The organism is Dokdonella fugitiva (assembly GCF_014138265.1).
Classification (GTDB): Bacteria; Pseudomonadota; Gammaproteobacteria; order Xanthomonadales; family Rhodanobacteraceae; genus Dokdonella_A; species Dokdonella_A fugitiva_A.
Genome location: NZ_JACGXL010000004.1, coordinates 57,672 through 115,342, shown reverse-complemented (window position 1 = coordinate 115,342; position 57,671 = coordinate 57,672). Strand labels below are relative to the sequence as shown.

Genomic DNA, 57,671 nt, shown 5'->3' with positions numbered 1-57,671 from the left:
GACCGGGTCGTCAAGCAGTTCATCCGCGGCGAAGTCGCGCGTCCCGTGCGGCGCGGACTGCCGCTGCCCGACGTCGCGCCGCCCGCGCTCGTCGCGGTCGGCAAGGCGCAATTCGCCGGCGACTCGGAACTCGTGATGAACCCGCGTGCGCGCAGCGCGGTGCTGCGCGTCGCGCAGAAGCGCGCGAGCGGAGCGGGGGCGACGTGAGCCTGCGCATCGCCGCCCTCTCCCTGCTCCTGCTGGCGACGATCGCGAGCGCGATCGGCGTCGTCTACGCGCGCCAGCAAAGCCGCCTCGCGTTCATCGAACTGAGCCGGCTCGGCAACGAGCGCGACAACCTCGAATTCGAGTTCGGCCGCCTGCAGCTCGAGCAGGCGACCTGGGCGGAAAACAACCGCATCGACCAGATCGCGCGCGGCCGCCTCGGCATGCTGCCGCCCGCCGCGGCGCAGACACTGGTGATCAAGCGATGAACGCGCGCACGAAGCCGGCCAACACGCGCACGCGGCTCTACGCCGTGTTCGCGGTGCTCGGCCTCGCCTCGAGCGCGCTGGTCGTGCGCGCGGTCGACCTGCAGGTCGTGCGCAAGGACTTCTACCAGGAGCAGGGCGACGCGCGTTACCTGCGCGACATCGACATCCCGGTTTCGCGCGGCACGATCTTCGACCGCAACGGCGAGCCGCTCGCGGTGTCGACGCCGGTCGAATCGATCTGGGCGAACCCGATGGAGCTGCTCGAGCACGCCGACCGCATCGGCGAACTCGCGCGGGCGGCCGGGCTCGACGAGGAGTCGCTCAAGGAGCGCCTCGTCGAGCGCTCCGACAAGGAGTTCTACTACATCAAGCGCCACCTCAACCCGGACGACGCGCAGGCGATCCTCGGCCTCGGCATCCCCGGCGTGTCGAGCCAGCGCGAGTTCCGCCGCTACTACCCGAGCGGCGAGGTCATCGCCCACGTGCTCGGCTTCACCAACATCGACGACGCGGGCCAGGAAGGCCTCGAGCTCGCGTTCGACTCGTGGCTCGCGGGCGAGAAGGGCATCAAGCGCGTGATCCGCGATCGCCTCGGCCACGAGGTCGAGAACGTCGAACTCGTGCGCGAGGCGCGCCCGGGCAAGGACCTGACGATCTCGATCGACCGGCGCATCCAGTACCTCGCCTACCGCGAGCTCAAGGCGGCGCTCGCCGAGCACCACGCGAGTTCGGGCTCGATGGTCATCCTCGACGTGCCGACCGGCGAGATCCTCGCGATGGTCAACCAGCCGTCGTTCAACCCGAACGCGCGCGGCAACGTCGACCCGGCCTACCGGCGCAACCGCGCGGCGACCGACGTGGTCGAGCCGGGCTCGACGATGAAGGCGTTCACGATCTCGGCGGCGCTCGAGAGCGGCAAATGGAAACCGCACACGCCGATCGACACCTCGCCGGGCACGTACACGCTGTACGGGCACACGATCAGCGACGTGCACAACAAGGGCATGATCGACGTCACCGGCGTGATCACGTATTCGAGCAACGTCGGCGCGGCGAAGATCGCCGCGACGCTCGGCCGCGACGAGATGTACGACGTGTTCCACCGCTTCGGCTTCGGCGAAGTCACCGGCTGCGGCTTCCCCGGCGAATCGCCCGGCAACCTGCCGATCGCGAAGAACTGGGGGCCGGTCGAGCAGGCGACGATCGCGTACGGCTACGGCCTCAGCGTGACGCCGCTGCAGCTCGCGCAGGGTTACGCGGCGCTCGCCAACGACGGCCGCCTGCGCCCGCCGACATTCGTCAAGGGCGGCCAGGCGAAGGATCGCGCGGTCATCGATCCGCAGATCGCGACGACCCTGCGCGGCATGCTCGAGACCGTCGTGCACCCGCCCGGCGGCGGCATCAAGGCGGCGATCACCAACTACCGCGTCGCCGGCAAGACCGGCACCTCGCGCACCGCGATCGGCGGCGGCTACCAGAAGAAGTACATCTCGCTGTTCGCCGGCATGGTGCCGGCGACCGCGCCGCGCCTCGTCGGCGTCGTCGTGATCCACGATCCGCAGGGCGCGTACTACGGCGCGCTCGTCTCGGCGCCGGTGTTCAGCAAGGTCATGGACGGCGCGCTGCGCCTGCTCGACGTTCCGCCCGACGACGTGCAGAACTGGTACACCGCGTCGCCCGATTCCGGGCACACCGTACGCATGGCACGACAGGCGCCCGACGGCGCGCAGGTCGAGCCCGACTATGCGGAGGGTGTACCCGAATGAACAGGCAGTACCGGATGAGCGTGGGCGAACTGCTGCAAGGACACGGCGAGGCCGGTGCGGCCGGCGACATCGTCGTGCGCGGCCTCGCACTCGACTCGCGGCGCGTGAACAAGGACGACGCGTTCGTCGCACTCGCCGGCGCCCGAGCGCACGGCATCACGTTTGCCCCGGCGGCGTCGGCGCGTGGCGCAGCGGTGATCCTGGCCGATCCGGCAGGCATCGAAGCGCCCGCGTCCGGCGTGCGCCCCCATGAGCCGACGGCGCCCGTGGTGCGCGTCGACGGCCTGCGCGATCGCGTCGGCGCGATCGCCTCGCGCTTCTTCGGCGAGCCGTCGCGTGCGCTGCACGTGATCGGCGTGACCGGTACGAACGGCAAGACGTCGACCGTGCAACTGCTCGCGCAGGCATTGCAGCACGCGGGGCGCGGCGTCGCCACGATCGGCACGCTCGGCGCAGGCATGCACGGCGCGATCCGCGAAGGCGAGCGCACGACGCCGGACGCGATCGCCGTGCACGGCCTGCTCGCGGAATTCCGCGACGCCGGCGCGAGCCACGTCGCGATGGAAGTCTCCTCGCACGCGCTCGACCAGGGGCGTGTCAACGCGGTCGCGTTCGAACTCGCGGTGTTCACCAACCTCACGCGCGACCACCTCGACTACCACGGCACGATGCAGGCGTACGGTGCGGCCAAGCAGCGCCTGTTCTCGTGGCCGGGGCTCGCCGCGGCGATCGTCAACGCCGACGACGCGTTCGGGCGCGTGCTCGCCAGGGTCGTCGGCGACGGCGTCGCGCTGGTGCGTTACGGCATCGAGCGCGACGACGCCGACGTGGTCGCGCACGCGGTCGAATCCGGCGCCGCCGGCATGCATTTTCGCCTCGTCACGCCGTGGGGCGAAGGCGCGGTCTCCTCGCGCCTGCTCGGTCGCTTCAACGTCTCCAACCTGCTCGCGGTCGCGGCTTGCCTCGGCCGGCTCGGTTTCACGTTCGCGCAGATCCGCGAGGCACTCGCGGCGCTCGAGCCGGTGGCCGGGCGCATGAACCGCCTCGGCGGCGACGCGACGCGTCCGCTCGTCGTGATCGACTACGCGCATACGCCCGACGCGCTCGAGCAGGCGCTGACGAGCCTGCGCGCGCATTGCAGCGGTCGCCTCGTCTGCGTCTTCGGCTGCGGCGGCGAACGCGACGCCGGCAAGCGTCCGCAGATGGGGGCGATCGCCGAGACGCTCGCCGATCGCATCATCGTCACGGACGACAATCCGCGCGGCGAGGACGGCGACGCGATCGTCGCGCAGATCGTCGCGGGCCTGACCCGTCCGGCGCTCGCCTCGATCGAGCGCGACCGCGCCGCGGCGATCGCGCTCGCGATCGGCATGTCGCACGCGGGCGACGTCGTGCTCGTCGCGGGCAAGGGCCACGAACCGTACCAGGAAGTCGCCGGCGCGAAGCTGCCGTTCGACGATCTCGCGGTCGCGCGCGACGCACTGGAGGCGCGCCCATGCTGAACCTGCGACTCGCCGACGTCGCGCGCTGGACCGGCGGCCGCCTGCACGGCGCCGACGCCGCCATCGACGCGGTGTCGACCGACACGCGCGCGCTCGGCGCGGGCATGCTGTTCGTCGCGCTCAAGGGCGAGCGCCACGACGCGCACGAATTCGCCGACGCCGCGCGCGAACGCGGTGCGGCCGCGCTGCTGGTCGAGCGCGAACTCGCCGTCGCGCTGCCGCAGGTCGTCGTCGCCGACACGCTCGTCGCGCTCGGCGAACTCGCTCGCGCAGTGCGCGCGCGCAGCGAGGCGCGCGTGGTCGGCATCACCGGCTCCAACGGCAAGACCACGGTCAAGACGCTCGTCGCGTCGATCCTCGCGCGCCATGGCCGCACGCATGTCAACGCCGGCAATTTCAACAACGAGATCGGTCTGCCGCTGACCCTGCTCGCGATGCCGGCGGACACCGAGTACGCCGTGCTCGAGATGGGCGCGGGCAAGCCCGGCGACATCGCCTACCTCGCGCGCATCGCGCGACCGGACGTCGCGCTCGTCAACAACGTCGCGCCGGCACACCTCGAGCGCATGGGCTCGCTGCAGGGCGTCGCCGAGACGAAGGGCGCGATCTACCGCGCGCTGCCGAACGACGGCATCGCCGTCGTCAACGCCGACGACGCGTTCGCCGAATACTTCGGCGTGCTCGCCGGCACGCGGCGCACGCTGCGCTTCGGCCTTCTGCGCCGCGCCGACGTCGGCGCGAATCTGGAAATCGACGGGGCGGACGGCGGGCGCTTCCGCCTGCTCGCGCCGGCCGGAGCGATCGAGGTCGCATCGCCGCTGCGGGGACGCCACAACGTGATGAACGTGCTCGCCGCCGCGACGATCGCGCTCGCGCTCGGCGTCCCGCTCGCGACGATCAAGGCCGGCATCGAGGCGGCGCCCGCGGTGGCCGGTCGCCTCGTGCGGCGCGTGCACGCGAGCGGCGCCGTCGTCGTCGACGACAGCTACAACGCGAATCCCGGTTCGTTCGCCGCGGCGATCGCGACGCTCGCCGCGGAGCCGGCGGAGCGCGTGCTCGTGATGGGCGACATGGCCGAACTCGGCACCGACGCCGAGCGCCTGCACGCCGAGGTCGGCGCGCTGGCCAAGCGCAGCGGCATCCAGCGCCTGCGCGCGGTCGGCCGCCTGAGCCGCGCGGCGGTCGACGCGTTCGGCGCGGGCGCCGCGCACTACGCCGACCAGGCGCAGCTCGTCGACGCGTTGCGCGCGGACCTGCGCGCGGGCGTCGTGCTGCTGGTCAAGGGGTCGCGCTCGTCGGCGATGGATCGCGTCGTGCTCGCCATCGGTGGCGACGAAGACGGCAACGGAGGCGAACGTCATGCTGCTTGAGCTCGCCGAGCTGCTGAAGGGTTGGATCAGCGCGTTCCACCTGTTCCAGTACCTGACCTTCCGCACGATCATGGGCACGCTCACCGCGCTCGCGGTGTCGCTGCTCGCGGGTCCGTGGATCATCCGCAAGCTCGCCGAGGTCAAGGCAGGGCAGGTGATCCGCAGCGACGGCCCGCAGACGCATTTGTCGAAGGCGGGCACGCCGACGATGGGCGGCGCGCTGATCATCGGCTCGATCGCGGTGTCGACGCTGCTCTGGGCCGACCTGCACAACCGCTACGTCTGGCTCGTGCTCGGCGTGACCGTCGCGTTCGGTGCGATCGGCTTCTACGACGACTACAAGAAGCTCGTGCTGAAGGACAGCCGCGGGCTCGCCGCGCGCTGGAAGTACTTCTGGCAATCGGTGTTCGGCCTCGCGGTCGCGCTGTACCTCTATTTCAGCGCCGACACGCCCGCGGCGACGACGTTCTACCTGCCGCTGATCAAGCATGCGCAGGTGCCGCTCGGCCACATGGCCGACGTCGCCGCACAGGCGCCGTTCGCGTGGTGGACGGTGTTCGGGGCGGTGGTGTTCGTCGGCCTCGCCTACTTCATCGTCGTCGGATTCTCGAACGCGGTGAACCTCACCGACGGCCTCGACGGCCTCGCGATCATGCCGAGCGTGCTCGTATCGACCGCGCTCGGCGTGTTCGCCTACCTCGCCGGCAACAAGGTGTTCTCCGAGTACCTGGGCATCCCGGCGATCCCGGGCGCGGGCGAGCTCGCGATCTTCTGCAGCGCGCTCGCCGGCGCCGGCCTCGGCTTCCTCTGGTTCAACACCTATCCGGCGCAGGTGTTCATGGGCGACGTCGGCGCGCTGGCGATCGGTGCCGCGCTCGGTTGCGTCGCGGTGATCGTGCGCCAGGAAATCGTCCTGCTGATCATGGGCGGCGTGTTCGTGATGGAAACCGCGTCGGTGATGCTGCAGGTGGCGAGCTTCAAGCTCACCGGCAAGCGCATCTTCCGCATGGCGCCGATCCACCATCACTTCGAGCTCAAGGGCTGGCCGGAACCGCGGGTGATCGTGCGCTTCTGGATCATCAGCGTCGTGCTCGTGCTGATCGGCCTCGCGACGTTGAAGGTGCGCTGATGCTGCTCTTCGACTTCAGCAACGACGACCAGCAGGCGACGCGCTTCGGCGACGTCAAGGGGCGCTATGACCTCGGCCTCGTCGTCGCCGCGATGCTGCTCGCGAGCCTCGGCCTCGTGATGGTCGCGTCGAGCTCGATCGCGATCGCCGACGGCCAGCACGTCGGCGCGTTCTACTACCTGTACCGGCACGTCGCATTCCTGGCGATCGGGCTCGTCGCGTCGCTCGTGATGGCGCGCATCGAGCTGTCCTGGCTCGAGCGCAATGCGCTGCCGCTGCTGCTGTGCGGCGCGGTACTGCTGTTGCTCGTGTTCGTGCCGTTCATCGGCGTGCGCGTCAACGGTGCGCGCCGCTGGATCCGCCTCGGCTTCGTCGGTTTCCAGTCGGTCGAAGCGGTGAAGATCCTGCTCGTCGTGTACATGGCGAGCTATCTCGTGCGCCATCGCGACAACCTGCAGGGCAAGCTGCTCGGCGTGATCAAGCCGCTCGGCATCGCGGCGATCTTCGCCGGCCTCCTGCTGGTGCAGCCGGACTTCGGTTCCGCGACCCTGCTGATGGCGGTCACGCTCGGCATGGTCTGGCTCGGCGGCGCGCGCCTGCGCAACCTCGCCCTGCTCGGGGCGCTCGCGTTGCCCGTGCTCGCCGGCGCCGCGTTGAGCCAGGACTATCGCGTCAAGCGCCTCACCTCGTTCCTCGATCCGTGGGCCGATCCGTTCAAGGACGGCTTCCAGCTGACCCAGGCGCTCATCGCGATCGGGCGCGGGGAGTGGACAGGCGTCGGCCTCGGCGCATCGGTGCAGAAGCTGTTCTACCTGCCCGAGGCGCACACCGATTTCATCCTCGCCGTGCTCGCCGAGGAACTCGGCTTCGCCGGCATCGTGCTCGTGCTCGTGCTGTTCGCCTGGCTGGTCGGCCGTGGATTCGCGATCGGCCTGCGCGCGGTGGAGCAGAACCGGCATTTCGCCGGCTACTGCGCGTTCGGCGTCTCGCTCATGCTCGCGCTGCAGGCGCTCGTCTCGATCGGCGTGAACCTCGGCGTGCTGCCGACCAAGGGCCTGACCCTGCCGCTGGTGAGCTCGGGCGGCTCGAGCGTGATGATGACGTGCGCGGCGATCGGGCTGCTCGCGCGCGTGAGCTACGAAGTGTCGCGCGCCGAGAACGCGATGCTGCAGGTGATCAGCGAGCGCCAGGCGCTCGAGGTGCGCCCGTGAGCGCCGTCGCCGACCGCAACGGACCGGTGCTGATCATGGCCGGAGGCACCGGCGGGCACATCTTCCCGGGCCTCGCGGTCGCCGACGAACTCGTCGCGCGCAAGGTCCCCGTGATCTGGCTCGGAGCGGTCGGGGGTCTCGAGACGCAACTCGTGCCGCGCCATCGCCTGCGCCTGGAAACGCTGTCGATCGGCGGCCTGCGCGGCAAGGGCGTGCTGACCAAGCTCGCGATGCCGTTCCGCCTCGCCGCCGCGGTGTCCGGCGCGCGTGCGTTGCTCAAGCGACAGGCGCCGCGCTGCGCGATCTCGCTCGGCGGCTATGCGGCCGCGCCCGGCGGCATCGCCGCCCGGCTGTCGGGCGTGCCGCTCGTCGTGCACGAGCAGAACAGCGTCGCCGGCATCACCAATCGCCTGCTCGCGCGCAAGGCGAAGCGCGTGTTGACCGGTTTCCCCGACGTGTTCGCGCGCGGCGAATGGATCGGCAACCCGGTGCGTTCGTCGATCGCGGCGCTGCCCGCGCCGGCGCAACGCTATGCCGGGCGCGAAGGGCCGCTGCACCTGCTCGTGCTCGGCGGCAGCCAGGGGGCGCAAAGCCTCAACGCCGCGCTGCCCGAAGTGCTGCGGCGGCGTGGTTCGCGCATGGCGGTGTCGGTGCGCCACCAGTGCGGTTCGAAGCACTTCGACAAGGCGCGCGCCGCGTACATGAATGCAGGCATCGATGCCGATGTCGTGCCGTTCGAGGACGACATGGCTGCCGCCTACGCGTGGGCCGACCTCGTGATCTGCCGCGCCGGTGCGCTGACGATCGCCGAGCTCGCCGCGGCCGGCGTGCCGTCGATCCTCGTGCCGTTCCCGCACGCGGTCGACGACCATCAGACGAAGAACGCCGAAGCGATGGTCGCCGCCGGCGGCGCGCGCCTCGTCGCCGAGGGCGACGAGTTCGTCAAGCGCCTCGGCGCGGCGTTCGAGGAGCTCAACGATCGCGTGCGGTTGTTGCGAATGGCGACGGCGGCGCGCGCGCAGGCGAAGCCCGATGCCGCACGGCGCATCGCCGAGATATGCCTGGAGGCGGGCGCATGACTCCGGCGCGCCTCAAGCAGCACGGCGACATCATGCAGGACTTCCGCCGCGTGCATTTCGTCGGCATCGGCGGCGTCGGCATGAGCGGCATCGCCGAGGTGCTGTGCAACCTCGGTTACTCGGTGTCCGGCTCGGACAAGGCCGACAACGCGACCACGCGCCGGCTCGCCGGCCTCGGTGCGCGCATCGACCGCGGCCACGACGCCGCCAACGTCGCCGACGCCGACGTGCTCGTCGTGTCGAGCGCGATCAGGCCCGACAATCCCGAGCTCGTCGCCGCGCGCGAACGGCGCATCCCGGTCGTGCCGCGTGCGGAGATGCTCGGCGAACTCATGCGCTTCCGGCGCGGCATCGCGGTCGCCGGCACGCACGGCAAGACGACCACGACGAGCTTGACCGCGAGCGTGCTCGCCGAAGCCGGACTCGACCCGACCTTCGTCATCGGCGGCCAGCTCATCGCCGCGGGCGCGAACGCGCGCCTCGGCACCGGCGAATACCTCGTCGCCGAAGCGGACGAATCGGACGGTTCGTTCCTGCTGCTGTCGCCGGTGATCGCGGTCGTCACCAACATCGACGCCGACCACCTGGAGAACTACGACGGCGACTTCGAACGCGTGAAGAAGGCGTTCGCCGACTTCCTGCACCGCCTGCCGTTCTACGGCGTCGCCGTTCTGTGCGTCGACGACGCCGAGGTCGCCGCGCTCGCGCGCGCGTCGAGCCGGCGCGTGCTGACCTACGCGATCGACGCGGACGCCGACGTGCGCGCGTCGAACCTGCGCCAGGACGGCCGCGCGACCGAGTTCACGCTGCACCTGCCGGAAGGCGGCCCGAGCGTGCCGATGCGCCTCAACCTGCCGGGGCGCCACAACGTGCTCAACGCGCTCGCCGCGTGCGCGGTCGGCTGGCAGCTCGGCGTGCCACCGGAAGCGATGCAGCACGCGCTCGCGCAGTTCCAGGGCGTCGGTCGGCGCTTCCAACTGCGCGGCGAGATCGAGCTCGACCACGGCCGCGCGCTGCTCGTCGACGACTACGGCCACCATCCGCGCGAACTCGCCGCGGTGTTCGCCGCGGCGCGCGCGGGCTGGCCCGAGCGCCGCCTCGTCGTCGCTTTCCAGCCGCATCGCTACTCGCGCACGCGCGATCTGCTCGACGACTTCGCCAAGGTGCTCGCCGAGGTCGACGTGCTCGTGCTCACCGACGTCTACCCGGCCGGCGAAGCGCCGATCGCGAACGCCGACGGCCGCGCGCTCGCGCGCGCCGTGCGTGCGCGCGGCAAGGTCGACCCGGTGCTGGTCGAACATCCGCGCGACCTCGCCGGCGCGCTGCCGCCACTGCTGCGCGACGGCGACCTGCTGCTGCTGCTCGGCGCCGGCGACATCGGCGCGGCGGCGAACGAACTCGCGACGGGCGGGCGGCTGCGCTCGGAGAAACACCCATGAAGGACATGCTCGTGAAGATCACCGATGCCAGGCAGTTCGGCCGCGTCGCCGTCGTGATGGGCGGCCAGTCGGCCGAGCGCGAGGTCTCGCTCGACTCCGGTCGCAACGTGCTCGACGCGCTGCGCGCGAAGGGCGTCGACGCGCACGCGGTCGACGGCATCCCGGCCCTGCTCGACGCGTTGCGCGCGGGGCACTACGCGCGCGTGTTCAATATCCTGCACGGCCAGCACGGCGGTGGCGAGGACGGCGTGCTGCAGGGTGCGCTCGAGTCGCTGCACGTGCCGTACACGGGCTCGGGCGTGCTCGGCTCGGCGCTGTCGATGGACAAGGTGCGCACGAAGCAGGTGTGGATCGCCGCGGGCCTGCCGACGCCGCGTTTCGTCGCGTTGCGCAAGCGCGGCGGTGCGACGCCGGACGTGCATGCGGCGGCGGCGAAGCTCGGTCTGCCGGTCATCGTCAAGCCGGCCTGCGAAGGTTCCAGCGTCGGCGTGTCGCGCGTGTTCCGCGACGCCGACCTCGATGCGGCGGCCGAACTCGCGGCGCGCTACCCGGGCGACCTGCTCGTCGAGGAGATGATCGTCGGCGACGAGCTCACCGTCGGGGTCCTCGGCGGCGAGGCGCTGCCGTCGATACGCATCGTGCCGAAGGGTGCGTTCTACGACTACCACGCCAAGTACGTCGCCGAGGACACGCAGTACATCTGCCCCGGACTCGACGGCGCCGCGGAGGCGGACATCCGCGCGCTCGCGCTCACCGCGTTCGACGCCGCGGGATGTTCCGGCTGGGGTCGCGTCGACGTGATGCGCGACCGCGAAGGTCGCAACTACCTGCTCGAGGTGAATACCGCACCGGGCATGACGAGCCATTCGCTCGTGCCGAAGGCGGCCGGCACGCTCGGCATCGGCTTCGAGGAGCTGTGCTGGCGCGTGCTCGAAACGTCGTTCGAGGAGAAGCGCGGATGAGCACGGGCTACCCGTTCAAGCTCGCCGCCTGGGGCATCGCGCTCACGCTCGTCGCGCTGCCGATCCTCGGCGTGCTCAACGGCTGGTTCGCGGGCGACCGCTGGCCGGTCACGCGCCTCGACGTGAGCGCGCGCTTCGACCACGTCAGCGCCGAACAGATCCGCGCTGCGGCGCAGCCGCTGCTCGGCAAGGGCTTCTTCGCGCTCGACCTCGACGACGTGCGCGCGGCGGTGGCGAAACTGCCGTGGGTCGAACGTGCCGAAGTGCGCAAGCGCTGGCCCGACACGGTCGAGCTCACCGTCTACGAACAGCAGCCGTTCGCGCGTTGGGGCGAGGACCGCCTGGTCAACCGCCGCGGCCAGCTCTTCAGCGTAGCCGGCGCGGAGGGCCTGCAGGGTCTGCCGCGCCTGAGCGGCCCCGATGATCGCCTCGACGACGTGCTGCGCTTCCACGCCGAATGCCAGCGCGAGTTCACCGGCAGCGGGCTCGCGGTCGACGCGGTCGCGCTGTCGCCGCGCGGCGGCTGGCGCCTCGAACTCGCCTCGGGCACGGTCGTCGAGCTCGGCCGCGACGACGCGCAGCGCCGCCTGAAGCGCTTCCTCGACGTGTGGCCGCGCCTGTCCGGCACGCACGCGAACGCGCCCGCGTACATCGACCTGCGCTACGAGAACGGCTTCGCGATGCGCTGGCCCGAGCCGGCTCCCGCCACGAACCCGGCACTGATCCAGCCCGCCTCGCCGCCGCAGGTGGCGGTCCTCCGCAATCCGGCCCAGCACGCATGAACCGCAAGTCCGAAAAGAACCTCATCGTCGGCCTCGACGTCGGTACCTCGAAGATCGTCTCGATCGTCGGCGAGCACACGCCGGGCGAGTCGGTCGAGATCATCGGCATCGGCTCGCACCCAGCGCACGGCCTCAAGCGCGGCGTCGTGGTCGACATCGAGTCGACGGTGCACTCGATCCAGCGTGCGGTCGAGGAAGCCGAGCTCATGGCCGGCTGCCAGATCCGCTCGGTCTACGCGTCGATCGCCGGCAGCCACATCAAGGACGAGAACTCGCACGGCACCGCGCCGATCCGCGACAAGGAGGTCACCTCAGCCGACCTCGACGTCGTGCTGAACTCCGCCTGCGCGATCGCGATCCCGGCCGACCGCAGCGTGCTCTACCGCGAGCCGCAGGAATACCTCATCGACGGCCAGGAAGGCATCCGCCACCCGGTCGGCATGTCGGGCGTGCGCCTGGAGGCGAACGTGCACCTCGTCACCGGCGCGGCGAGCGCGATCCAGAACATCACCAAGTGCATCAACCGCTGCGGCCTGCAGGTCGACGAGCTGTTGCCGGCCGCGGTCGCGTCCGCGCGCGCGGTGCTGACCGACGACGAGCGCGAACTCGGCGTGTGCATGGTCGACATCGGCGCCGGCACCACCGACATCGCGATCTACACCGGCGGCGCGCTGCGCCACACGACCTCGCTCGCGATCGGCGGCGACCAGGTGACCAGCGACATCGCGCACCTCATGCGCACGCCGACCGCGCACGCGGAGGAGCTCAAGGTGCGCTACGCCTGCGCGCTGGCGCAGCTCGCGCACGCGGAAGAGACGATCCAGGTGCCGAGCGTCGGCGACCGCCCGCCGCGCCGCCTCGCGCGGCAGAACCTCGCCGAGGCCGTGCAGCCGCGCTACGAGGAGATCTTCGAGATGGTGCAGGCCGACCTGCGCCGCAGCGGGCGCGAGGAGCTCGTGCGCGCGGGCATCGTCCTCACCGGCGGCGCCGCGCGCATGGAAGGCGCGCTCGATCTCGCCGAGGAGCTGTTCCACATGCCGGTGCGCCTCGGCACGCCGCAGCACGTCACCGGCCTCGCCGACGTCGTCGCCAACCCGATGCAGGCGACCGGCGTGGGGCTGCTCATCTACGGCAGCCGTGGCGGCGCGACGCGTGGCGCGCCGGTGGCGGGAACCGCGGTCGGCGGTTTGTGGGGCCGGGTGACGACCTGGTTCAAGGGAGAGTTCTAGTGGACGGCGAGGTCGCACGCGACCTCGCCCGGACAGGAGCAACACCGCGGCGCACGGAGCGCGTCGCGAAGCGGCCGAAACGGTCGCGATGCCACGGCACGCCAGCCGCGGCAGGACGGGCCGGACCGGGAAGGTCACGGACCCGGGAACGATAAGAAAACCAGGCAGTAACCACTTGCGGAGGATGGGATATGTTCGAGTTCGTCGAAAAGATGGCACCGAATGCGGTGATCAAGGTCGTCGGCGTCGGTGGTGGCGGCGGCAACGCGGTCAGCCACATGGTGCAGGCGGGTGTCGAAGGCGTCGACTTCGTGTGCGCGAACACCGACGCGCAGGCACTCAAGAGCAGCGGCGCGAAGTTCACGCTGCAGCTCGGTGCGAACGTGACCAAGGGCCTCGGCGCCGGCGCCAATCCGGAAGTCGGCCGCCAAGCCGCGCTCGAGGATCGCGAGCGCATCGTCGAGCTGCTGCAGGGCGCCGACATGGCGTTCATCACGGCCGGCATGGGCGGCGGCACCGGCACCGGCGCGGCGCCGGTGGTCGCGCAGCTCGCCAAGGAGATGGGCATCCTCACGGTGGCGGTCGTGACCAAGCCGTTCCCGTTCGAAGGGCGTCGCCGCATGCAGGTCGCGCTCAAGGGCATCGAGGACCTCGGCCAGTACTGCGATTCGCTGATCACCGTGCCGAACGAGAAGCTGCTGACCGTGCTCGGCCGCGACGTGACCTTGCTCAGCGCGTTCAAGCAGGCCAATGACGTGCTGCTCGGCGCGGTGCAGGGCATCGCCGACCTGATCACGCGTCCGGGCCTGATCAACGTCGACTTCGCCGACGTGCGCACGGTCATGTCCGAGATGGGCATGGCGATGATGGGCACGGGTACGGCGCACGGCGACGACCGCGCGGTCGCGGCGGCCGAAGCGGCGATCAACAACCCGCTGCTCGACGACGTCAACCTCGCCGGCGCATGCGGCATCCTCGTCAACGTGACCGCAGGCACCAACCTCACGATGCGCGAGTTCGACGACATCGGCCAGGTCGTGCACGAGTTCGCGAGCGAGGACGCGACGGTGGTCATCGGCACCGCGCTCGATCCGGAACTCAAGGACGACGTGCGCGTGACCGTGGTCGCCACCGGCCTCAACCGCGCGGTCGCGCGGCAGCCGTTGCGCGAGCACCGCGAGCGCGAACGCGAGGTGGTGAGTTCGCAGCGCCCGTCGATGCGCGTCGTGCGCAACGCGACGACCGGCGAGGTCGACTACCTCGGCATCCCGGGGCAGCCGATGCGCCAGGCCGTCGACCACGCGCAGCCCGAGGCGTCCGGCGACTACCTCGACATCCCGGCCTTCCTGCGCCGCCAGGCCGACTGAGCGCAGGAAACCGGCTCCCATCCGGCACGGGCGCTCGCTGGGAAGCGCGCGCACCGGCCGCAGCGGCGATGCTTCGAACACATCGCCGCCCCGGCCCCGCCATCCTGTGGCGTCAGGATGGCGGTCGCTGCCGTCGGTGAGCGACGGTGATGACGGGAATTGCCGGAGTGTGTTGCGAAAAAGCGACGGAGTGTGGGTTCCATACGTCGCTTAACTTTTCTCGCCCCCGTCGCTGTGCTAACCTCGCCGGCGTTTTGTCGGCTCCTGCCCCAGGGGGCAATACATAAAAATGATCAGACAACGCACGCTCAAAAACGTCATCAGAGCGACGGGCGTGGGTCTTCACACGGGCGACAAGGTCTACATGACGTTGCGTCCTGCGGCCGTGGACACGGGTATCGTGTTCCGCCGCGTCGACCTGCCGAACCCGGTGGACATCCGCTCCTGCTGCGAGAACGTCGGAGACACCCGTCTTTCCACCACGCTCGTGAAGGGCGACGTGCGCATTGCCACGGTCGAGCATCTGCTCTCGGCGATGGCCGGCCTCGGCATCGACAATGCCTACGTCGACCTCTCGGCGCCCGAAGTGCCGATCATGGACGGCAGCGCGGGTCCGTTCGTGTTCCTGCTGCAGTCTGCAGGCATCGAGGAGCAGTCGAAGGCCAAGCGCTTCATTCGCATCAAGAAGTCGGTCACCGTCCGCGACGGTGACAAGTGGGCCCGCTTCGAGCCGTTCGACGGCTTCAAGGTCGGCTTCTCGATCGACTTCAACCATCCGATGTTCACCAAGCGCACCTCGACCAGCGAGATCGATTTCTCGACGACGTCGTTCGTCAAGGAAGTCAGTCGCGCGCGCACCTTCGGTTTCATGCGCGACATCGAGTACCTGCGCGAGCGCAACCTCGCGCTCGGCGGATCGATGGACAACGCGATCGTGCTCGACGACTATCGGGTGCTCAACGAGGACGGCCTCCGGTACGAGGACGAGTTCGTCAAGCACAAGATCCTCGATGCGATCGGTGACCTCTACCTGCTCGGCCACAGCCTCATCGGCGCGTTCTACGGCTACAAGTCGGGCCACGAGTTGAACAACAAGCTGTTGCGCACGCTGCTCGCCGACGCGACGGCGTGGGAAGAGGTCAGCTTCGAGGACGAAAGCGCGGCACCGATCTCCTACGCTCATCCGGCACAGGCGGTCTGAAGCACGTACGTGGGCGGCGCCGGCGATTGGAAAGGCGAACCGCATCGCGAAACGTACGTCCCGCTCCCGGTAGGGTGGCGGGGCGGCCGGTACGAAAAGCCGGTTTGGTCGCGCACCGGGCGTTCCCGCTGCAGCGATCGTGACACCACGGGCCGGGAAAGGTCCGGGTGGAGCAGGACAAGAAGAAGAACAGCTTCCGCCAGGAAGCAGACAAGCGGGGAATGGGAGCCGCCCCGGCTCCTAGGAATCATCACCGGCGATGGACGCCAGTTGGAGATAGAGGGCCCTGAGTTCAGGGTCCTGGAGGGCTGTCGCTGTCGCTCGCAGGTGGCGGGTGGTGGCGGCGGAAAGCGGTTTAGGCTTTGTCGGGTCCGGGGGAACGGTCGGCAAGGGCGCCACTTTCACGGCGAAACGTTCGACGGTACCGCCCAGTGCGGTACGGGCTTCGGCCAGCAGCGCGGCTTGATGTAGGCGCAAGCGGCTCGCCCAGGTCGGACTGGACGCCAGAAAGACAATTCGGCCGTTGCGCACGTCGGCGAGACGCGTCTCGCGAGCGGTCGCGGCGGGCAAGAGGCGGCGCAGTCTTTCATCCAGCGCATCCAGTGCGCGCGCGCGATCCGCGAGCGTGCCGAGGGTGATGCACTCCGCGGCGGGCCTGGGGCCTGCGGTGGCGGACGAGGTGGGATTGCGCTTTGGCGACATGACGAACAAGAACCCGGCCGAGCAGCATGAACATCATTATCGTCCGCAATGCGCACGCCCTGCCATGGCGCATCGACCTGTCCGGCCGGCACGGCCACCTGCTGGCCGCCGCGCTCGCCACCTGTGCGTTCGTGTTGATCGGGCTCGGCGCCCTCGGTACCTGGATCTTCACCAGTCCGCGCGCGCGCGCGCTGAGTGAAGTCGCCGACATGCGCGCGACGCTCTCCGCACAGCGCGCCCAGCTCGTGACGCTGGACCAAGATTCCCATCGCAACATCGACGCACTCGCCGCCCAGCTCGGCCAGCTGCAGGCGCAGGCGACGCGACTGAATGCGCTCGGCGAGCGGCTGACCCAGGTCGGCAAGCTCGACGACGGTGAATTCGACTTCGGCGGCGATCCGGCCGTCGGCGGTCCGGAGGAGCCGGCCACCGGCGTGACGATGCCGCTGCCGCTGCAGAGTGGCATCGACAGCCTACGCGCCGAGTTCGATGGCCAGCAGGCCCAGCTCGACGTGCTCGAGAACCTCCTGCGCGACCGCAAGATCGACAACCAGCTGCTGCCGAGCGGCATGCCGGTGAACCAGGGTTACATCGCGTCCGGCTTCGGCGACCGCTCCGATCCGTTCGATGGGCACCAGGCGATCCACATGGGCGTCGACTTCGCCGCCCCGGAAGGCACGCCGGTCAACGCCGTCGCCGATGGCGTCGTCACCTACACCGGCGTGCGCGCCGGCTATGGCAACGTGGTCGAGATCGACCACGGCAATGGCTACATGACGCGCTACGCGCACAATTCCGCGATCAGCGCGACACCCGGCCAGCGCGTGCACGCGGGCCAGGCGATCGCGAGCGTCGGCTCCACCGGCCGCTCGACCGGGCCGCATTGCCATTTCGAGGTCTGGTACAACGGCCGTGCGGTCAACCCGATGGTCTACGTGAAGTCGACCCGCGCGAACCGCGCCTGACCGACGCCGCGGCACCGGGGCGGCGGTCGAAGAGGGCGGTTGAAAGCGCGTCCCGTCGCCTCAAGCTGGCGTGTATCGAGGGGCCGCCGTATCATCGGCGGTTGTTTTGTTTTTCCGCGATTCCCGTCGCGGAAGGACGGACCGGCCGTTCCCGGCCGGGCGCCATGAACCGCCTCTCATTCCCCCGTTCCGACCAAGACGACCCATGCTCAACAGTTTCCTGACGCGCATCTTCGGCAGCCGCAACGAACGCGTACTGCGCCAGCTCGGCAAGTCGGTGGCGCAGATCAATGCGCTCGAGCAGAAGTTCCAGGGGTTGTCCGACGCCGACCTGCAGGCGAAGACGGACGAGTTCCGTCGTCGCCTCGCCGAAGGCGCCACCCTCGACAGCCTGCTGCCGGAAGCGTTCGCGACCGTGCGCGAAGCCTCGCGCCGCGTGCTCGGCATGCGCCATCACGACGTCCAGCTCATCGGCGGCATGGTCCTGCACAACGGCAAGATCGCCGAAATGCGCACCGGCGAGGGCAAGACCCTCGTTGCGACCCTGCCGGTCTACCTCAACGCGCTCGAAGGCAAGGGCGTGCACGTCGTCACCGTGAACGACTACCTGGCCAAGCGCGACTCGGCCTGGATGGGGCGGATCTACACCTTCCTCGGCATGACGGTCGGCGTGGTGTGGCCCGGCATGGACCACGGCGACAAGCGCGCCGCGTACACCGCGGACATCACCTACGGCACCAACAACGAATTCGGCTTCGACTACCTGCGCGACAACATGGCGTTGTCGGCCGAGCAGCGCTACCAGCGCGGGCTCCACTACGCGATCGTCGACGAGGTCGACTCGATCCTCATCGACGAGGCGCGCACGCCGCTGATCATCTCCGGCCCGTCCGACGAGTCGCCGCAGCTGTACGTCAAGGTCAACCGCATCGTGCCGCGCATGACGCGGCAGCTGAAGGAAAGCAAGCCCGGCGATCCGCCGGAGCCCGGCGATTACTACGTCGACGAGAAGCAGAAGCAGGTGCATCTGTCCGAGGAGGGCATGGAGCACGCCGAGCAGCTGCTGCGCAAGGAAGGCATCCTCGGCGAGGAAGAAGGACTGTACGACTCGCAGCACATCGCGGTCGTGCACCACCTCAACGCGGCGCTGCGCGCGCACGCGCTGTACCAGCGCGACGTCGACTACATCGTGCGCGACGGCGAGGTCATCATCGTCGACGAGTTCACCGGCCGCACGCTGCCGGGCCGCCGCTGGTCGGACGGCCTGCACCAGGCGGTCGAGGCGAAGGAAGGCGTGCCGATCCAGCGCGAGAACCAGACGCTCGCTTCGATCACGTTCCAGAACCTGTTCCGCATGTACAAGAAGCTGTCCGGCATGACCGGTACGGCCGACACGGAAGCGTACGAATTCCAGTCGATCTACGGCCTCGAGGTCGTGGTCATCCCGACGCACCGGCCGATGGTCCGCAAGGACGAAGCCGATGTCGTGTTCCTCAAGCAGCAACCGAAGTTCGACGCCATCGTCGAGGACATCAAGGAGAGCTACGAGCGTGGCCAGCCCGTGCTCGTGGGCACCGCCTCGATCGAGATGTCGGAACTGCTCTCCGGGCTGCTGAAGAAGAAGGGCGTGCCGCACGAGGTGCTCAACGCCAAGCAGCACGAGCGTGAAGCACACATCGTCGCGCAGGCGGGCCGGCCGAAGTCGATCACGATCGCGACGAACATGGCCGGCCGCGGCACCGACATCGTGCTCGGCGGCAGCCTCGAGGCGGAGCTGCACGGGCTCGGCGAGGAAGCCACGGAGGCCGACCGCGCGCGCGTGAAGTCGGAGTGGGAGAAGCGCCACGCTGAAGTGATCGCGCTCGGCGGCCTGCGCATCGTCGGCACCGAACGCCACGAGTCGCGCCGCATCGACAACCAGCTGCGCGGCCGTTCCGGCCGCCAGGGCGACCCGGGTTCGAGCCGCTTCTACCTGTCGCTCGAGGACAACCTCATCCGCATCTTCATGGGCGAGGGCGTCGCGCGCCTGATGCGCATGTTCGGCATGAAGGAAGACGATGCGATCCAGGACCGCATGGTCAGCCGGCAGATCGAGAAGGCGCAGCGCAAGGTCGAGGCGCACAACTTCGACATCCGCAAGCATCTGCTCGAGTTCGACGACACCGCGAACGACCAGCGCAAGGTGATCTACCAGCAGCGTAACGAGCTGCTCGACAGCGCCGACGTCGCCGAGACGATCAAGATCATCCGCCAGGACGTCATCGCCGACGTCGTGCGCCGCCACGTGCCCGCCGATTCCGTCGACGAGCAATGGAAACTCGCCGGCCTCGAGACGGAACTGGCTTCCGAATTCGGCCTGCAGGCCGGCCTCAAGCCGTGGCTCGACCAGCAGGAGGACGCCGACGCGAACGACGTGCTCGAGCACGTGCAGGAGCTCGTCGATCGCCTGTTCCGCGAGAAGGAAGCAATGCTCGGCTCCGAGGTCATGCGTGGCCTCGAGAAGCACGTGATGCTGTCCGTGCTCGACAACGGCTGGAAGGAGCACCTCGCGAGCATGGACTACCTGCGCCAGGGCATCTACCTGCGCGGCTACGCGCAGAAGCAGCCGAAGCAGGAGTTCAAGCGCGAAGCGTTCGAGCTGTTCGAGGGCATGCTCGGCCGCATCAAGTTCGAGATCGTGCAGCTGCTCGCGCGCGTGCGCATCCGCAGCGAGCAGGAAGTCGAGGCGATGGAAGAGCAGCAGCGCCGCCAGGCCGAGATGCAGGCGCGCGCGATGCAGTTCCAGCACGCCGAAGCGGCCGGTTTCGCCGCCGGCGAGCAGCCGGCCGAGGCGGACGCTGCGGCGATGCCGAGCGTCGGCGCGCCGCAGCTGCGCGAGGCGCCGAAGGTCGGGCGCAACGATCCGTGTCCGTGCGGATCGGGCAAGAAGTACAAGCAGTGCCACGGCAAGCTCGTCTGAGCCTGCCGTGCCGGCTTCGGTCCACGTCGTAGCGGGCGTGTTGCGCGATGCGGGCGGCCGCGTGCTGCTCGCGCGCCGGCCGCCGGGCAAGCATCTCGCGGGCCTGTGGGAGTTTCCCGGCGGCAAATGCGACGTGGGTGAGGCGCCGGTCGACGCGCTCGCTCGCGAACTGCGCGAGGAACTCGGCGTCGTCGTCGAGTCGGCGCGGCCGCTCATCGCGGTTCCGCATCGCTATCCCGAACAGGACATCCTGCTCGACGTCTGGCAGGTTTCCGCCTGGACCGGCGTACCGCATCCGCACGAGGGACAGGCGCTCGCCTGGGTCGAGCAGGTCGCGCTCGCGCAGGTCGCAATGCCGGCGGCCGATCGTCCGGTGATCGCCGCGCTGGATCTCCCCGACCGCTACCTGATCACGCCGGCGATGGCGCCGGAAGCGCTCGAGGAACTGCTCGCCGGTATCGAGCGCGCCTGTCGCCGCGGCATGCGCCTCGTCCAGCTGCGCCAGCCGCACTGGCCGCGCGCCCGGCTCGCCGAGGCGGCGCGTGGTGCGCGCGGGATCTGCCGTGCCCATGGCGCGCGCCTGCTGCTCAACGGCGATGTGCAGCTCGCGATGGTGCTCGGCCTCGACGGCGCGCACCTGCCCGCACGCGTGGCCGCCGAGCTCATCCAGCGACCGCTGCCGGCCGATCGCTGGCTCGGCGTGTCCTGCCACGATGCGGCCGAACTGCTGCACGCGGTGCGCATCGGAGCCGATTTCGCGACACTGTCGCCGATCTTCCCCACGCCCGACCACGAGGCACCGACGCTCGGCTGGGAGCGCTTCGCCGACCTCGTCGCGCACGCGCCGATGCCCGTGTACGCGCTCGGCGGCATGGAGGGCGAGGACATCGACGCCGCATGGATGGCGGGCGCGCAGGGCATTGCCGCGATCCGCGGCCTGTGGACTTGACGCGACCGGAGCCGGACGGGGTTCCGTGACACCCTGCCCATCGATTGCTAGATTCGCGGAAGATCAGGTCCGGCCATGGACGACGCCTCCGACCGCACGCCGCCCGAGACCGACAGGATTTGAACCGATGCCCGAACAGCCGATCCGGGAACAGGAACCTCCCGCAGGCGCTGCCGCCGTACGCCGTCGCCCGGCGAAATTGATCGTGCAGGTGCCGTGCTTCAACGAGCGCGAATCGCTGCCGCACTCGATTCCGCAGTTGCCGCGCAGCGTACCCGGCTTCGATCGCGTCGAGTGGCTCGTCGTCGACGATGGCTCGATCGACGGCACCGCCGACATCGCGAAGGCGCTGGGCGTCGATCATGTCGTGCGCCATCCGGTGAATCGCGGCCTCGCCGCCGCTTTCATGACGGGTCTGGAGGCGGCGGTCGCTCTCGGCGCTGATGTCATCGTCAACACCGATGCGGACAACCAGTACGACGCGCGCGACATCGAGACTCTGGTGCGGCCGATCGTCGAGGGCCGTGCCGAAATGGTCGTCGGTGCACGGCCGATCACCGACACCGAGCACTTCTCCTGGGTCAAGAAGCGCTTGCAGCTGCTCGGCAGCTGGGTCGTGCGTGCGGCGAGCCGGACGCAGGTCGCCGACGCGCCGAGCGGCTTCCGCGCGTTCACGCGCGAGGCGGCGCAGCGATTGAACGTATTCAGCTCGTACACCTACACGCTCGAGACGATCATCCAGGCAGGGCAGAGCAATATCCGTGTGCTCTCGGTTCCGGTGAGAACCAATCCGGACCTGCGCCCGTCGCGGCTCGTGAAAAGCATGGGCCGTTACGTGTGGCGCTCGGCCGCGACGATCGTGCGCATCTTCGCCACCTATCGCCCGCTCGCGTTCTTCGGCCTGCTGTCCTCCTTCTTCCTGATGGTCGGCGCGCTCCTCGGCACGTGGTACGTGTTCCACATGCTGATCGGCGAGGGCACGGGTCACGTGCAGTCCGCGGTGCTCGCCGCCGCGTCGGTCACGATCGGCTTCCTGCTGTTCATGCTCGGCTTCATCGCCGATCTCGCGTCGGTGAACCGCCGCCTGCTCGAGGGCATCGACTGGCGTCTGCGTCAGGTCGAGGCGGACGTGCGGCGCTCGCGCGAGCAAGGGCCGCGCGCATGAGCCCGGCTGCGCAGCCCGCCGGCAACTACTACGACAAGTACCGCACCGCGAATCCGATCGCCCGCCGCCTCATGCGCGGTTTCCTCGATGCATTCGACGCGCTGGTCGAACAGGTGCCCGTGTCGAACGCGCTCGAGATCGGCTGCGGCGAAGGCGAGCTGTCGATCCGCCTCGCGCAGCGCGGATTCCGCGTTCGCGGTTGCGACATCTCGGCGGATATCGTCGAAGAGGCGCGCCGTCGCGCGCGCGCCGCGCAGGTCGATGCGGCGTTCTGGCGGCAGTCGATCGAATCGATCGACGTGGGAGCCGAAGCCGCGCCGCTGGTCGTCTGTTGCGAGGTCCTCGAGCATGTCGACGATCCCGTACGCGCGGTCGACGTGCTCGCCGATCTTGCTCGCCCCTACCTGGTCGCCAGCGTGCCGCGCGAGCCGGTCTGGCGCATGCTCAACATGGCGCGCGGGAAGTATCTCGGTGCACTCGGCAACACGCCCGGACACGTCAACCACTGGGGGCGCAACGCATTCCTGCAGTTGATGGCGCGTCGCTTCGACGTTCTGCAGGTGCGGTCGCCGCTACCCTGGACGATGGTGCTGTGCCGGCGCCGGTGAGCCCGTGGTGGCGTGCCGCGAATGTCGCCGGCACGCTGCTCTGCCTGGTTGCGATCGCCTTCCTGGTGCAGCGCGGTTACACGCTCGGCGATTCGCTCGGCGACGGGCTCGCGCGAATCGGCGCGCGTGCGCTGCTACTCGCGTGCGCGTGCTATGCGGCGGCGGCGGCGCTGCTCGGGCTGGCCTGGGTGACCCTCGTGCGCGTCGCCTCGGGCGCGCAGCCGGAGGCGACACCGCTCTTCGCCTCGCACCTGCGATCGCAGCTTGCGAAATACTTGCCCGGCAATGTGTTCCACCTCGCCTATCGGCACGTCACCGCGCGCCGGGCGGGCGTCGGCCACGCACCGCTCGCGCTCGCATTGGGCATGGAGTCGGCGTTGCTGATCGCGAGCGCGGCGGTGTTCTCGATGGGCGTCGTGACCGACGCGCGCGTCGCGGCCGTGGCACCGTGGGCGCACGGGTTCGCCTGGGTAGGGCCGCTGTTGCCGCTCGCGGCCGCGCTTGCCGCGTCGATCCATGCGCGGCATGTGGGCGGAGCCGCCGCAATGCCACGCGTGCTGCGCGCCGTCCTCTTCGTGCTGGCGATCGACTTTTCATTCTTCGTGCTGGCGACGGCGGCGTTGCGCAGCCTGGGCGCCGGCGCTGCCGGATTGCCCATCGCGAGCTGGTGCGGATGGCTCGCACTCGCGTGGCTCCTCGGCTACGTGATGCCGGGCGCGCCGGCGGGCGTGGGCGTGCGTGAAACCGTGCTCGTGATCGGCCTCGGACCCGCGCTCGGCGAAGCGGACGCGCTCGTCCTCGCGCTCGCCTACCGTTTCGTCACCATCGTGGTGGATGCCTTGTCCGCGGGCGTCGGTTTCCTGCTGCGCGAGCGGACCTGAGTCGTCGCCGTCAATTGACGCTCGCGGTCTCGGACATCGCGAGATAGCGTGCGTGCAGGGCGCCGACCGCATCGCCGAGATCGGCGAGGCTGCGGTCGTTCTCGATCACGTCGTCGGCGATGGCGAGGCGCTGCTCGCGCGAAGCCTGCGCGGCGAGCATCGCGTCTGCCGTCGCCGGCGAGACCGCGTCGCGCGCGAGCAGGCGCGCGAGCTGTACCTCGCGCGGGACATCGACGACGAGCACGCGGTCGACCCATGCGTACTGCTCGGCGTTCTCCGCCAGCAGCGGCACGACGATCATCGCGTAGGTGCCGCATGGCGCGGACGCCCGCTGGCGCAGCGCATCGCGTATGCGCGGATGCAGGATGCCTTCGAGTCGGTGCCGCGCGGTCGCGTCGGCGAACACGCGCTCGCGCAAGGCGCGGCGGTCGAGCGCGCCTGCGACATCGAGGATGCGCGTGCCGAATGCGGTGACGATCTCCTGCAGGGCGGGGCGGCCGGGCTCGACGAGTTCGCGCGCGACGACGTCCGCGTCGATCACGTTCGCGCCGAGCGCCGCGAATCGCGTAGCGGCGGCGGATTTGCCGCTCGCGACGCCGCCGGTGAGTGCGACGGTGAACGTCATGGATCCGTTCGCGCCAGAATCGTCAGGCCAGGCCGAACAGCCTGGAGTACGCCTCGCCGAGATCGCGGCCGAACACGAACCAGATCCAGCCGGCGGCAGCGATGAACGGGCCGAACGGAATCGGCGTGCTGCGGTCGCGACCTTGCGCGGCGAGCGCGATGCCACCGACCAGCGCACCGGTCAGCGAAGACAGCAGCACGATCGGCAGCAGGCTCGACGCGCCCATCCACGCGCCGAGTGCGGCGAGCAGTTTGAAATCGCCGTAGCCCATCCCTTCCTTGCCGGTGCCGAGCTTGAACAGCCAGAACACGGACCAGAGGCTGAGGTAACCGATCGCGGCACCGACGATCGCCGCCGGCGGATCGACGAACAGCGGCACGAGCGCGGCGAGCAGGCCGAGCCAAAGCAGCGGCAAGGTGAGCTGGTCGGGCAGCAGCTGCGTGCGCACGTCGATGCCGGACGCGGCGACGAGGATCCAGGTGAACGCGAGCGCCGCGGCGAGCGGAAGTCCGAAGCCGAAGCGCCAGGCGACGGTCGCGGACGCAAGTGCGGTGAGCAGTTCGACCAGCGGGTACTGCCACGAGATCGATGTGCCGCAGTATCGGCAGCGCCCGCGCAATGCGAGCCAGCTCAACAGTGGAATGTTGTCCAGCGGCGACAGCGGGTGCTTGCACTGCGGGCAGTGCGAACCGGTGAAGACGAGGTCGGGGGGCGCTGCTTCCGCGCCGTCGGCCGTCTCCGCAGGGACGACGTCCGTCGACAGGATCTCGCGCGCCTGCTGCTTCCAGTCGTGCTCGAGGCGTCGCGGCAGCCGCAGGATGACCACGTTGAGGAAGCTGCCAACCAGCAGGCCGAGCAGCCCCGTCAGGGGGATCAGAACTGCGGGAGCATGGAACCAGCCGAGATCGTTCATCGTGGTAGCGTGGCGCGCCGGCGGACGGCGACTCCGGTCGCGCGTCCGTCCATCGCCGCTTCGATTCTCCGGATCAGCCGACCACCGCGCCGAGCTTGAAGATTGGCAGGTACATGCCGATGACCATGCTGCCGACGAGCGTGCCGATGACCACCATGATGAGCGGCTCGAGCAGGCTCGACAGCGCGTCGACGGCGTTGTTGACTTCCGTCTCGTAGAACTCGGCGATCTTGAACAGCATGGCGTCGAGCGCGCCGGCTTCCTCGCCGATCGCGACCATCTGCGTGACCATGTTCGGGAACAGGTTGGTCTGCCGCATCGCGAGCTGCAACTGGTGGCCTACTGCGACGTCCTCGCGGATGCGTCGGACCGCTTCGTTGTAGACGACGCTGCCGGTCGCGTTGCCGACCGAGTCGAGCGCCTCGACCAGCGGCACGCCCGCCTTGAACGTCACGCCGAGCGTGCGCGCGAAACGCGCGATTGCCGACTGCCGCAGGATCTCGCCGACGATCGGGATCCTCAGCAGGCTTCTGCCGACGAAATGGGCGAACTTCTCCGATCGCTTGTAGAGCATGATGATGCCGACGATCGTGCCGACGAAGATGCCGAGCACGATGTACCAGTAGGACACCATGAAACGCGAGATATTGATGAGCATCTGCGTGAATGCGGGCAGGTCCGCGCCCATGCCCTTGAACACTTCCTCGAACTGCGGAATCACGAAGATCAGCAGGATGCAGGAAACGATGATCGCGACCGCGAAGATCGCCGCCGGGTAGAACATCGCCTTCTTGATCTTGCCCTTGATGTTCTCGATGTTTTCCTTGTAGGTCGCGATCGTGTCGAGCACGGTGTCGAGCACGCCCGCCGATTCGCCGGCCTTGACGAGGTTCACGAACAGTTCGTCGAAATGCAGCGGGTACTTGTTGAGCGCCTCGTGCAGTGCCGAGCCGCCTTCGATCTCGGTCTTGATGTCGGTGAGCATGTCCTTCATGCGCGGATTGCTCTGGCCGCCCGCGACGATCTCGAAGCCCTGCACCATCGGCACGCCCGCGGCCATCATCGTCGCGAGCTGGCGGCTGAACACCGCGATGTCGCGACCCTTGATCGCCTTGCCGGCCTTGCCGAACAGCGGTTTGGGCTTGGCCTTGACGACCTGGGGATTGATGCCCTGCTTGCGCAGGTCGGCCTTCACCAGGTTGGCGTTCTTGCTGACTTGCTCGCCCTTGATCTTGATGCCGCGCTTGTCGATGCCGACCCAGGTGAAGGTCTGCATGTCGCTGACCTGCGCGCGGGCCTTGCCGCGCTGGGTGGCGGCGGCTTTTGCCTTGAGGGCTGCGGCGGTTGCTGTGGCCATGGTTAATCCTTGGTGACGCGGTTGATTTCGGCGAGGCTGACGAGGCCCTGCTTGGCCTTGAGCAATGCCGATTGGCGCAGGTCGCGAATGCCGACGCGACGCGCTTCCTCGGCGATCTGCAGTGCGCTGCCGCCGGCGAGGATGATCTTCTGGATCGCCTCGGACATCGGCATCACCTGATAGATGCCGGTGCGGCCCTTGTAGCCGTCATTGCAGCCCGAACAGCCGCCGGCATCGAACAACTGCATGCCGGAGTCGATGTCGGCCTGGGTGAAGCCTTCCGCGAGCAAGGCGGCGGGTGGCAGCACCAGCGGCTTCTTGCAGTCGTGCAGCCGGCGTGCGAGACGCTGTGCGATCACGAGTGACACGGACGAAGTGATGTTGTACGGGGCGATGCCCATGTTCATGAGGCGCGAGATCGTCTGCGCCGCATCGTTGGTGTGCAGCGTCGACAGCACCATGTGACCGGTCTGGGCGGCCTTGATCGCGATCTCCGCGGTTTCGAGGTCGCGGATTTCGCCGACCATGATCACGTCCGGGTCTTGGCGCAGGAACGAGCGCAGCGCGGCGGCGAACGTCATGCCGCGCTTGGTGTTCTGCTGCACCTGGTTCACGCCCGGAAGGCGGATTTCCACCGGATCCTCGACCGTCGAGATGTTGCGTCCTTCGGTGTTGAGGATGTTCAGCGCGGTGTAGAGCGAAACCGTCTTGCCGGAACCGGTCGGGCCGGTCACGAGCACCATGCCGTACGGCTTGTCGATCGCGTCGAGGAACAGCTTCTGCTGGTCTTCTTCGTAGCCTAGCTTCTCGATGCCCATCTTCGCGGCGGAAGCATCGAGGATACGCAGCACGATCTTCTCGCCGAACAACGTCGGGCAGGTGCTGACGCGGAAGTCGACCGCCTTGGTCTTGGACAGGTTGAGCTTGATGCGGCCGTCCTGCGGTACGCGCTTTTCCGCGATGTCCAGGCCGCTCATGACCTTGAGGCGCGAGGAGATTCGCGGGCTCAGCTTTGGCGGCGGCGACGCCACCGCGCGCAGCATGCCGTCCATGCGGTAACGCACGCGGTAGGCGGTTTCGTACGGCTCGAAATGGATGTCCGAGGCGCCGCGCTTGATCGCGTCGACGAGCACCTTGTTGACGAACTTGACGACCGGCGCATCGTCGCCGCCGGTCGCGTCGACACCGGTCTGTTCGTCGTCGTCGACCGCGCCGAGCTCGAGGTTCTCGAGTCCTTCCGCATCACCGATGTCGGTGATGTTCTGGTTGGCGTTCGTCTGCGCCTGCTCGATCGCGCGCTCGAGCACGCCGTCCTCGACGAGGATCGGTTCGATCAGGTGGTTCGACTGGAACTTGATCTCGTCGAGCGCGCGCAGGTTGGTCGGATCCGCGACGCCGACGAACAGGCGATTGCCGCGCTTGAACAGCGGCAACGCCTTGTGCTTCGTGATGAGTTCTTCCTTGACGATGTTCAGCGGAAGCTGGCCGAGGTCGAGCGAGGTGATGTCGAGCAGCGGCATGCCGAACTCGGCCGAGGCCGCCATCGCAACCTGCCGGCCTTGCGCGAGGCCGTTCTCGACGAGCCACGCGCCGATCGGAATCTTCGCCTTCGCGGCGTCCTCGACCGCCTTGCGCGCATCGTTCTCGGCAAGGGCACCCTCGGAAACCAGCCGCCTTGCGATGCCGGAGAGGCCCGCCAACGGTGGCGTATTCATCTGGGTCGCCATAGAAATGCCGTGCAAGTCCCCGTTATCTAAAGCTGAATCTACCCCAAATGCATTGCCGAAAGAACTCCCTGCCGGCAGTATAGGGAGGCAGCTCACATAAAATCATGCCTTTAGGCCGGGGAGGCCATGCTCAGCATCATCCTGCCGGCGAAGAACGAGGCGGCGGCCCTGGCCGACCTTCTTCCGCGCCTGCGCTCCACCTGGCCGGACGCCGAGATCATCGTCGTCGACGACGGATCCACGGACGACACGGCGCGGATCTGCGGCGATGCCGGCGTGCGCACGGTCCGCCAGGCGTATTCGATGGGGAATGGCGCGGCGATCAAGCGCGGTGCGCGCGAGGCGCGCGGCGATGTCCTCGTCTTCATGGATGCGGACGGCCAGCACGACCCGGCGCTCATCGGGCGCCTGCTCGACCGCTTCGACGAAGGGTTCGACATGGTCGTCGGAGCGCGTGACTGGTCGGGCCAGGCCGGCGTCGGCCGCGGCGTCGCCAACACGTTCTACAACTGGCTCGCCACGCGCATGACCGGATTCGCCGTGAGGGATCTCACCTCGGGGTTCCGCGCCGTGCGCGCGGACAAGTTCCGCGAGTTCCTGCACCTGCTGCCGAACGGATTTTCTTACCCCACGACCTGCACGATGGCGTTCTTCCGCAGCGCCTATGCCGTCGCCTACGAGCCGGTGCCGGTGGCACAGCGCATCGGCAGGAGCCACATCCGACCGTTGCGCGACGGCGTGCGATTCCTGCTGATCATCTTCAAGATCGCGACGCTGTACTCGCCGCTGAAGTTGTTCGCGCCCGCGAGCGCGCTGTTCTTCCTGCTCGGCCTTGGCCACTACGCGTACACGTTCGCGACGGCGCACCGGCTCACGAACATGAGCGTGCTCCTGTTCAGCGCGTCGGTCATCGTGTTCCTCATCGGGCTGATTTCGGAACAGATCACCGCGCTGACCTACCGGCGCGACGATCGTGGCTAGCGCACTCGCATCGCAGCCCGCCGGGACGAGCCGATGAACCTGCGCAGCCTGGCGTCGAAAGTTCGGCGGACGCCATTGCACCCGCAGTGGCTGCTCGGCGGCGAAGCGATCGCGGGGGAATGGGTGCGCGACCACGCACGCGGCCGTGTACTCGACGTCGGCTGCGCCAGCCGCTGGATCGAGCGCTGGCTGGCGCCGGGCTGCAGCTACGTCGGCCTGGACTATCCGACGACCGGACGGGACCTGTACAGGGCCCGCCCAGAGGTATTCGCCGATGCCAGCGCACTACCGTTGCAGGACGCGACCTTCGATACGGTCGTGCTGCTCGAGGTGCTCGAGCACTTGCGGCGCCCGCGCGAAGCATTGTGCGAAGCGGCACGCGTGGTGCGTCCGCAAGGGAAGGTGCTGCTGAGCCTGCCGTTCCTCTACCCGGTGCACGACGCGCCGCACGACTACCAGCGATTGACTGTGCATGGCCTGATTCGCGACGTCGAAGCGGCGGGCCTGAAAGTCGAGCGCGTGACGCCCGCGCTCGGCTCGCTGGAAACCGCAGGCCTGATGGCGTGCCTGGCCCTGGGCGGCGCAGCCGCGTCGCTCATCGAGCGGCGCGACCTGCGCCTCGTGCTGCTGCCCGTGCTCGCGCTCGCCATACCGCTCGTCAATTCCACGGCGTGGATCGCCGCGCGCCTGCTGCCGTCATGGGATGCTATGACCGCAGGCTATCGCCTGTCGGCAACGCGCCCCTGACGACCGAGCAAGCAGGAAGATGGAAGCCATGAATCGCGGATACCAACCCGATTTCTCGACGATGTACGAGTCGATGCACTCGCTCGACGAGCGCCGCCGCAAGGCGTCGACCATGGTCGCGATACTCGGCGAGGCGCTCGGTCCCCGCCTCGCCCGCGCGGACGCGCTCAACCTCGGTTGCTCGACGGGGATCATCGACGAGTACATCGCTCCGCACGTTCGCACGATGACGGGTGTCGACATCGACGAGCCGGCGATCGCGCTGGCGACGTCGCGCGTGGCCGCTCCCAACCTGCGATTCCAGCTCGGCGACGCGATGGACCTTGCGTCCGCCGACGAGACATTCGACGTCGTCATCTGCTCTCAGGTCTACGAACACGTGCCTGATGCACGGCGCATGATGGCGGAGATCCGGCGCGTACTCCGACCGGGCGGGGTGTGTTATTTCGCGGCGACGAATCGCTGGGCGATCATCGAGAAGCACCATCGGCTGCCGTTTCTTTCCTGGCTGCCCGCGCGTGCGGCGGACCGTTACATCCGGTGGGCACGCAAGGGCGACGCCTACTACGAGCGCCACCTCGGGTATGGGCCGCTGCTCGACCTCGTTTCCGCGTTCCGCAGGGAGGACTACACAGGCAAGGTGTTGTCCAATCCCGAGCGTTACGGGGCCGGCTACCTGTTCCCTACGCGGTTCGCGCACTTCGCCGCCCGGTCCATGTACGGCCTCCTGCGCAGGATGTTCCCCGGATACATCTGGCTGTTGTGGAAAGAGACCTGAGCCGCGGCGCGCCGGGCGGCGAACCCCCGGCGCCAGCCCGTTCGCGCACGTGGCGCGTCGTCGCGGCGATCCTCACCTTGCTGGCGATCGCCTGGGCCGCGCGCCTGGTCGCGCAGGCGCTGCCCGACATCGCCGCGCACTACGACCAAATCGATCCTCTCCGCCTGCTCTTCGCCCTGCTGCTCGCGGTCGTCGCTTCCTGGTTCACGTTCCTTGCTTTCGCGAGGCTGCTGCCGGCGCTCCGCGTCGAGGGATACCGCCTGCGCGAACTCGCGCACCTGTATTTCACCGCGCAGCTGTTCAAGCATCTTCCGGGGCGGATCTGGGGGATCGGCTACCAATGGATGGCGGGCGGAAGAACGGCGTCGCTCGGCAGCTGGGTCCAGGCGAACGTGCTGCACACCTTGCTCGCGACCTATTTCGCGTTGTGGAGTTCGACGATCGCGATCGCCTCCTTCATCCGTCCGCTCGCCGGCGGCGCCGCCTTCCTCGTCGGCGCGCTTGGCTGCGCCCTGCTGTGGAGTGCTCCGCGGCTGCTCATGGCGTTGCCGTGGATCGGCCCGCGAGCGAGGCGTCGTTTCGGTGACGATTCGCTACCTGTTTCGGCCATCCTGCCGCCGGAGGACAAGCTGCACATCCTGCTGCTGTTCGCCGTGAGCTGGCTCGCCTGCTATGCGAGCTGGTACGTCAACGGAATGGCGTACGCGCCGCTCGGTGGCGCAGGCGGCGTGCGCATGTGTGCCTACTACATGGTGGCCTGGTTCGTCGGCTACGTCTCGCTGCTGACGCCGTCCGGGCTGGGCGTGCGCGAACTCGTGTTCGCCTGGCTCGCGCAGGATTTTCCGAACGACGCTATCGTGTTGATGGCGGTAGTTGGTCGCGTCAGCCTGCTGTTCGTCGATCTGGTGCTCGGCTTGCTGTTCGCCCCCTTCGCACCTCGCAAACGCGCAGGTTCATGACGCGCCCACGGTGGGGACCGTGCAGCGGAAGAACAGGTGCGACGGCGCAAGCCGCATGCCGATCCAGGGGACGACCGCGAGCGCCGGGACGAATGCCTTGATCGGCCACTCGAGCCAGCGCAACCCCGCGGGCGCCTTGCGCAGTCTGCGCCCGACGAGTGCGCCGAGCTTGGCGACGATCTGTGCGTAGGGAAGGGCTCCGGTCAGGCGGACCTCGACGTCGATGAAGCCGGCGCGCTCGAGCAGGCGAATCAGTGACACGCGCGAGAACCACAAGAAGTGGTGCGGAGGCAGGTCGCCGTCGCCGAGCCTGCGGTCGAACCGCGCGAGGAACCGGTCGCGATTGGGCACGCTGCCTGCGACGACGCCACCGGGCCGGCATAGGCGCCGTACCTGCGCGAGGAACTCGAGCGGCGCGTCCTGGTGCTCGAGCACCTCGAAGAACGTCACCAGGTCGAATCGTTCGCCGTCGACCCGGCGCGCGTCCTCGTAGGCATCGAGCGTCGACACCGCCACGTTCGAGAGCCGGAACTTGTCCCGCGCGACGGCGACGCTCTTCTCGTCCAGGTCGATGCCATGGGGTTCGTAGCCGACCTGCGAGAGCCGGTGCAGCACGGCGCCGTCGCCGCAGCCGATGTCGAGCGCGCGGCCGCGTCCCGGCGGCAACGCCGCGAACAGTGGCTCGGCCCAGCGCGGGAACGGCCGCTTGCCGGAATGGTAGTCGACGTAGGCCTCGAAGCCCTCGCCCTCGTACACGGTCGGATCGGCCTGCAACGGCCACCAGAACTGCAGGTCGCAGTCGGGGCATTGCTGCAACGTGTAGGTGCGCTGGTTGTGCCCCGCGCGATGAACATGCGCGGGAACCTGCGCGCGAGCCTTCGCTGCGCATCCCGCGCAGATAGTCTCGGTGGCGTCGCTGTCTGGAATCTGACTCATTGTGCCCGCAACCATTGCCAGGTGGTGGCCACGCCGGCTTCCAGCGACGTCGTGGACGTCCAGCCGCAGCGTTGCCGGATCGCTCGCGTGTCGAGCACGATACGCTGTACGTCGATGCCGCGTGCGGCTTCGTGGCGGACGGACAGCGGCCGGCCGCTGACGCGTTCGATGATCGCCACGAGGTCGTTGAGGCTGTGGCCGACGCCGGCGCCGACGTTGAACGTGCCGACCAGCGCGTCGTCCGCGACGAAGCACTCCATCGCCGAAACGACGTCGTCGATGTAGACGAAATCACGCACGATGGATCCGTCCCCCCAGATGCCCATCGTCGTGCCGTCGAGCGCGTGCTGCAGCATCGTGCGGATGACGCCGAACCCCTGATAGCGCGGCTGTCCGGGACCATAGACGTTCGACGGACGAAGGATCACGAGCGGATTGCCGTGTCGTTGCTGGAAGCAGCGCAGGAAGGTTTCGGCGGCCACCTTGCCCGCGCCGTAGAACGACAGTGGCTTGAGCTCCGACGATTCGTCCGCCGAGCCGCCGCCGGGATCGCCGTATACCGTTCCGCCGGAAGAAACGTAGACGAGGCGAACGCGTGGATGGGCGATCAGTTCGCCGAGCAGGCCGAGCGTCGGCGCGATGTTGAGGTCGGCTTCGAGCGAAGGCGTGGCGGCGGACAAGCCGGGCGTCGTCGCCGAAGCGAGATGGACGACCGTCCCCATGCGCGGCAGCAATCGCCTCAGCAGCTCGGTATTTTCGATTCCGCCGCCGTGGACGGTGCAGCCCTCGGCGATCTCCAGCGCCGTACCCCGTGTGAGCACATGGACGTCGTAGCCGCGTGCTCCCAGTCGCGCACAGAGAGCGCGGCCCATGAAGCCGGCGCCCCCGAGCAACAGGACGCTCCTGGCGGTGGTGTCAGTCACGAGGCGACGAGCTCCCGGTGGATGTCCGCATAGCGTGCCGCGCAATCGTCCCACGTGCCAACCCCGGCCCTGACGAACTCGCGCGCACGCTCGCCGATCTCGCGGCCGCGCGTGTCGTCCTCGAGCGCGTCGAGCGCCGCGGCGAAGTCGTCGGTGCCGCCGCACAACCAGCCGGTCGAGCCGTGACGAATCAGGTCCTCGTGCGCCGGGATGCGCGACGCGACGATCGGCAGCGTCGCCGCCATGGCTTCGAGCATGACCTGCGGCAGGCCCTCCGCGTGCACGCTGAGCGTGACCAGTCCCCGCGCGGTCGGGAACCAGTCGTTGCACAGCACATCGGGGCTCGCCGCGCCGTGGTAATGCACCCAGTCGGGAACCACCATCGACTGTTGCATGGGGCCGAACAGATGCAGTTCGCGATTCGCCCCGGCGAAGGCGGCTTCGCCCCACGAGAAGAGGTTGCCGATCTTGCCGGCGGTGAGCCGGGAGACGCACAGCCATCGGGACGGCGTCACCGGAGCACGCTCGACCTCGTACCAGCGAGGATCGATTCCGAACGGGACATGGCGCACGCGTGCAAGATCACCGAACAGGCGCTCCAGTCGCGGCACCATCCAGGCCGCGTTCGGGCAGATGAAGACGCGCCGCCCGCGAAACACGCGACGAAGCAGCGCCTCCATGCCGGGCAGGCGCAGCAGGGCGAGGTCCGTGCCGAGCACCGTGACCAGCAGCGGGGTCGCATTGCAGGGCAGCACGAGCGCATTCTGCAGCCAGTTGACGTGCAGGACGTCAATGTCGCGCTCTCTCTGGTACAGAGAACGCAGCATCCGCAGCAGCTGCAGTGGCGTGCCGAGGCCGCGCGCGCCACGCATCCTCATCAGGTGAGCGATCCCACCCGCTTGCATCAGCTGGGCGAGCCAGCGGCGTTCGTCGGGCGTCGCCGCGTAAGTCGCGTCGGCGGGCATCTCGCCCGGTGGGGACCACAGGCGCAGTCGGATATCCCGGCGACGTGCGAGCGCATCGGCGACGTGGCGGATGAACAGTCCGCGCCAGTCGCCGAGGTCGGCCGGGTAGGACGTGCTGACCATCAGCACGCGCAAGGGTGATTCGTTCACGACCGATACCGTACGCGTGCGGACTCGCGGCGTGGCGGGCGCTGCCGTTCAATCATGGATCTGCTTCTGCAGGGCATCGATTTCCTCGCGATGGCTGTCGAGCCGGTCGATGTCGCGCGCCTTCGCAAGGTGCTCCGCCGCCAGGTGCATGTCGCCGACGGCGATTGCGATCTTGGCGAGGTTCAGCTCGAAATAGGCGTTGCGCGGATCGGTCGTCGCCGCCAGCTCGGTGAGCCGGATGCCTTCCGCATGGTCGCCTTCGACGTTGAATCGATAGGCGCCGTAGTCGTTGTACATCATCGCGCGGACCTGCGGGCGCCAGCGCGGATTCGCGAGGGCCGCTTCGAACAGCTTCGCCACGTCGGCCGGTGAGAGCGCGAGCGTACCTTCGGAAGCGGTGACCAGCATGTCGAGGAACGGATTGGCTTGCTCGTTCGATTCAGCGCGGCGCAGGCGTTCGGCGAGGTCGCCGATCTCCTCGGGCGGGGTTGGCGTGCTCTTGCCGCGCAGCAGGATCTGCGACACGCGGGGGAACACCTGGCGCGGATCGAGGTCCGCAGCCCTGCGCATGAATTCCATGGCCTGGGGCACGACCGCATCGAATGCACCGCGGCGGGCGCCGTCGGCGGCCACGGCGCGACCGGCTTCGTACTGCGAGCGCGAGGACGCCGGATGATGCGCGACGTCGGCGAGCGCGAGCGTCAGTGCGCTGCGCCAGTCGTAGGCTCTCGCCGTCGTCGCAATGCCGAGCAGGGCGAGCACGCCGAACGCCGCCGCGCGCGCGGTGGTCGGGCGCATCGCGAGCATCGGCGCCAACAGGCAGGTCGCGGCCAGCAGCGGGCCTGCCATCGGCAGGTAGTTGCGGTGTTCGAACACGAGTTCGAGAGGGAAGATCGTCGACTCGAGCGAATGGCCGACGAGGAACCAGGCCACGCCCAACGCGAGCGCGGGTACGCTGCGCCGCCAGCGCCATGCGGCGGCGGCGAGCGCGACGAGGAAGGCGATCGCGATCGCGGTGGTGACGGGGGCGAAAAGGCCGGCCGACACGGCGATGTCGTCGTGGTACATGCCCATGAACGACGGCAGCGGCACGAAGATCCACGACAGGTACTCGCACAAGACGCGCGCCTCCGAGAGCAGGCGCGTGTACAGCGTGAATCCGTTGCGCGCGTAGGCGAGCGACTCCGGATGCAGCACCAGGTATCCTGCGTAGGCGACGAGCGGCAGCGCGACGCTGAGCCAGAAGAAGGCGCGCAGGCGCCGGCCTCCGCCGCCCGGGGTTTCGAAGCGGAAGCACGACCACTCGACCGCCAGGGCGTACATCGCGACGAGCGCGCCGTTCTCCTTGCAGAACACGGCAAGCAAGCCGAAGACGCACAGCCCCGACAGCGCCACCAGCAAGCCGCGCTCGCCGCGCAGCATGCGCGTTCGCCCTTCCGCGTAGCTGTACAGCCCGAGCAGGACGAACAACGTCGCCAGGAGGTTCATGCGCTGCACGACGTAGAGCACGCTGCTCACGTGGAGCGGGTGCAGCAGCCAGATTCCGGCGGCCACGAGGGCGACGGTGCGCGGATCGACCGCACGTCCCGCGGGCAGCAGGCGCGGCGCGATGCGACGGAACAATCCGTACAGCAGCAAGCCATTGAAGAGGTGGATGACGACGTTCACGAGCTTGAACGCGAACGGGCTCATGCCGAACCAGTACACGTTGGCGCCGAACGAAAGCATGCTGATCGGCCGGCGCAGTTGCCCCGAGCCGGTGAGGAAGGCGACGGCGAACCAGTCCGGCCTGCCGTCCTTGACGGCCTGGAGGGCCGGGTTCGCGACGATGTTCGGGAAGTCGTCGAACAGGAAGTCGCCGCCGAGTCCGCGCGCGTACGCGAGCACGCAGGCGATGCCGAGCGCGGCGAGGGCCGCGCCGATGCCTAGATGGCGAGATCCGATGGTGCTCATCGATCAGGGGGCTCCGCGTGCGTTCGTGGATGATAGCCGCAAAAAAAAAGACGCCGCCCGAAGGCGGCGTCCATACACGTCTTGCAGTACCGATTAACGGCAGAGCGACGGCACGTACTTGACCGGGATCGTCGTACCGGCGGCCTTGTTGCAGGTCCACTCGAGCACGTCGGTGTTGCCCGCGGCCGGCGCCGGATGCAGCGCATAGACCGCGCCCGCCGCGCCGTACAGATCGGCTGCACCACCCTGCGTCGTCACCCAGATGTCGCCCGGGTTCGGCATCGTCGTCGAAGCGATGTACTTGGTCGTGTTGTTGTTGCAGCCCGCGCTCGAGATGTTCGGCGGCAGGTGGCCCTGACCCTCGTAGAACTCGACGACCGAGTTCTTGCACGCGTCGCCGGCGACGAACACTTCGCTGAGCTTGGCGCGGACCATGTAGTCCTGGTAAGCCGGCAGCGCGATCGCGGCCAGGATCGCGATGATCGCGACGACGATCATCAATTCGATCAGGGTGAAGCCCTTCTGGATCTTGTTCATGGTGTTTCCTCTGCATGGGTAGAACGGTTTGCCCCTAGAGCCGCCAACCTAGCCAGGCGGGCCCGCTTCCGCGATCGCTTCATCGTCCGGCGATCGACGGCTCGCAGGGTAGGTGATAGCAGCTTCCGTGCCAAGCTTCGGAACTGTCCACTGGCGCACGCTTCGTTTTTTTCCAAATCCACCAATGAGAACGTGTTCTCAGACGGCTCCGGATCATCGCGCGCGGAATGTCAGCTTGTGACAATTTTCGATCCGGCTTGTCGTTCTGCATCGACGCTGCACGCAGGACATTCCCTCACCATGGATCCACGGGCAGTGCATCGAGCGGCGCGCCGCTTCGGCGATCGAGCAGCATCGTGAGGCTCGCGCGCCGGGCCTCGAGCGGCAGCCAGACCACGTCCGTTTCCTCGCGTTGCCGCGCAGCGAGCCACGACGTCACGACGGAGGCCGCTTCCGGATGTCGACGCGTCAATTCCGCGAGTGGCTTCGCCTTCTGCAGCAACGCCGCGACGACCTGCGCGTAGTCGACGTAGTACTGCGGCAGCACGTCGATGTCCGGTCCGCCAGGTCCTCGCAGCATGAGTCGATTCCGTTCCTGCGCGTCCGTGGGCGGCAGCGCGCCGACGATGCGCGGGCCGGTCCAGGGCGCCGAGCGGAACTCCGCGTTCGTGGCCTTCGCGTACGCGTCGCCGTCGATGTCGTTTGCGGCGACGAGCGAGAAGCGGTCGACATTGCCGACGACGAAGGCTGGGCGAGCGCGCACGACCACCGACGTGCCGTAGAGGAACGCACAGGCCTGCGCGAGCGCGATCACGACGAGGTCGAAGCGCATGCCCGGCTTGCCGGAACGGAACACGATGAGCGTCAGCAGTGGGCCGAGCACCACGTCGACGCCGAGCAGCAACAGCACGAGCCGATCGGCACCGGCTGCATGGCTGTACGGGCGCGGGTACCAGACGCCGAATATCACGGCCGCTGCAATGAGGCCGAGGAGTGCACTGATTGAAAGGTGGATCGTCGCAGCCTTGAAGCGGGTCATGCGGCACCTTTGCGAGCGGAGCAAGAAATATACGCCGGACGAGGAGCGCCGCCTATACGCGGATCGCGGTGCACGGTTAGCATGCGGCGTGTCGAGGAGGGGACATGCACTCATCCAGTTCGCGTGCGGCGAATATCGCGCTGCTCGGTCTCTTTGCGGTCTCCGGGTTCGCGGGATTGCTGTACGAAACCATCTGGGCCCAGTACCTGGGCCTGTTCCTCGGCCACGCCGCCTACGCGCAATCGTTCGTCCTCATTCTCTTCATGGGCGGGATGGCGCTGGGAGCCTGGCTGGTGAGTCGGCGCAGCGAGCTGCTGGCCCGGCCCCTGGTCGCCTACGCTGCCGCGGAACTGATCGTCGGCGTGCTCGGCATCGCGTTCGACCCGATCTACCACGGCGTCACCGGGTTCGCGTATTCCCGTGTTTTCCCGCTCGTCGGATCCGGATACCTGCTCGACGCGAGTCGCTACGCGATTTGCGCGGCGCTGATCGGGCCGCAGTGCGTCCTGCTCGGCACGACCTTCCCGTTGATGAGCGCCGGTTACCTGCGGCGCACACCTGTCGAGGGCGGCCAAGTGCTGGCCGGACTCTACTTCTCCAACAGCTTCGGTGCAGCGATCGGTGCATTGGCGGCGACGTTCGCCTTGCTTCCGGCCGTCGGATTGCCCGGCACCGTCATGACCGGCGGCATGCTGAGCATCGTCGTCGCCGTCCTCGTGTGGCCGCTGGCGAAGCAGCCGACCGCTGCCGTGGCTTCGGCGCGAAACGAAGCCGCAGGCGGCCTCCTGCCAGGGTTCATCCTGTTGGCCGCCGCGATCACCGGTGCGACGTCCTTCGTGTACGAACTCACGTGGGTGCGCATGCTCGCCCAGGCGCTCGGCAGTACGCTGCATGCGTTCGAGCTCATGCTCGCGGCATTCATCAGCGGTATCGCGTTCGGTGGCCTCTGGTTGCGTCGACGCGCCGATCGTCTGCCGGATGCGTTGCTCGCCGCCGGATGGGCCCAGGTGCTCATGGGCCTTGCCGCGCTCGGCTCGCTGTTCGTCTATGCGCGCTCGTTCGACTGGATCGCGGCCCTCGTGAACGGTCTCGCACGCAACGACGAAGGCTACGCGTTCTTCAACGTCGCCTCCGGCGCGATCTCCCTCGCGGTGATGTTTCCCGCCGCCTTCTTCGCCGGCATGACGTTGCCGTTGCTGACGCTCGCGTTGCTTCGTCGCGGATCGGGCGAACGCGCGATCGGCCGTGCCTACGCGGCCAACACGTTGGGTGCGATCGTCGGCGTGCTGCTGACCCTTCACGTGCTGATGCCTTCGCTCGGCGTGCGTCTCGCGCTCTGGCTCGCGGCGCTCGTCGATCTCGCACTCGGCCTGTACCTGATCGCACGGAGCGGGGGTGCCGCGATGCGAGTGCGCGCGCGCGCGCTCGTCGTCGGCGGCGTGGTCTCGGCCGCACTGGCGGTCGCCGCCGTCGCGTGGACACGCGTGGATCCGCTGACGCTCGCTTCGTCGGTGTACCGTAGCGGTCGGCCGCGCCTGCCGGACGGCACCGACATGCTGTACTACGCGGACGGCAAGACCGCCACGGTGGCGCTCTTCCAGTATCCAGGGCCGAGCAAGATCCGTTCGATCGCGACGAACGGCAAGCCGGATGCCTCCATCGCAACCGACCCGGCTGCACGGCCCGCGCTGGACGAGTACACGATGGCGTTCCTTGCCGCACTCCCGCTGGCCTACCGGCCGCAAATCGAGGATGCGGCGGTCATCGGATTCGGTTCCGGCATGACCGTGCACACCCTGCTCGGCAGCGACACGTTGCGCAGCGTCGATGTCGTCGAGATCGAGCCCGAGATGGTGGCGGCCGCACGCGGCTTCGGTCCGCGGGTCGGACGTGCATTCGCGGATCCGCGCGTGCGCGTCGCGTACGACGACGCGAAGGCTTACATGGCAGGTTCGTCGAAGCGCTATGACGTCATCGTGTCGGAGCCCTCCAATCCTTGGGTGAACGGCGTCGCGACGCTCTTTTCGGACGAGTTCTACGCGTTCGTGCCGCGCCATCTCAACCGTGACGGCATCTTCGTGCAGTGGGTGCAGCTGTACGAGATCACGCCGGAGCTGGTCGCTTCGATATTGAAGGCGATGCTCCCGCACTTCCACGACGTTAAGGCCTACACCACCAACTCGTCCGACATGCTGCTCGTCGCCAGCGCGGACGGCGATCTCCCCGGGTTGAGCGACATCGGCGGTGCTTCGGCGCAGCTGCGTTCCGAACTGCAGCGCATGTCGGTGCATGGCCCCGACGACTGGAGGCGGTTCGCTCTGCTCGACCGGCGAGGTCTCGAGGCTCTGGCGCGAATGGCGCCGACCCCGACCAACTCGGACATGTTTCCCTACGTACAGCTGCACGCGCCCAAGGCGCGCTTCACGCACACCACGGCGAGCGACATCATCGGGCTGCAGGGAGGCGTCTGGCCGCTCGCGGAGGTCGCGATGGCGTTGCCGCAGCCGAGTGGAAACGCGAGTGCCAATGCCGGATTGCTCGCCGGGGACATCGGGCGCCAGCAGGCGCTGGACATCAAGGCGACGCTGCTGTCGGGGCAGCCGGTCGGATCGGCCGACCCGGACATGATGCGGCAGGTCGTGACGATGCGTTCGCTGGCGAGGGGCTGCGCGACGGATCTCGCGGCGGACGTCTGGATCGAAGCGAGCGCCGCCGTCGCGGGTGCGACGATTTCCCATCTCGACGCCGAAGAACTGAAAGGCGTCTGGATCCAACCGGCATGGCTCGCGAGCTGCCCCTCCAAGGATCCGCGTGTCGCTCGCGTCCTTGCGTACTACGCGGCATTGAGCGCGAGGGACTGGCCCGAAACCGCGCGAATCGGCAGCGAATTGTTCGATGGTGGGCTGGACACGGTTCCGTCGTTCAAGGCCTTCGCACTCGGAGCGACCGATCTCGCCAACTTCGCTCTGGGTCGCTACGGGGCGATGGCCGACCTGGAGCGCGCCCATGGCGGGGACGTGAAGCAATACGCGTTCGAGCGACGCTGGCTGGCGGCGCTGTCGTTCGTCTCGAACGCGCGCGCGCGCGTGCCTTGATCGGGCCGGGACAGCTACTCGATGCCAAGCTTTTCCAGCCGGTAGCGCAACTGGCGCAGGGTGAGGCCGAGCTGCTTGGCCGCGGCGGTGCGGTTCCAGCGCGTCGCTTCGAGCGCCTTCATGATCGCCGCGCGCTCGGTCTCGGCGACGGCGGCGGCGAGGTCGCTCGGGAAGCCTTCGTCCTCGGGCGGTTCGGCCGCGTACGCGGGCGGCCGCGGCTCGGCGTACGCGCCCGCGGTCGGTGTCGGCGTGTTCGCCCACGCTTCGGCGGCGACGCTGGCCGCGCGTTCACCGGCGGCGAGGCGCAGGTCGCCGATGCCGATGCTGTTGTTCTCGCACAGCGCGACCGCGCGTTCGAGCACGTTCTCGAGTTCGCGCACGTTGCCCGGGAAGTCGTACGAGAGCAGCGCCTTGAGGGCCTCGGGTTCGAGCCGCGCGGGCGCGGTGCCGTTGTCCTTGCCGAGGCGTTCGAGCACGCGACCGGCGAGCTTGGGAATGTCCTCGCGCCGGTCGCGCAGCGGCGGCACCTTCAGTTCGATCACGTTGATGCGGTAGAACAGGTCCTGGCGGAACGAGCCGAGTTCGACCAGGCGCGCGAGGTTCTTGTGCGTGGCCGAGAGGATGCGCACGTCGACGCCGACCTCGGCGCGCGCGCCGATCGGGCGCACGGCCTTCTCCTGGATCACGCGCAGCAGTTTCACCTGCATGTGCATCGGCAGCTCGGCGACCTCGTCGAGGAACAGAGTGCCGCCCTGCGCCGCGTGGAACAGGCCGTCCTTGTCGGTCTGCGCGCCGGTGAAGCTGCCGCGCTTGTGGCCGAAGAATTCGCTCTCCATGAGTTCCGACGGGATCGCGCCGCAGTTGACCGGCACGAATGGCGCGGTCGAGCGCGGGCCGAGTTCGTGGATGAGCCGCGCGACGAGTTCCTTGCCGGTGCCCGACTCGCCGGCGATGTAGACAGGGGCCTGGCTGCGCGCGACCTTGGCGATCGTCGCGCGCAGTTCGTTCATCGGCGCGGAGTCGCCGATCAGCTTGCTGCCGCTGTTCGACTGCTCGGCGCGCTTTTCCTCGGACAGCTTGAGTGCCGTCTGCACGAGGCGGCGCAGCACGCTGATGTCGACCGGCTTGGAGACGAAGTCGAATGCCCCGGCCTTGAGCGCGTCGACGGCCGCGTCGACGTTGCCGTACGCGGTGATCATCGCGATCGGCGTCTCGGGGTACTGAGCGGCGACGAGCGCGATGATCTCCTGGCCCGAGCCGTCCGGCAGGCGCATGTCGGTGAAGCACAGCGCGTAGCGGCGCTCGGTCAGCCGCTGCCTCGCCTCGGCGACGGTCGCCGCGGTTTCCACGATGAGATCCATGCGGCCGAGGGTGAGCGTCAGCAGCTCGCGGATGTCGCGTTCGTCGTCGATGACCAGTGCGTAGTGCTTGCTCATGCCGTCGGAATCGGTCGCGTCAGGTCAGGGAGACAGCGCAGAGGGTAAATCGCGCGGCAGTCCAAGGCAAAGCCCGCCGGTTTGTGCTAAGGGCGGCCTTCAGGCCGATTGTGGCGCAATGCGCGAAGCGAGCAGCGCCCCGGCAGGCGTCAATGTAATGCGGAAACAGGCGCCACCGCCTGCCACCGGGACGTATTCGAGCGAGGCCTGGCTCGCCTCGCTCATCTGCTTGGCCAGGTACAGGCCGAGGCCCGTGCCGTATTCATGGGTGGTGTAGAACGGCTCGAAGATCTGCGCGGCGACCTTCGGCGGGATGCCCGGTCCACGGTCGATGACCTCCAGCAGCGGTGGTCCCTTGTCGACCGCGAGCCGCGCGACCACGCTCACGCGTGCGGGCTGGTTCGGCTGGCGGCCGTAGCGCAGTGCGTTCTGCACGAGGTTCCACACGACCTGCTGCAGGTGCTGCGGGTCGACCATCGCCTCGAGCGTGCGGTTGTGGGTGACCGCGCGCAGCTGGTCCTGGCCGAGGTCGTTCGACTGCTTGTAGTCCTCGACGAAGGCGAGCACCCAGGCGTTGAGGTCGATCGTCTCCGGCCGCGAGCGCTCGCGCCGCGACAGCTGCAGGATGTTCTCGACGACGTCGTTGGCGCGCGTGCAGTGGTTGTTGATGATGTCGACGAGGCGCTTGTCCTCGGCGTTGAGCTCGGGCGACTCGGCGAGCAGCTGCGCCGAATAGCGGATCGCGGCGAGGGGGTTGCGGATCTCGTGCGCGATCGACGCCGACAGGCGGCCGAGCGAGGACAGGGTGAGTTCCTCGGCGCGCCGCGACAGCAGCGAGGTGTCGTCGAGGAAGATCAGCACGTTGGTGTCGTCGTTCGGCGCGAGGCGCGTGAAGCGCGGGATCACCTCCGGCACGTCGTGCGCGAGCGCGACCGCGGTCTGCTCGCTCTTGCCGGTGTGGCGCCAGTGGTACAGCCGGCGCGACAGTTCCGGCGCGGCGGAGCCGAGTTCGCGCTGGTTCGGCGGCGGGTTGCCGATCAGGTGCCAGGCCGACTCGTTGATGCGCAGGATGTGGTTGGCGCGGTCGACCAGCAGCACGCCGGTCTTCATGCGCTGGATGATGAGGTCGTTGATCTGCTCGAGGTTGAGCAGGTCGACGCCGCGCCGCGCGGCGAGGTCCTCCGCCGCGCGCATGTGCCCGCCGAGATAGCGCAGCAGCGCGGCGACGATGAAATAGGCGACGACGACGGCGGCCGTCTCGAGGCTGTTGTTCTCGCGCCCCGGCCCGCTAAGGAGTTCATAGGCGTACGGCACCGCGACGCCGAGCGCCGCGGCGGTGGCGAACACGTAGGCGCGGTGGGGCAGCAGCAACGCGGCGATGCCGACGTTGACGAGCAGCATCATCGGCACGAGGCTGTGGCCGGTGAGCGCGATCAGCACCAGCGAGGCGGCGACGATGTCGATCAGCAACGAGGTGCTGATCGTGCCGCCGAGCCGGGAGCGCAGGCGCTCCGTGCCGATCAGCAGGGCGATCGCGACGACGAGGTAGGTCGACGAGGCGATCTGGCCGAGCAGCGGGCGCGACACGTGCACCCAGTCGACCGCGAACGGGCTGAACACGAGGCCGACGTAGACCACGGCTTCGAGGCAGCGGTACAGGTTGAAGAAATACAGTTCGCGCCGGGTGATGTCGCCCGGTGAGGCCGTCGTGTCCAGCAATTGGGTACCCATGCTCACGGCTCCGTTGCGCCAGTATAGCCTGCGGGTTCGCCCGGAGCGTCCGCGGCACCCCCTGATTCTTTGCTTTCGCGGTCCCCATCCCCGAGAATAGGCGACCCGTTTTTCGGTCGGCTTCGCGTCGACGCTCCCCGGATTGCGCTGCCGCGGTGGATTCGCGCCGCGCGCGTGCGTCCCTTCGCACAAGGTGTCTCATGAATTTCCACGAATACCAAGCCAAGGAACTGTTCGCCGAGTACGGCATCCCGGTGCCGCCGGGCAAGGTCGCCTCGACGCCGGAGCAGGCGGTCGAAGCCGCCCGTGCACTCGGCGGCGAGCAATGGATGGTCAAGGCGCAGATCCACGCGGGTGGCCGCGGCAAGGCCGGCGGCGTGAAGTTCTGCCGCTCGCTCGACGACGTGAAGGCCGCCGCCGCGGGCATGCTCGGCCGGCGCATGGAGACCTACCAGTCGGGCGGCCGCGCGCTGCCGGTGAACCTGGTCCTGGTCACCGACGCGACCGACATCGCCAAGGAGCTGTACCTGTCGATCCTCGTCGACCGCGGCAGCAAGACCGTGTCGTTCATCGCCTCCGCACAGGGCGGCGTGGACATCGAGCAGGTCGCGCGCGACACGCCCGAGGACATCCACACGATCGAGGTCGACTTCGTCGAAGGCCTGCAGCCGTACCAGTGCCGCAAGCTCGGGTTCGACATGGGCCTGAACGCCAAGCAGGCGAACCAGCTGACCAAGATCATGCTCGGCCTGTACAAGCTGTTCAACGAGAAGGACCTCGCGCTGGTCGAGCTCAACCCGCTCGCGATCGTCGCGTCGGGCGACCTCATGGCCCTCGACGGCAAGGTCAACTCGGACGACAACGCCGAATTCCGCCATGCGAAGCTCGTCGCGATGCGCGACGAATCGCAGGAAGACCCGGCCGAGGCCGCGGCGATCAAGAACAACCTCAACTACGTCACGATGGACGGCAACATCGGCTGCATGGTCAACGGCGCCGGCCTCGCGATGGCGACGATGGACGTGATCAAGCTCGCCGGCGGCGAACCGGCGAACTTCCTCGACGTCGGCGGCGGCGCGACCAAGGAGCGCGTGACCGAGGCGTTCAAGCTGATCCTGTCCTCGGACAAGGTGCAGGCGATCCTCGTCAACATCTTCGGCGGCATCGTGCGTTGCGACCTCATCGCCGACGGCATCATCGCCGCGGTCAAGGAAGTCGGCCTGAAGATCCCCGTCGTCGTGCGCCTGCAGGGCACGAACGTCGAGAAGGGCCGCGAGCTGCTCGCCAATTCCGGCCTCGCGATCACGCCGGCCGACGATCTCAACGACGCCGCGCAGAAGGCGGTCGCCGCGGTGAAGGCCGCCTGAGCGAAGGACACGAACACATGAGCGTTTTGGTCAACAAGAACACCAAGGTCATCACCCAGGGCTTCACCGGCCAGCAGGGCACGTTCCACTCCGAACAGGCGCTGGAATACGGCACCAAGCTCGTCGGCGGCGTCACGCCGGGCAAGGGCGGCGGCACGCACATCGGCCTGCCCGTCTACGACACCGTGCTCGACGCGGTCAACGACACCGGCGCCGACGCGTCGATGATCTTCGTGCCGCCGCCGTTCGCGGCCGACGCGATCCTCGAGGCGGCCGACGCCGGCATCAAGGTCATCGTCGCGATCACCGAAGGCATTCCCGTGCTCGACATGCTGCGCGTGAAGAACGTGCTCAAGCAGCGTCCGGACACCGTGCTCATCGGTCCCAACTGCCCCGGCGTCATCACGCCGGGCGAATGCAAGATCGGCATCATGCCGGGCCATATCCACAAGCCGGGCAAGGTCGGCATCGTGTCGCGCTCGGGCACGCTGACCTACGAGGCCGTGTTCCAGACCACCAACGTCGGCCTCGGCCAGTCGACCTGCATCGGCATCGGCGGCGACCCGATCAACGGCCTCAACTTCATCGACTGCCTCAAGCTGTTCCAGGACGATCCGCAGACCGAAGGCATCATCATGGTCGGCGAGATCGGCGGCAGCGCCGAGGAGGAAGCGGCCGAGTTCATCGCCGAGTACGTGAAGAAGCCGGTCGTCGCGTTCATCGCCGGTGCTTCGGCGCCGGCCGGCAAGCGCATGGGCCACGCCGGTGCGATCATCTCGGGCGGCAAGGGCACGGCCGCGGCGAAGTTCGCCGCGCTCGAGAAGGCCGGCGTCACCACGGTGAAGTCGCCCGCCGACCTCGGCAAGACGCTCGCCGCGAAGATGTAGGCGCGGCGGCCTCCGTGATGTCGCGGTGGCATCCATCGAACGAAAGGCCGCGGAGCAGTCCGCGGCTTTTTTTTACCTGGCGCAGGTGCGGTCGATGCGGCCTGCAAGCGATGCTGGACGGCCGTGCACGAACCTGAACCAGCCGATTTGTCCGCACCCGGGCCGAAACGACGTTAGGATGTCACTCAGCGCCGCCGTGTCCGGGGAGGGATCATGCGCCGTCGCCTCGTTTCGCTGTTCGTGGTGTGCAGCGCGGTCGCCTCCGCGCAGATCCTGCCGAAAGATCCGAACGACGACGGCGTTCCGTCGGTCACCGATGCCTCGGTGCCGCTCACCTACGTCGGGGGCGACGGCAGCGTGTCGATCGGCGTGAACCGCGAGGGGCACACCGAAGGGCAACTGCTCGGCGTGTTCGCGCGCAACAACGCGCGCGCGCTCGTCGGCCAGGTCTGGTGGGATCATTCCGGCGCGGGCGGTGCGCAAGCGGACTTCAACTGGCTGTGGGGCGGCGACCCGATCGCCGCGCGCGAGCATCCGGACCAGGCGACCGTGAGCCGCCTCAGCTTCGCGGTCGACCAGAACGCCGAGCACGATCGCAAGGCGACCTTCGGCTTCGGCATCGAGCGGCGCGCATATTCGGTCGAGGCGTGGCTCGCACACGGCATCAGCGGCGCGCGCGGCGCGCGCCACAGCCTGCACGACGACATCGCCCAGCTCGACGGCAGCGACGACGTCGGCAGCTACACGCAGGTCGAGACGACCACGACCGACACGCTGTTCGAGAGCAAGCCGTACGGAACCGAGATCGGCCTGCAGTTCGGCCACGTGTTCGAACCGTTCGCGATGCGCGTGCACGGTGGCGCGAGCACGCAGGACGGCGACGGCGCGCGCGCGACGACGTTCTCGCTCGGCCTCGACACGCCGCTCGGCACGCGCGGCTGGGGGCTGTCCGCGCTCGCCGAGCACGTCGCGCGGCAGGGCGGCGCGGGCGGTGGCGACGATGATCGCGTGTCGGTGTTCCTGCGCTACGAGTTCGGCCGACACGGTGCGTTCGCGCCGACCGCGAGCCTCGAGGACCCGGCATGGATCTCGCGCTCGCTGGCGCGACCGTCGAGCGCGCATCCGCGCACGGTCGAGAGCTATCGTCGCACGCGTTCGCAGACCGTCTCGGTCACGCGCGGGCCGCGCCAGTACACGAACCATTTCCCGCTCGCGCAAGCGGACAGCGCGAGCACGGCGCAGGGCACCGCGGTGTCGATCGACGTCGTCGCGAACGACAGCGACGCCGACGGCGACGCGCTCGGCGTCGTCGCGGTGACGACACCCGCGCACGGCAGCGCGGTCGCGTCGGGTGGCACGATCGTGTACACGCCGGTCGCCGGTTTCAGCGGCAGCGATGCGTTCACCTACACGATCAGCGACGGCCGCGGCGGCAGCGCCGGCGCCCGTGTGAGCGTGAGCGTCGGCGCGCGGCCGAACCAGGCGCCTGCCGCGAACGACGACGTCGCCACGACCGCGTTCGGCCAGGCCGTCACGATCGCCGTGCTCGCCAACGACGCCGATGCCGACGGCGATGCGCTCACGCTGGTCAGCGTCGGGGCGCCCGCGCACGGCAGCGCGAACATTGCCGGGCAGACCATCGTCTACCGGCCCGCGCCCGGCTACAGCGGCGCCGACAGCTTCACCTACGTCGTCGGTGACGGTCACGGCGGCACGGCCACCGCGACGGTCACGATCACGATCGCGACGCGGCCGAATCGCAACCCGGTCGCGCGCGCCGACGCGGCCACCGTCACCACCGGGCAGCTCGTCGCGATCGGCGTGCTCACCAACGACAGCGACGCCGACGGCGACGTGCTGTCGCTGACCTCGGTAGGGCCGCCGCTGCACGGCAGCGCGGCGATGTCCGGCAACCAGGTCGTGTATGCGTCGGCGCCGGGTTACGTCGGCCCCGACGCGTTCGTATACACGATCAGCGACGGCCGCGGCGGCGTGTCGACCGCACGCGTCACGATCACCGTGAGCGCGCTGCCGAATCGTCCCCCCGTCGCGGTCGACGACACCGCCAACGCGACGCTCGGCGGCCCGGTGGCGATCGCAGTGCTCGCCAACGACAGCGACCCCGACGGCGATCCGCTCGCGATCACCGCGACGACGCCGCCGACGTTCGGCACGATCGCGGTGTCCGGCTCGACGATCACCTATACCCCGAGCGCGGCCGGCGTCATCGGCACCGACCGCTTCACCTACACGATTTCCGACGGCCGTGGCGGTACCGCGACGGCGACCGTGACCGTCACCGTCGGTGCAGCGGCGAACCAGCCGCCGGTCGCGGCCGACGACACTGCGACGACCCCATTCGGCCAGCCGGTGGCGATCGCCGTGCTCGCCAACGACAGCGATCCCGACGGCGACGCGCTCGTCGTCGCGAGCGTCGCCGCGCCGCTCGACGGCACGGTCGCGATCGCCGGCAACGCGATCGTCTACACGCCGAACGCAGGCTTCAGCGGCGTCGACCGCTTCGCGTACACGATCGACGACGGCCGGGGTGGCAGCGCGTCCGCGTTCGTGACCGTCGTCGTCTCGCCCGCGCCGAACCAGCCGCCGATCGCGGTCAACGATTCGGGCGCGTTCAACCAGACCGTGATCGCCGTGCTCGCCAACGACAGCGATCCGGACGGCGATCCGTTGACGATCATCGCGGTGACGCAGCCGATCGGCGCCAACGGCGGGCCCGCGGGCAGCGTCGCGATCACCGGAACCACGGTGACGTGGTCGCCCGCCGGCTATCTCGGCACGGCGGCCTTCACCTACACGATCAGCGACGGCCGCGGCGGCACCGCGACCGCGATCGTCGATGTCGTGACCGGCATCCCGTAGCGCCGTCGTCGATCGCGACAGCGCTACGCAGCTTGCATCGTGCCGTTGCCGGTCGTGCCACGAGTACGCCGAAGCCGTCGCGCGGATATGATGCGCGCTTCGCATCGGGGAGACCTTGGCATGGAGCATCGATCATCGTCGTCCGGCAACGGATTTCGCCCCGACATCGAAGGATTGCGCGGCGTCGCGATCCTGATGGTCGTTTTGGGTCACGCTGGCGTTCGCGGGTTCGGCGGCGGATTCACCGGTGTCGACGTGTTCTTCGTCATCTCCGGCTTCCTCATCACCGGCCTGCTCGTGCGCGAGTTGCGCGAGACGTCGCGGATCGGCTTCTGGGCGTTCTACGCGCGTCGCGCGCGGCGATTGCTGCCGGCGTTCGCGGTGATGATGCTGTTCGCGTGGGTTGCGCTAGTGCTGGTCGCCCCCGGTGCCGACACGAAGCTGCAGAAGTGGTCCGGGCTGTGGGCCGCGTTGTGGACGTCCAATGTCTACTTCTCGCTGGCGAATTTCGGTTACTTCGAGTCGTCCGCGCGCGACAGCCTGTTCCTGCACACGTGGTCCCTCGGCGTAGAGGAGCAGTTCTATCTGATATGGCCGGCGCTGCTCGCCCTCGTGTGGCGCGTATCGAAACGAAACCCGAGAGCACTGTTCGCCGCTGTGGCGATCGTCGCCGCCGTCGGGGCCCTGATGTCGATCGTAGCGACGTGGCTGTGGCCGGTAGCGGCGTACTACCTCATGCCGTTCAGGCTGTGGGAACTCGCGGTCGGTGGTTGCTGCGTGTTCCTTTCGCCCGCGGTCGGCGCGCGGCTCGGGCGATGGCGCGGCGGGCTGCTCGGCGCCGTGCTGCTCGCCGGCACTTGCATGGGCCTGTCGGAGCGACTCGCCTACCCGGGCGTATGGGCGGCGCTGCCGGTCATCGGCGCCGCACTGATGATCTTGGGAACGACGGGCATTCTCTCGCGCTGCCTCACCAGCGCACCGCTCACCCTGGTCGGTCGCGTTTCCTACAGCTGGTACCTGTGGCATTGGCCCGCGCTGGCACTGGCGCATCGCCTCGGTCGCGACGATTCATTGGCGGTAGCGATCGCGGTGCTCGGGTCGTTCGCCGCCGCGCTGCTGAGCTACCTCCTCGTGGAGCGCACCACACGCCATAGGACGATCACCGACGCGCGGCAGGCCGTGCTCGCGGGAGTACTCGGGTCGGCGCTGCTCGCCCTGCTGCCCTCGACGTGGTTCGCGCTCGGTCGTCCGCGAACGCCGGAGTTCGCTACGACGGAAGCGCGCGTGCGCGCGATGGTCAACATCCCGCAAATCTACTCGATGCCCGGGTGCGACGAATGGTATTCGAGTGATCGGCTCGTCCCGTGCGCCTTCGATGCGGGCGAGGGGAAACCCCAGGCCGTCGTAGTCGGCGACAGTCTCGGCCTGCACTGGTTCCCGGCGCTGCATCGCGCATTGACGGGCATGGGTTGGAACGTCGTCGTGCTGACCAAATCGTCATGTCCGATGGTGGACGAACCGTTCTTCTACGAACGTATCCACCGCACTTACACCGAATGTGAATCCTGGCGCAGGGCCGCCATCGATTACATCCAGAAGACGCGCCCCGGTGTCGTCGTTGTCGGCTCGGCGGGTTCCTACCCGTTCACGCAGGAACAATGGACGGACGGCTCGCGTCGGTTCGTGGAAGCCCTGCGCGCCGGTGCGGCCGAAGTGGTGGTATTGGCGCCGTCCCCGCGCCTCCCGTTCGACGGGCCTTCCTGCGTGATCCGGAACTTCGATGCGCTGCAAGGCGGCGCGGGCGACCTATGCAGCGCCCGACTGGCGGATATCGAGGACCGGCCCGTCATCGATTCCCTCGAGAAGGCGGTCGAAGGCGTGCAGGGAGCGACCGTCGTCAACCTCAACGACATCGCTTGTCCGCGTGGCGTCTGTGCCGCGTGGGTCGCCGGTGAACTCGCCTACCGCGACGCGCAACACCTGAACGCCTCGTATGTGCTCGGCCTCGCCGAGCCGATCGGCAAGCGCCTCATGCCCTATCTGCAAGCACGTTCCGCGGTGGCGCAATGATGCCGAAGCTACGCATCGCCCTGGCCCAGTTCGATTTCCCCGTCGGCGCCGTCGCGCGCAACGAAGAGCGCATCGGCGCGTTGATCGCGCAGGCACGCGACCTGCACCGCGCCGATCTCGTGTTGTTCCCCGAGCTCGCGCTGAGCGGCTATCCGCCCGAGGACCTGCTGCTGCGACCGAGCTTCCTCGCCGAATGCGAAGCCGCGCTCGGTCGCCTCGCGGCGGCGACGAGCGGCATCGTAGCGGTGGTCGGCTGGCCGCAGGCGGCCGGCGCGGTCGTCTACAACGCGGCCAGCGTGCTGCGCGACGGCACCGTCGCCGCGACGTATCGCAAGCGCGAGTTGCCGAACTACGCGGTGTTCGACGAGCGCCGCTATTTCGACGTCGACCCGGATCGCGAGGACTGCGTGTTCGATGTCGGCGGGGTCGGGGTAGGCCTGATCATCTGCGAGGACCTCTGGTTCGCCGAGCCGCTCGCCGGCGCCGTCGCCGCGGGCGCCGAACTCGTGCTCGTGCCGAATGCGTCGCCGTTCGAGCGCGACAAGCACGCGCAGCGCGACGCCCTGCTCGCGCAGCGCGTGCAGGAGTCGCAGCGCGACGGCCGCGGCGTCGGCGTCGCCTACCTCAACACCGTCGGTGGCCAGGATGCGGTCGTGTTCGACGGTGCGTCGGTGCTCGCCGACGGCGATGGCCACGTCCATCCGGCCGCGCGCGCGTTCGAGGATCACTGGCTCGTCGCCGACTACGACGCGTCGACGCGCCGCTTCACGCCCGTCGCCTGGCCGGTCGAGGACGACGAAGGTCGCGATGCGCTCGCCTGGCGCGCGATCGTGCGCGGCACGCGCGACTACTGCGTGAAGAACGGCTTCTCGAAGGCGTGGATCGGCCTCTCCGGCGGCATCGATTCCGCGCTCGTGCTCAGCGTGGCGGTCGATGCGCTCGGCGCGGACAACGTCACCGGCGTGCGGCTGCCGTCGCGCTACACCTCCGATCTCAGCAACCACCTCGCCGACGAGCAGGCGCGCGCGCTCGGCGTGCGCATGTTGGGCGTGCCGATCGAGGCGCCGTTCCGCGGCTTCCTCGACGCGCTCGCGCCCGCGTTCGCCGGCCACGAGATGGACGTGACCGAGGAGAACCTGCAGTCGCGTTGCCGCGGCACGATCCTCATGGCGCTCGCGAACAAGTTCGGCGGGCTGCTGCTCACGACCGGCAACAAGAGCGAGTACGCGGTCGGCTACGCGACGATCTACGGCGACATGTGCGGCGGCTACGCGCCGATCAAGGACCTGTACAAGACCGAGGTGTTCGCGCTCGCGCGCTGGCGCAACGCGATGGCCGGTTCGCCGGTGATCCCGCCCGCGGTGATCGAACGCCCGCCGTCGGCGGAACTGCGCGAGAACCAGACCGACCAGGATTCGCTGCCGCCGTACGACGTGCTCGACGCGATCCTGTTCCGCCACGTCGACCAGGAGCAGTCGCGCGAGGAGATCGTGCGCGCGGGCTTCGATGCCGCGACGGTCGAGCGCGTGCTGCGGCTCGTGCGCATCAGCGAATGGAAGCGCCAGCAGGCGGCGCCGGGGCCGAAGGTGTCGCGCCGCGCGTTCGGCCGCGAGCGTCGCTATCCGATCACGTCGGGCTGGCGCTAGGGCGGGGCCCTGAGGTCGACTGCTTCGCGCCTCCGTGGGAAGGAGGTCGCCCGCTTCGCCGGCTCGTGGGAAAAGGCCGTCGCAGCTTTCTCATCTTCTCACGAGCGAGCCGAAGGCGAGCGCCCTCGCGAGGCAGCGAAGCTGCCGGCGCAATTGCCCGCGCGACGCGGCGAACGCCGCCGACCTCGCTGCCGTCATCCCCGATTCTGCAGCGGAATCAGCTTCCACCAGTTCGAGCGGTAGCTCGGCCAGCGACCCTTCAGCGAAGGGTGGTCGGGGTAGTTGAGCTCGAGCACGCGCTTGGCGTCGTCGGCGAGCTTGTCCTGGCCGAGTTCGTGGTAGCTCTTGACCATGATCGCGAGTGCATCGCCCGCCTGCGGCGTCTGCGGATACGTCTCGAGGATCGACTTGGCGCGGTTGGACGAGGCGACGTAGGCGCCACGCTTGAGATAGAACAGGGCGACGTTGAGATCCGCCTGCGCCATCATGTTGCGCAGGTGGATCATGCGCTGGCGGCCGTCCGCCGCGTAGCGGCTCTGCGGGTAGCGCGTGACGAGCGCGCCGAAGTCGTCGAACGACTGGCGCAGGTTGGCCTGGTCGCGCTGCGTCATGTCGAGGCCGACGTAGCGTTCCATGAAGCCGCCCGAGCGGTTGAAATTGATGAGGCCGCGCAGGTAGTACGCGTAGTCGATGTGGCGATGCGTCGGGTAGGTCTTGATGAAGCGGTTGACCGTCGAATACGCGTCGTCGGGCTTGTCCGACTTGTACTGCGCGTAGGCGAGGTTGAGCTGCGACTGCTCGGTGTACGGGCCGAACGGGAAGCGCGCGATCAGGCGCTGGAACACGCGCACGGCGTAGTCGTTGTTGCCCGACTGCAGCGCTTCGTTGCCTTGCTGGTAGAGCTGCTCGACCGGCAGCGTGTCCATCGGGTCGCCCTTCTTGCCACGATGGAACAGGGAGCAACCGGCGAGCGCGACGAACAGCGCGAGCAGGGCGAGGCGCAGGATGGGACGGAAACTGGAGGAGACTCGCATGCGGGGGGCAGGCTCTGCGATGATGGACGGATGGAGTGGGTCCGGCTGACTCTGCCTGCCGGATCCGCCGGATCGACCGGCCCGCGACGCTACCGCGCGCCGCGCGAAACACCGATCATAACCCGAAACCTCGCCGGCGCAGGAAGCGCCGTTTCCCGGCATTCCCGAGCATGACCGAACCCGAATCACGCCTGAACGAGCAGTCGCCCGATGCGTCGCGACTGGCCGCCACCGTACCCGATGCGCTCGCCGGGAGGCGTTTCGACCAGGCGCTCGCCGAGCTGTTCCCGGACTACTCGCGTTCACGCCTGACCGCGTGGATCAAGGCCGGCGCCGTGCGCCTCGACGGCGAGGTCGTCGCACCGAGGCAGATCCTGCGCGGTGGCGAAGCGATCGAGCTGGACGTGCGCATGGAGCGCGAGATCGGCGCCCAAGCCGAGGAGATCCCGCTCGACATCCGCTACGAGGATGCCGAGGTCATCGTCGTCAACAAGCCGCCCGGGCTGGTCGTGCATCCGGGCGCGGGCAATCCCGCGGGTACCCTGCAGAACGCGCTGCTGCACCACGATCCGAAGCTCGCCGAGATCCCGCGCGGCGGCATCGTGCACCGCCTCGACAAGGACACCTCGGGCCTGATGGTCGTCGCGCGCACGCTGCGCGCGCACACTTCGCTGGTGGAGCAGTTGTCCGAGCGCGACGTGCATCGCCAGTACGCGGCGATCGTCTACGGCGCGATGGTCGCCGGCGGGCGCGTCGACGCGCCGATCGGCCGCCACCTGCACGATCGCCTCAAGCAGGCCGTGCGCGAGGACGGCCGCGACGCGGTCACGCACTACCGCGTGCGCGAACGGTTCCGCACGATGACCCTGGTCGAGTGCCGCCTGGAAACCGGCCGCACGCACCAGATCCGCGTGCACATGGCGCACGTGCGCCACCCGCTCGTCGGCGACGCGCAGTACGGCGGCCTGCTCAAGTTGCCGAAAGGCGCAACGCCGGAACTCGTCGCCGCGCTGCGCGGCTTCAAGCGCCAGGCGCTGCATGCGGAGAAGCTCGAGTTCGCCCATCCCAAGTCCGGCAAGCCGGTCGCGGTCGAAGCGGAACGCCCGGCCGACATGGAAGGGCTGCTCACCGCGCTGCGTGCGGACACCCGGGAAAACGGCTGATCGCATGCCGGCACCGCCCGCTGCAGGTCGCGTGATCGTGCCGGACTGGCCGGCTCCGGCGAACGTGCGCGCCTCCGTCACGACGCGGTGGTTGCCCGGCCGTTCGCAGCCGCCGTTCGAGCAGTGCAACCTCGGCGGACACAGCGGTGATGAGCCCGATGCGGTCGCCGCGAATCGCGCGGCATTGCCGGAACTGCTCGACCTGCCGTCCGCGCCGGCCTGGCTGCGCCAGGTGCACGGCACCGCCGTGCTCGACGCCGACGCGCCCGGGCGCGACCGCGACGCCGACGCGGCGATCACGCGCAAGGCCGGCATCGTGCTCGCGATCCTCACCGCCGACTGCCTGCCCGTGCTCTTCTGCAGCGCCGACGGCGACGCGATCGCCGCCGCGCACGCGGGGTGGCGTGGGCTCGCCGCGGGCGTGCTGGAATCGACGCTCGCAAGCCTCCATGCGGAGCGCGTGCACGCGTGGATCGGACCCGCGATCGGCGCGCGCTCGTACGAAGTCGGCGCCGAAGTGCGCGAGGCCTTCGTCGCGACCGATTCCGGCGCCGACGCCTGCTTCGCGCCGACGCGTCCCGGCCACTGGCTGTGCGACCTCGCCGCGCTCGCCCGGCGGCGCCTTGCGCGCGCGGGCGTGCACGGCGTGCACGGCGGCGGCTTCGACACGTTCGCCGACGCACGCTTCTACTCCTACCGCCGCGATCGCGATACCGGGCGCTTCGCCTCGCTGGTCTGGATGACGCCGTGACGCCGTTGTTCGAGCGCCTGCTCGGCAGCGCGTTCGACACGCTCGACCCGTGCGTGCGCACGCTCCATCGCGATCGCGGCGAACGCCGCTACGCGGGAGAAGTCGAGGTCGAACGCGGCCGTCATCCGCTCGCGCGCTTGTGCGCGCGGGCGACGCGCCTGCCGCCCGCGGGCCGCGCGTCGATCGACGTGGAGATCATCGCCGACGCCGCGGGCGAGCGCTGGTCGCGCCATGTCGGCGCGCACGTGATGCGTTCGCGGTTGTGGGCGCGCGACAGCCTGCTGCACGAGCGCCTCGGCGCGGTCACGTTCGTATTCCGCCTGCAGGCGCGCGGCGGTGCGATCGAGTGGAGCGTCGTGCGCGTGCGTGCACTCGGCCTGCCGTTGCCGGCGCGCTGGTTCGCCGCGGTCGGCGCGCGCGAAGCCGACGGCGAGGGGCGTTACACGTTCGACGTGCGGGCCGCCTTGCCGATCGCGGGCCTGCTCGTGCGCTATCGCGGCTGGCTCGACGTCGGCTGTTCGAGCGTCGTGCCGATCGCATAGCCGTCGAGCGCGTCGACGAACTCGTCGAGCGTGAACAGGTCGAGGCAGGCGCGCGCGCCGCCACCGTGCAATTCGCCGCGTGCGAGCTTGCGCGCGAGCACGACCGCAGCGGTCGCGGGTACCTGCGGACCGTCGCCGTTCGCCGCGACGAGGCGCCAGCGCAGGTGCAGCGGCGCGCCGGCAGGATCGACGCCGCGCAGGTCGAGCTGCATGATGCCGGCATCGCTGCCCGCGGCGAGCCAGCGCTCGCTGAGCGACAGCAGCGACGGCGCGTGCCGTGCGAGGTCGCGAAGGATGCCGGCGCGCACCGCCCACGAGGCGAGCCAGAGGCCGAAATGCATGCGCCGCAACTCGAGCCCGGCGCGGAAATCGCAGTCGCGCAGCGTCGGATGGCGTGCCGGCAGCAGCGCGAGGTCGGGCACTTCGCAGCGCGCGAGCCAGCGCGTGCCGACGCCGGGCGCATGCAGCCGGCGCAGCGACTGCCAGCCGTGCACACGGCGCCAGCGGCCTTGCGCGAGCCGCGCGTACGGGCGCCCGACGTAGCCGAGGATCGCGCGCGTCGTCGCGAGGCCGCGCGGCGTGCGATTGCCGGGGCTGATCGCCGTCTCGAGCGCGTCGAGCCGGCCGAAACGGCCGGCCAGCGCGGCGACGACGGCGCCGCTGAGGCCGGGCACGCTGCTCGCGCCACTGACGGCCCAGCGCGCCGCGGCGCGTGCTTCGGCGTCGAGTACGCCGAAGCC

The 57,671-nt window shown here is 68.9% G+C and carries 48 protein-coding genes (2 of these 48 cut by a window edge); 33 read left to right on the top strand and 15 right to left on the bottom strand.

Annotation, left to right across the window (positions count from 1 at the left end; all coding sequences use genetic code 11):
• From rsmH to lpxC, 14 genes are all read left to right on the top strand, one after another.
• On the top strand, window positions 1–207 hold the 3' end of the coding sequence (gene rsmH, locus FHW12_RS13035) for a 16S rRNA (cytosine(1402)-N(4))-methyltransferase RsmH (protein ID WP_182531465.1). 735 nt of this gene lie to the left of the window's left edge; 207 of the gene's 942 nt are visible here — the last part of the coding sequence; its start codon lies beyond the left edge, outside the window; its stop codon occupies window positions 205–207.
• 2 nt (window positions 208–209) lie between these two features.
• Window positions 210–473 carry a cell division protein FtsL gene (ftsL, locus tag FHW12_RS13030; protein WP_259393072.1) on the top strand — a complete coding sequence of 88 codons (264 nt, stop codon included), beginning with the start codon at window positions 210–212 and terminating at the stop codon, window positions 471–473.
• A complete protein-coding gene (locus FHW12_RS13025) occupies window positions 470–2,239 on the top strand; it encodes a peptidoglycan D,D-transpeptidase FtsI family protein (protein WP_182531464.1) in 1,770 nt (589 codons plus the stop codon). The genes ftsL and FHW12_RS13025 overlap by 4 nt, the downstream gene beginning before the upstream one ends.
• A gap of 14 nt (window positions 2,240–2,253) precedes the next feature.
• A complete protein-coding gene (locus FHW12_RS13020; RefSeq protein WP_182531749.1) occupies window positions 2,254–3,741 on the top strand; it encodes a UDP-N-acetylmuramoyl-L-alanyl-D-glutamate--2,6-diaminopimelate ligase in 1,488 nt (495 codons plus the stop codon).
• On the top strand, window positions 3,735–5,111 hold the full coding sequence (locus tag FHW12_RS13015; RefSeq protein WP_182531463.1) for a UDP-N-acetylmuramoyl-tripeptide--D-alanyl-D-alanine ligase: 1,377 nt from the start codon (window positions 3,735–3,737) through the stop codon (window positions 5,109–5,111). The genes FHW12_RS13020 and FHW12_RS13015 overlap by 7 nt, the downstream gene beginning before the upstream one ends.
• Window positions 5,101–6,240 carry a phospho-N-acetylmuramoyl-pentapeptide-transferase gene (gene mraY, locus FHW12_RS13010; RefSeq protein ID WP_182531462.1) on the top strand — a complete coding sequence of 380 codons (1,140 nt, stop codon included), beginning with the start codon at window positions 5,101–5,103 and terminating at the stop codon, window positions 6,238–6,240. Before FHW12_RS13015 ends, mraY begins: the two co-directional genes overlap by 11 nt.
• Entirely contained in the window at window positions 6,240–7,451 is a 1,212-nt protein-coding gene (gene ftsW / locus FHW12_RS13005; RefSeq protein WP_182531461.1) for a putative lipid II flippase FtsW, read from the top strand. The genes mraY and ftsW overlap by 1 nt, the downstream gene beginning before the upstream one ends.
• Window positions 7,452–7,486: 35 nt before the next feature.
• On the top strand, window positions 7,487–8,530 hold the full coding sequence (murG, locus tag FHW12_RS13000; RefSeq protein WP_182531748.1) for an undecaprenyldiphospho-muramoylpentapeptide beta-N-acetylglucosaminyltransferase: 1,044 nt from the start codon (window positions 7,487–7,489) through the stop codon (window positions 8,528–8,530).
• Window positions 8,527–9,969 carry a UDP-N-acetylmuramate--L-alanine ligase gene (gene murC / locus FHW12_RS12995; RefSeq protein ID WP_182531460.1) on the top strand — a complete coding sequence of 481 codons (1,443 nt, stop codon included), beginning with the start codon at window positions 8,527–8,529 and terminating at the stop codon, window positions 9,967–9,969. The genes murG and murC overlap by 4 nt, the downstream gene beginning before the upstream one ends.
• 5 nt (window positions 9,970–9,974) lie before the next feature.
• Window positions 9,975–10,931: a D-alanine--D-alanine ligase gene (locus tag FHW12_RS12990; protein WP_182531747.1), complete on the top strand. Its 957-nt coding sequence runs from the start codon at window positions 9,975–9,977 to the stop codon at window positions 10,929–10,931.
• Window positions 10,928–11,713 carry a cell division protein FtsQ/DivIB gene (locus tag FHW12_RS12985; RefSeq protein WP_182531459.1) on the top strand — a complete coding sequence of 262 codons (786 nt, stop codon included), beginning with the start codon at window positions 10,928–10,930 and terminating at the stop codon, window positions 11,711–11,713. Before FHW12_RS12990 ends, FHW12_RS12985 begins: the two co-directional genes overlap by 4 nt.
• Window positions 11,710–12,942, top strand: coding sequence for a cell division protein FtsA (gene ftsA / locus FHW12_RS12980; protein WP_182531458.1), 1,233 nt, complete (start codon window positions 11,710–11,712; stop codon window positions 12,940–12,942). Before FHW12_RS12985 ends, ftsA begins: the two co-directional genes overlap by 4 nt.
• Window positions 12,943–13,133: 191 nt before the next feature.
• On the top strand, window positions 13,134–14,309 hold the full coding sequence (gene ftsZ, locus FHW12_RS12975) for a cell division protein FtsZ (protein WP_182531457.1): 1,176 nt from the start codon (window positions 13,134–13,136) through the stop codon (window positions 14,307–14,309).
• A gap of 289 nt (window positions 14,310–14,598) precedes the next feature.
• Complete coding sequence (lpxC, locus tag FHW12_RS12970) at window positions 14,599–15,510, top strand: UDP-3-O-acyl-N-acetylglucosamine deacetylase (RefSeq protein ID WP_182531456.1); 912 nt, start codon at window positions 14,599–14,601, stop codon at window positions 15,508–15,510.
• A 240-nt stretch (window positions 15,511–15,750) separates the two neighbouring features.
• Here the strand turns inward: lpxC and FHW12_RS12965 are convergent, their stop codons facing one another.
• Window positions 15,751–16,212: a DUF721 domain-containing protein gene (locus FHW12_RS12965; protein WP_182531746.1), complete on the bottom strand. Its 462-nt coding sequence runs from the start codon at window positions 16,210–16,212 to the stop codon at window positions 15,751–15,753.
• Between the two features lie 26 nt (window positions 16,213–16,238).
• Between FHW12_RS12965 and FHW12_RS12960 the strand changes: the two genes are divergently transcribed.
• The 6 genes from FHW12_RS12960 (at window position 16,239) to FHW12_RS12935 (ending at window position 23,739) form a co-directional block, all read left to right on the top strand.
• On the top strand, window positions 16,239–17,177 hold the full coding sequence (locus FHW12_RS12960) for a M23 family metallopeptidase (protein ID WP_182531455.1): 939 nt from the start codon (window positions 16,239–16,241) through the stop codon (window positions 17,175–17,177).
• Window positions 17,178–17,382: 205 nt separating this feature from the next.
• Window positions 17,383–20,136: a preprotein translocase subunit SecA gene (gene secA, locus FHW12_RS12955; protein ID WP_182531454.1), complete on the top strand. Its 2,754-nt coding sequence runs from the start codon at window positions 17,383–17,385 to the stop codon at window positions 20,134–20,136.
• A gap of 7 nt (window positions 20,137–20,143) precedes the next feature.
• Window positions 20,144–21,085 (top strand): Nudix family hydrolase, encoded by a 942-nt coding sequence (locus FHW12_RS12950; protein ID WP_182531453.1) that lies wholly within the window; start codon window positions 20,144–20,146, stop codon window positions 21,083–21,085.
• Between the two features lie 127 nt (window positions 21,086–21,212).
• Window positions 21,213–22,250, top strand: coding sequence for a glycosyltransferase family 2 protein (locus FHW12_RS12945; protein WP_182531452.1), 1,038 nt, complete (start codon window positions 21,213–21,215; stop codon window positions 22,248–22,250).
• Window positions 22,247–22,858 carry a class I SAM-dependent methyltransferase gene (locus FHW12_RS12940; protein WP_182531451.1) on the top strand — a complete coding sequence of 204 codons (612 nt, stop codon included), beginning with the start codon at window positions 22,247–22,249 and terminating at the stop codon, window positions 22,856–22,858. The genes FHW12_RS12945 and FHW12_RS12940 overlap by 4 nt, the downstream gene beginning before the upstream one ends.
• Window positions 22,843–23,739, top strand: coding sequence for a hypothetical protein (locus FHW12_RS12935; RefSeq protein WP_182531450.1), 897 nt, complete (start codon window positions 22,843–22,845; stop codon window positions 23,737–23,739). Before FHW12_RS12940 ends, FHW12_RS12935 begins: the two co-directional genes overlap by 16 nt.
• Before the next feature lie 10 nt (window positions 23,740–23,749).
• Here the strand turns inward: FHW12_RS12935 and coaE are convergent, their stop codons facing one another.
• The 4 genes from coaE to pilB form a co-directional block, all read right to left on the bottom strand.
• Window positions 23,750–24,364 carry a dephospho-CoA kinase gene (gene coaE, locus FHW12_RS12930; protein ID WP_182531449.1) on the bottom strand — a complete coding sequence of 205 codons (615 nt, stop codon included), beginning with the start codon at window positions 24,362–24,364 and terminating at the stop codon, window positions 23,750–23,752.
• A 22-nt stretch (window positions 24,365–24,386) separates the two neighbouring features.
• Window positions 24,387–25,277: a prepilin peptidase gene (locus tag FHW12_RS12925; protein WP_182531448.1), complete on the bottom strand. Its 891-nt coding sequence runs from the start codon at window positions 25,275–25,277 to the stop codon at window positions 24,387–24,389.
• 73 nt (window positions 25,278–25,350) lie between these two features.
• Window positions 25,351–26,634, bottom strand: a complete 1,284-nt coding sequence (locus FHW12_RS12920; protein WP_182531447.1) for a type II secretion system F family protein — start codon at window positions 26,632–26,634, stop codon at window positions 25,351–25,353.
• Between the two features lie 2 nt (window positions 26,635–26,636).
• Entirely contained in the window at window positions 26,637–28,349 is a 1,713-nt protein-coding gene (pilB, locus tag FHW12_RS12915) for a type IV-A pilus assembly ATPase PilB (RefSeq protein ID WP_182531446.1), read from the bottom strand.
• A gap of 138 nt (window positions 28,350–28,487) precedes the next feature.
• On the opposite strand from pilB, the gene FHW12_RS12910 reads away from it, so the two are divergent.
• The 4 genes from FHW12_RS12910 to FHW12_RS12895 all read left to right on the top strand — a co-directional run bounded on the left by FHW12_RS12910 (window position 28,488) and on the right by FHW12_RS12895 (window position 31,826).
• Window positions 28,488–29,342, top strand: coding sequence for a glycosyltransferase family 2 protein (locus FHW12_RS12910; RefSeq protein ID WP_182531445.1), 855 nt, complete (start codon window positions 28,488–28,490; stop codon window positions 29,340–29,342).
• A gap of 33 nt (window positions 29,343–29,375) precedes the next feature.
• Entirely contained in the window at window positions 29,376–30,089 is a 714-nt protein-coding gene (locus FHW12_RS12905; RefSeq protein WP_182531444.1) for a class I SAM-dependent methyltransferase, read from the top strand.
• 73 nt (window positions 30,090–30,162) lie between these two features.
• Complete coding sequence (locus tag FHW12_RS12900; protein WP_182531443.1) at window positions 30,163–30,867, top strand: class I SAM-dependent methyltransferase; 705 nt, start codon at window positions 30,163–30,165, stop codon at window positions 30,865–30,867.
• Window positions 30,852–31,826, top strand: coding sequence for a hypothetical protein (locus FHW12_RS12895; RefSeq protein WP_182531442.1), 975 nt, complete (start codon window positions 30,852–30,854; stop codon window positions 31,824–31,826). Before FHW12_RS12900 ends, FHW12_RS12895 begins: the two co-directional genes overlap by 16 nt.
• Here the strand turns inward: FHW12_RS12895 and FHW12_RS12890 are convergent.
• The 6 genes from FHW12_RS12890 to tfpZ form a co-directional block, all read right to left on the bottom strand.
• Window positions 31,821–32,762, bottom strand: a complete 942-nt coding sequence (locus FHW12_RS12890; protein WP_182531441.1) for a class I SAM-dependent methyltransferase — start codon at window positions 32,760–32,762, stop codon at window positions 31,821–31,823. The two genes, FHW12_RS12895 and FHW12_RS12890, sit on opposite strands and share 6 nt — an antisense overlap.
• Complete coding sequence (locus FHW12_RS12885) at window positions 32,759–33,685, bottom strand: NAD-dependent epimerase/dehydratase family protein (RefSeq protein ID WP_182531440.1); 927 nt, start codon at window positions 33,683–33,685, stop codon at window positions 32,759–32,761. Before FHW12_RS12885 ends, FHW12_RS12890 begins: the two co-directional genes overlap by 4 nt.
• A complete protein-coding gene (locus tag FHW12_RS12880) occupies window positions 33,682–34,779 on the bottom strand; it encodes a glycosyltransferase family 4 protein (RefSeq protein WP_310735245.1) in 1,098 nt (365 codons plus the stop codon). The genes FHW12_RS12885 and FHW12_RS12880 overlap by 4 nt, the downstream gene beginning before the upstream one ends.
• Before the next feature lie 69 nt (window positions 34,780–34,848).
• Window positions 34,849–36,753 carry a hypothetical protein gene (locus FHW12_RS12875; protein ID WP_182531439.1) on the bottom strand — a complete coding sequence of 635 codons (1,905 nt, stop codon included), beginning with the start codon at window positions 36,751–36,753 and terminating at the stop codon, window positions 34,849–34,851.
• Window positions 36,754–36,846: 93 nt separating this feature from the next.
• Window positions 36,847–37,290, bottom strand: coding sequence for a pilin (locus tag FHW12_RS12870; protein ID WP_182531438.1), 444 nt, complete (start codon window positions 37,288–37,290; stop codon window positions 36,847–36,849).
• Window positions 37,291–37,585: 295 nt separating this feature from the next.
• Window positions 37,586–38,329, bottom strand: a complete 744-nt coding sequence (gene tfpZ, locus FHW12_RS12865) for a TfpX/TfpZ family type IV pilin accessory protein (protein WP_182531437.1) — start codon at window positions 38,327–38,329, stop codon at window positions 37,586–37,588.
• 104 nt (window positions 38,330–38,433) lie between these two features.
• Between tfpZ and FHW12_RS12860 the strand changes: the two genes are divergently transcribed.
• The gene (locus tag FHW12_RS12860) at window positions 38,434–41,424 is read left to right on the top strand and encodes a fused MFS/spermidine synthase (RefSeq protein WP_182531436.1); all 2,991 of its coding nucleotides are present in this window, start codon (window positions 38,434–38,436) and stop codon (window positions 41,422–41,424) included.
• Between the two features lie 14 nt (window positions 41,425–41,438).
• On the opposite strand, the gene FHW12_RS12855 is transcribed toward FHW12_RS12860, so the two are convergent.
• Complete coding sequence (locus FHW12_RS12855) at window positions 41,439–42,860, bottom strand: sigma-54-dependent transcriptional regulator (RefSeq protein WP_182531435.1); 1,422 nt, start codon at window positions 42,858–42,860, stop codon at window positions 41,439–41,441.
• 99 nt (window positions 42,861–42,959) lie between these two features.
• A complete protein-coding gene (locus FHW12_RS12850; RefSeq protein WP_182531434.1) occupies window positions 42,960–44,591 on the bottom strand; it encodes an ATP-binding protein in 1,632 nt (543 codons plus the stop codon).
• Window positions 44,592–44,791: 200 nt separating this feature from the next.
• Between FHW12_RS12850 and sucC the strand changes: the two genes are divergently transcribed.
• From sucC to FHW12_RS12825, 5 genes are all read left to right on the top strand, one after another.
• Window positions 44,792–45,958, top strand: coding sequence for an ADP-forming succinate--CoA ligase subunit beta (gene sucC, locus FHW12_RS12845; protein ID WP_182531433.1), 1,167 nt, complete (start codon window positions 44,792–44,794; stop codon window positions 45,956–45,958).
• 17 nt (window positions 45,959–45,975) lie between these two features.
• Window positions 45,976–46,845, top strand: coding sequence for a succinate--CoA ligase subunit alpha (gene sucD, locus FHW12_RS12840; protein WP_182531432.1), 870 nt, complete (start codon window positions 45,976–45,978; stop codon window positions 46,843–46,845).
• 213 nt (window positions 46,846–47,058) lie between these two features.
• A complete protein-coding gene (locus FHW12_RS12835) occupies window positions 47,059–49,725 on the top strand; it encodes an Ig-like domain-containing protein (RefSeq protein WP_182531431.1) in 2,667 nt (888 codons plus the stop codon).
• Window positions 49,726–49,845: 120 nt separating this feature from the next.
• Window positions 49,846–51,795, top strand: coding sequence for an acyltransferase family protein (locus FHW12_RS12830; protein ID WP_182531430.1), 1,950 nt, complete (start codon window positions 49,846–49,848; stop codon window positions 51,793–51,795).
• The gene (locus FHW12_RS12825) at window positions 51,792–53,441 is read left to right on the top strand and encodes an NAD+ synthase (protein WP_182531429.1); all 1,650 of its coding nucleotides are present in this window, start codon (window positions 51,792–51,794) and stop codon (window positions 53,439–53,441) included. The genes FHW12_RS12830 and FHW12_RS12825 overlap by 4 nt, the downstream gene beginning before the upstream one ends.
• Before the next feature lie 194 nt (window positions 53,442–53,635).
• Here FHW12_RS12825 and FHW12_RS12820 read toward each other — a convergent pair whose 3' ends face one another.
• Entirely contained in the window at window positions 53,636–54,475 is an 840-nt protein-coding gene (locus tag FHW12_RS12820) for an outer membrane protein assembly factor BamD (protein WP_182531428.1), read from the bottom strand.
• 170 nt (window positions 54,476–54,645) lie between these two features.
• On the opposite strand from FHW12_RS12820, the gene rluD reads away from it, so the two are divergent.
• The 3 genes from rluD to FHW12_RS12805 are packed head-to-tail and all read left to right on the top strand — an operon-like array spanning window position 54,646 to window position 56,931.
• Window positions 54,646–55,638, top strand: coding sequence for a 23S rRNA pseudouridine(1911/1915/1917) synthase RluD (rluD, locus tag FHW12_RS12815; protein WP_182531427.1), 993 nt, complete (start codon window positions 54,646–54,648; stop codon window positions 55,636–55,638).
• Window positions 55,639–55,642: 4 nt separating this feature from the next.
• A complete protein-coding gene (pgeF, locus tag FHW12_RS12810; protein ID WP_182531426.1) occupies window positions 55,643–56,389 on the top strand; it encodes a peptidoglycan editing factor PgeF in 747 nt (248 codons plus the stop codon).
• On the top strand, window positions 56,386–56,931 hold the full coding sequence (locus FHW12_RS12805; protein ID WP_310735232.1) for a DUF4166 domain-containing protein: 546 nt from the start codon (window positions 56,386–56,388) through the stop codon (window positions 56,929–56,931). The genes pgeF and FHW12_RS12805 overlap by 4 nt, the downstream gene beginning before the upstream one ends.
• On the opposite strand, the gene FHW12_RS12800 is transcribed toward FHW12_RS12805, so the two are convergent.
• Window positions 56,880–57,671 carry the 3' portion of a saccharopine dehydrogenase family protein gene (locus tag FHW12_RS12800; protein WP_182531425.1) on the bottom strand. Its footprint extends 399 nt past the window's final position, so the window shows 792 of its 1,191 coding nt (coding positions 400–1,191); its start codon lies off the right edge, out of view; its stop codon occupies window positions 56,880–56,882. The genes FHW12_RS12805 and FHW12_RS12800 overlap by 52 nt on opposite strands.

Bases quoted from the DNA above. Each gene is read 5' to 3' on its own strand.
- FHW12_RS12905 (WP_182531444.1), top strand. From the start codon at position 29,376: ATGAACCTGCGCAGCCTGGCGTCGAAAGTTCGGCGGACGCCATTGCAC.
- FHW12_RS12925 (WP_182531448.1), bottom strand. From the start codon at position 25,277: ATGAACGATCTCGGCTGGTTCCATGCTCCCGCAGTTCTGATCCCCCTG.
- FHW12_RS12825 (WP_182531429.1), top strand. From the start codon at position 51,792: ATGATGCCGAAGCTACGCATCGCCCTGGCCCAGTTCGATTTCCCCGTC.
- FHW12_RS12965 (WP_182531746.1), bottom strand. From the start codon at position 16,212: ATGTCGCCAAAGCGCAATCCCACCTCGTCCGCCACCGCAGGCCCCAGG.
- FHW12_RS12990 (WP_182531747.1), top strand. From the start codon at position 9,975: ATGCTCGTGAAGATCACCGATGCCAGGCAGTTCGGCCGCGTCGCCGTC.
- FHW12_RS12855 (WP_182531435.1), bottom strand. From the start codon at position 42,860: ATGAGCAAGCACTACGCACTGGTCATCGACGACGAACGCGACATCCGC.
- pgeF (WP_182531426.1), top strand. From the start codon at position 55,643: ATGCCGGCACCGCCCGCTGCAGGTCGCGTGATCGTGCCGGACTGGCCG.
- FHW12_RS12940 (WP_182531451.1), top strand. From the start codon at position 22,247: ATGAGCCCGGCTGCGCAGCCCGCCGGCAACTACTACGACAAGTACCGC.
- FHW12_RS12870 (WP_182531438.1), bottom strand. From the start codon at position 37,290: ATGAACAAGATCCAGAAGGGCTTCACCCTGATCGAATTGATGATCGTC.
- FHW12_RS12890 (WP_182531441.1), bottom strand. From the start codon at position 32,762: ATGAGTCAGATTCCAGACAGCGACGCCACCGAGACTATCTGCGCGGGA.
- lpxC (WP_182531456.1), top strand. From the start codon at position 14,599: ATGATCAGACAACGCACGCTCAAAAACGTCATCAGAGCGACGGGCGTG.
- mraY (WP_182531462.1), top strand. From the start codon at position 5,101: ATGCTGCTTGAGCTCGCCGAGCTGCTGAAGGGTTGGATCAGCGCGTTC.
- murG (WP_182531748.1), top strand. From the start codon at position 7,487: ATGGCCGGAGGCACCGGCGGGCACATCTTCCCGGGCCTCGCGGTCGCC.
- FHW12_RS12920 (WP_182531447.1), bottom strand. From the start codon at position 26,634: ATGGCCACAGCAACCGCCGCAGCCCTCAAGGCAAAAGCCGCCGCCACC.
- FHW12_RS12850 (WP_182531434.1), bottom strand. From the start codon at position 44,591: ATGGGTACCCAATTGCTGGACACGACGGCCTCACCGGGCGACATCACC.
- FHW12_RS12875 (WP_182531439.1), bottom strand. From the start codon at position 36,753: ATGAGCACCATCGGATCTCGCCATCTAGGCATCGGCGCGGCCCTCGCC.
- secA (WP_182531454.1), top strand. From the start codon at position 17,383: ATGCTCAACAGTTTCCTGACGCGCATCTTCGGCAGCCGCAACGAACGC.
- ftsW (WP_182531461.1), top strand. From the start codon at position 6,240: ATGCTGCTCTTCGACTTCAGCAACGACGACCAGCAGGCGACGCGCTTC.
- tfpZ (WP_182531437.1), bottom strand. From the start codon at position 38,329: ATGACCCGCTTCAAGGCTGCGACGATCCACCTTTCAATCAGTGCACTC.
- FHW12_RS12860 (WP_182531436.1), top strand. From the start codon at position 38,434: ATGCACTCATCCAGTTCGCGTGCGGCGAATATCGCGCTGCTCGGTCTC.
- FHW12_RS12820 (WP_182531428.1), bottom strand. From the start codon at position 54,475: ATGCGAGTCTCCTCCAGTTTCCGTCCCATCCTGCGCCTCGCCCTGCTC.
- FHW12_RS12835 (WP_182531431.1), top strand. From the start codon at position 47,059: ATGCGCCGTCGCCTCGTTTCGCTGTTCGTGGTGTGCAGCGCGGTCGCC.
- FHW12_RS13025 (WP_182531464.1), top strand. From the start codon at position 470: ATGAACGCGCGCACGAAGCCGGCCAACACGCGCACGCGGCTCTACGCC.
- FHW12_RS12900 (WP_182531443.1), top strand. From the start codon at position 30,163: ATGCACTCGCTCGACGAGCGCCGCCGCAAGGCGTCGACCATGGTCGCG.
- FHW12_RS12830 (WP_182531430.1), top strand. From the start codon at position 49,846: ATGGAGCATCGATCATCGTCGTCCGGCAACGGATTTCGCCCCGACATC.
- ftsA (WP_182531458.1), top strand. From the start codon at position 11,710: ATGAACCGCAAGTCCGAAAAGAACCTCATCGTCGGCCTCGACGTCGGT.
- murC (WP_182531460.1), top strand. From the start codon at position 8,527: ATGACTCCGGCGCGCCTCAAGCAGCACGGCGACATCATGCAGGACTTC.
- sucD (WP_182531432.1), top strand. From the start codon at position 45,976: ATGAGCGTTTTGGTCAACAAGAACACCAAGGTCATCACCCAGGGCTTC.
- ftsZ (WP_182531457.1), top strand. From the start codon at position 13,134: ATGTTCGAGTTCGTCGAAAAGATGGCACCGAATGCGGTGATCAAGGTC.
- FHW12_RS13015 (WP_182531463.1), top strand. From the start codon at position 3,735: ATGCTGAACCTGCGACTCGCCGACGTCGCGCGCTGGACCGGCGGCCGC.
- FHW12_RS12910 (WP_182531445.1), top strand. From the start codon at position 28,488: ATGCTCAGCATCATCCTGCCGGCGAAGAACGAGGCGGCGGCCCTGGCC.
- FHW12_RS12985 (WP_182531459.1), top strand. From the start codon at position 10,928: ATGAGCACGGGCTACCCGTTCAAGCTCGCCGCCTGGGGCATCGCGCTC.
- rluD (WP_182531427.1), top strand. From the start codon at position 54,646: ATGACCGAACCCGAATCACGCCTGAACGAGCAGTCGCCCGATGCGTCG.
- FHW12_RS12960 (WP_182531455.1), top strand. From the start codon at position 16,239: ATGAACATCATTATCGTCCGCAATGCGCACGCCCTGCCATGGCGCATC.
- FHW12_RS12945 (WP_182531452.1), top strand. From the start codon at position 21,213: ATGCCCGAACAGCCGATCCGGGAACAGGAACCTCCCGCAGGCGCTGCC.
- FHW12_RS13020 (WP_182531749.1), top strand. From the start codon at position 2,254: ATGAGCGTGGGCGAACTGCTGCAAGGACACGGCGAGGCCGGTGCGGCC.
- sucC (WP_182531433.1), top strand. From the start codon at position 44,792: ATGAATTTCCACGAATACCAAGCCAAGGAACTGTTCGCCGAGTACGGC.
- coaE (WP_182531449.1), bottom strand. From the start codon at position 24,364: ATGACGTTCACCGTCGCACTCACCGGCGGCGTCGCGAGCGGCAAATCC.
- pilB (WP_182531446.1), bottom strand. From the start codon at position 28,349: ATGAATACGCCACCGTTGGCGGGCCTCTCCGGCATCGCAAGGCGGCTG.